General features: G+C 67.5%; 50 protein-coding genes (2 of these 50 cut by a window edge). 24 read left to right on the forward strand and 26 right to left on the reverse strand.

From position 1 onward, the window contains the following. The 6 genes from PA01_08635 to PA01_08660 form a co-directional block, all read left to right on the forward strand. Positions 1-1928: the 3' portion of an ATP-binding protein gene (locus tag PA01_08635; GenBank protein ID KON81652.1), read on the forward strand. Its footprint begins 193 nt before the window's first position; 1928 of the gene's 2121 nt are visible here — the last part of the coding sequence; its start codon lies off the left edge, out of view; its stop codon occupies positions 1926-1928. A gap of 3 nt (positions 1929-1931) precedes the next feature. Then, positions 1932-3176, forward strand: coding sequence for a response regulator (locus tag PA01_08640; protein ID KON81653.1), 1245 nt, complete (start codon positions 1932-1934; stop codon positions 3174-3176). A gap of 79 nt (positions 3177-3255) precedes the next feature. Then, positions 3256-4659 (forward strand): Trk system potassium transporter TrkA, encoded by a 1404-nt coding sequence (gene trkA, locus PA01_08645; GenBank protein ID KON81654.1) that lies wholly within the window; start codon positions 3256-3258, stop codon positions 4657-4659. Positions 4660-4662: 3 nt separating this feature from the next. Beyond that, positions 4663-6120 carry a TrkH family potassium uptake protein gene (locus PA01_08650; protein ID KON81655.1) on the forward strand — a complete coding sequence of 486 codons (1458 nt, stop codon included), beginning with the start codon at positions 4663-4665 and terminating at the stop codon, positions 6118-6120. Positions 6121-6219: 99 nt separating this feature from the next. Then, positions 6220-7290, forward strand: coding sequence for a uroporphyrinogen decarboxylase (hemE, locus tag PA01_08655; GenBank protein KON81656.1), 1071 nt, complete (start codon positions 6220-6222; stop codon positions 7288-7290). Between the two features lie 468 nt (positions 7291-7758). Then, positions 7759-9930, forward strand: a complete 2172-nt coding sequence (locus PA01_08660) for a primosomal protein N' (GenBank protein KON81657.1) — start codon at positions 7759-7761, stop codon at positions 9928-9930. A gap of 12 nt (positions 9931-9942) precedes the next feature. Here the strand turns inward: PA01_08660 and can are convergent, their stop codons facing one another. The 4 genes from can to PA01_08680 all read right to left on the reverse strand — a co-directional run bounded on the left by can (position 9943) and on the right by PA01_08680 (position 15142). Then, complete coding sequence (gene can / locus PA01_08665; protein ID KAI5913085.1) at positions 9943-10599, reverse strand: carbonate dehydratase; 657 nt, start codon at positions 10597-10599, stop codon at positions 9943-9945. Positions 10600-10621: 22 nt separating this feature from the next. After that, the gene (locus PA01_08670; GenBank protein ID KON81658.1) at positions 10622-11353 is read right to left on the reverse strand and encodes a single-strand selective monofunctional uracil-DNA glycosylase; all 732 of its coding nucleotides are present in this window, start codon (positions 11351-11353) and stop codon (positions 10622-10624) included. A 13-nt stretch (positions 11354-11366) separates the two neighbouring features. Continuing rightward, positions 11367-12611: an AmpG family muropeptide MFS transporter gene (locus tag PA01_08675; protein ID KON81659.2), complete on the reverse strand. Its 1245-nt coding sequence runs from the start codon at positions 12609-12611 to the stop codon at positions 11367-11369. A gap of 140 nt (positions 12612-12751) precedes the next feature. Continuing rightward, positions 12752-15142, reverse strand: a complete 2391-nt coding sequence (locus PA01_08680; protein KON82403.2) for an EAL domain-containing protein — start codon at positions 15140-15142, stop codon at positions 12752-12754. Positions 15143-15353: 211 nt separating this feature from the next. Here PA01_08680 and PA01_08685 point away from each other — a divergent pair, with 211 nt between their 5' ends. Continuing rightward, a complete protein-coding gene (locus PA01_08685; GenBank protein KON81660.1) occupies positions 15354-15671 on the forward strand; it encodes a hypothetical protein in 318 nt (105 codons plus the stop codon). Positions 15672-15726: 55 nt separating this feature from the next. Here the strand turns inward: PA01_08685 and metW are convergent, their stop codons facing one another. The 10 genes from metW to PA01_08735 form a co-directional block, all read right to left on the reverse strand. Further along, positions 15727-16314: a methionine biosynthesis protein MetW gene (gene metW, locus PA01_08690; protein KON81661.1), complete on the reverse strand. Its 588-nt coding sequence runs from the start codon at positions 16312-16314 to the stop codon at positions 15727-15729. Positions 16315-16316: 2 nt separating this feature from the next. Continuing rightward, positions 16317-17444 (reverse strand): homoserine O-acetyltransferase, encoded by a 1128-nt coding sequence (locus PA01_08695; protein ID KON81662.1) that lies wholly within the window; start codon positions 17442-17444, stop codon positions 16317-16319. 167 nt (positions 17445-17611) lie between these two features. Next, positions 17612-18418 (reverse strand): biofilm regulation diguanylate cyclase SiaD, encoded by an 807-nt coding sequence (gene siaD, locus PA01_08700; protein KON81663.1) that lies wholly within the window; start codon positions 18416-18418, stop codon positions 17612-17614. A gap of 2 nt (positions 18419-18420) precedes the next feature. After that, the gene (siaC, locus tag PA01_08705; GenBank protein KON81664.1) at positions 18421-18798 is read right to left on the reverse strand and encodes a biofilm regulation phosphoprotein SiaC; all 378 of its coding nucleotides are present in this window, start codon (positions 18796-18798) and stop codon (positions 18421-18423) included. A gap of 13 nt (positions 18799-18811) precedes the next feature. Further along, positions 18812-19354, reverse strand: a complete 543-nt coding sequence (gene siaB, locus PA01_08710) for a biofilm regulation protein kinase SiaB (protein ID KON81665.1) — start codon at positions 19352-19354, stop codon at positions 18812-18814. 2 nt (positions 19355-19356) lie between these two features. Next, the gene (gene siaA, locus PA01_08715; protein ID KON81666.1) at positions 19357-21369 is read right to left on the reverse strand and encodes a biofilm regulation protein phosphatase SiaA; all 2013 of its coding nucleotides are present in this window, start codon (positions 21367-21369) and stop codon (positions 19357-19359) included. A 42-nt stretch (positions 21370-21411) separates the two neighbouring features. Next, the gene (gene ptsP, locus PA01_08720) at positions 21412-23142 is read right to left on the reverse strand and encodes a phosphoenolpyruvate--protein phosphotransferase (GenBank protein KON81667.1); all 1731 of its coding nucleotides are present in this window, start codon (positions 23140-23142) and stop codon (positions 21412-21414) included. A 3-nt stretch (positions 23143-23145) separates the two neighbouring features. Next, on the reverse strand, positions 23146-23415 hold the full coding sequence (locus tag PA01_08725) for an HPr family phosphocarrier protein (GenBank protein KON81668.1): 270 nt from the start codon (positions 23413-23415) through the stop codon (positions 23146-23148). A gap of 15 nt (positions 23416-23430) precedes the next feature. Beyond that, complete coding sequence (locus tag PA01_08730) at positions 23431-23814, reverse strand: PTS fructose transporter subunit IIA (protein ID KON81669.1); 384 nt, start codon at positions 23812-23814, stop codon at positions 23431-23433. Between the two features lie 162 nt (positions 23815-23976). Further along, on the reverse strand, positions 23977-25614 hold the full coding sequence (locus tag PA01_08735; protein ID KON81670.1) for an ABC-F family ATPase: 1638 nt from the start codon (positions 25612-25614) through the stop codon (positions 23977-23979). Between the two features lie 151 nt (positions 25615-25765). Between PA01_08735 and PA01_08740 the strand changes: the two genes are divergently transcribed. The 4 genes from PA01_08740 (at position 25766) to PA01_08755 (ending at position 27598) form a co-directional block, all read left to right on the forward strand. Next, the gene (locus PA01_08740) at positions 25766-26326 is read left to right on the forward strand and encodes a DUF3592 domain-containing protein (protein KON81671.1); all 561 of its coding nucleotides are present in this window, start codon (positions 25766-25768) and stop codon (positions 26324-26326) included. A 143-nt stretch (positions 26327-26469) separates the two neighbouring features. Beyond that, the gene (locus PA01_08745; protein KON81672.1) at positions 26470-26952 is read left to right on the forward strand and encodes an HPP family protein; all 483 of its coding nucleotides are present in this window, start codon (positions 26470-26472) and stop codon (positions 26950-26952) included. Between the two features lie 36 nt (positions 26953-26988). Further along, the gene (locus PA01_08750; GenBank protein ID KON81673.1) at positions 26989-27345 is read left to right on the forward strand and encodes a DUF1622 domain-containing protein; all 357 of its coding nucleotides are present in this window, start codon (positions 26989-26991) and stop codon (positions 27343-27345) included. Positions 27346-27352: 7 nt separating this feature from the next. Next, positions 27353-27598, forward strand: coding sequence for a PQQ-dependent sugar dehydrogenase (locus PA01_08755; GenBank protein ID KON81674.2), 246 nt, complete (start codon positions 27353-27355; stop codon positions 27596-27598). Between the two features lie 196 nt (positions 27599-27794). Here the strand turns inward: PA01_08755 and PA01_08760 are convergent, their stop codons facing one another. Both PA01_08760 and yegQ read right to left on the reverse strand, forming a co-directional pair. Next, a complete protein-coding gene (locus PA01_08760; GenBank protein ID KON81675.1) occupies positions 27795-28229 on the reverse strand; it encodes a DNA-binding protein in 435 nt (144 codons plus the stop codon). 121 nt (positions 28230-28350) lie between these two features. Next, positions 28351-29697 (reverse strand): tRNA 5-hydroxyuridine modification protein YegQ, encoded by a 1347-nt coding sequence (gene yegQ / locus PA01_08765; protein ID KON81676.1) that lies wholly within the window; start codon positions 29695-29697, stop codon positions 28351-28353. Between the two features lie 242 nt (positions 29698-29939). On the opposite strand from yegQ, the gene PA01_08770 reads away from it, so the two are divergent. The 3 genes from PA01_08770 (at position 29940) to PA01_08780 (ending at position 32387) form a co-directional block, all read left to right on the forward strand. Continuing rightward, positions 29940-31022 carry an IS630 family transposase gene (locus PA01_08770; protein KON81677.1) on the forward strand — a complete coding sequence of 361 codons (1083 nt, stop codon included), beginning with the start codon at positions 29940-29942 and terminating at the stop codon, positions 31020-31022. A 198-nt stretch (positions 31023-31220) separates the two neighbouring features. Further along, positions 31221-31688: a c-type cytochrome gene (locus tag PA01_18755; protein ID KAI5913086.1), complete on the forward strand. Its 468-nt coding sequence runs from the start codon at positions 31221-31223 to the stop codon at positions 31686-31688. A gap of 114 nt (positions 31689-31802) precedes the next feature. Continuing rightward, entirely contained in the window at positions 31803-32387 is a 585-nt protein-coding gene (locus tag PA01_08780; GenBank protein KAI5913087.1) for a beta/gamma crystallin domain-containing protein, read from the forward strand. Positions 32388-32636: 249 nt separating this feature from the next. Here PA01_08780 and PA01_08785 read toward each other — a convergent pair whose 3' ends face one another. The 8 genes from PA01_08785 to PA01_08820 all read right to left on the reverse strand — a co-directional run bounded on the left by PA01_08785 (position 32637) and on the right by PA01_08820 (position 42942). Beyond that, positions 32637-34691 (reverse strand): M1 family peptidase, encoded by a 2055-nt coding sequence (locus PA01_08785; GenBank protein ID KON82404.2) that lies wholly within the window; start codon positions 34689-34691, stop codon positions 32637-32639. Between the two features lie 314 nt (positions 34692-35005). Beyond that, on the reverse strand, positions 35006-35566 hold the full coding sequence (locus PA01_08790; GenBank protein KON81678.1) for a phasin family protein: 561 nt from the start codon (positions 35564-35566) through the stop codon (positions 35006-35008). Positions 35567-35718: 152 nt separating this feature from the next. Then, entirely contained in the window at positions 35719-36300 is a 582-nt protein-coding gene (locus PA01_08795) for a hemerythrin domain-containing protein (protein ID KON81679.1), read from the reverse strand. Between the two features lie 31 nt (positions 36301-36331). Next, complete coding sequence (pcaF, locus tag PA01_08800; protein ID KON81680.1) at positions 36332-37540, reverse strand: 3-oxoadipyl-CoA thiolase; 1209 nt, start codon at positions 37538-37540, stop codon at positions 36332-36334. Between the two features lie 19 nt (positions 37541-37559). Beyond that, complete coding sequence (gene boxA / locus PA01_08805) at positions 37560-38810, reverse strand: benzoyl-CoA 2,3-epoxidase subunit BoxA (protein ID KON81681.1); 1251 nt, start codon at positions 38808-38810, stop codon at positions 37560-37562. Positions 38811-38871: 61 nt separating this feature from the next. Then, on the reverse strand, positions 38872-40293 hold the full coding sequence (gene boxB, locus PA01_08810) for a benzoyl-CoA 2,3-epoxidase subunit BoxB (GenBank protein ID KON81682.1): 1422 nt from the start codon (positions 40291-40293) through the stop codon (positions 38872-38874). Positions 40294-40338: 45 nt separating this feature from the next. Continuing rightward, positions 40339-42012 (reverse strand): 2,3-epoxybenzoyl-CoA dihydrolase, encoded by a 1674-nt coding sequence (boxC, locus tag PA01_08815; protein ID KON81683.1) that lies wholly within the window; start codon positions 42010-42012, stop codon positions 40339-40341. A 27-nt stretch (positions 42013-42039) separates the two neighbouring features. Then, positions 42040-42942, reverse strand: coding sequence for a helix-turn-helix transcriptional regulator (locus tag PA01_08820; GenBank protein ID KON82405.2), 903 nt, complete (start codon positions 42940-42942; stop codon positions 42040-42042). Between the two features lie 331 nt (positions 42943-43273). Between PA01_08820 and PA01_08825 the strand changes: the two genes are divergently transcribed. The 10 genes from PA01_08825 (at position 43274) to PA01_18760 (ending at position 55424) form a co-directional block, all read left to right on the forward strand. Then, the gene (locus PA01_08825; GenBank protein KON81684.1) at positions 43274-44851 is read left to right on the forward strand and encodes a 3,4-dehydroadipyl-CoA semialdehyde dehydrogenase; all 1578 of its coding nucleotides are present in this window, start codon (positions 43274-43276) and stop codon (positions 44849-44851) included. Between the two features lie 158 nt (positions 44852-45009). Continuing rightward, complete coding sequence (locus PA01_08830) at positions 45010-45483, forward strand: DUF4863 family protein (protein ID KON81685.1); 474 nt, start codon at positions 45010-45012, stop codon at positions 45481-45483. A gap of 147 nt (positions 45484-45630) precedes the next feature. Then, entirely contained in the window at positions 45631-47235 is a 1605-nt protein-coding gene (locus PA01_08835) for a benzoate-CoA ligase family protein (protein ID KON81686.1), read from the forward strand. Between the two features lie 131 nt (positions 47236-47366). Continuing rightward, positions 47367-48497 (forward strand): ABC transporter substrate-binding protein, encoded by a 1131-nt coding sequence (locus tag PA01_08840; protein KON81687.2) that lies wholly within the window; start codon positions 47367-47369, stop codon positions 48495-48497. A 137-nt stretch (positions 48498-48634) separates the two neighbouring features. Next, on the forward strand, positions 48635-49408 hold the full coding sequence (locus PA01_08845; GenBank protein KON81688.1) for an alpha/beta hydrolase: 774 nt from the start codon (positions 48635-48637) through the stop codon (positions 49406-49408). Positions 49409-49410: 2 nt separating this feature from the next. After that, positions 49411-49827, forward strand: coding sequence for a benzoyl-CoA thioesterase (locus PA01_08850; GenBank protein KON81689.1), 417 nt, complete (start codon positions 49411-49413; stop codon positions 49825-49827). Positions 49828-49907: 80 nt separating this feature from the next. Beyond that, the gene (locus PA01_08855; protein ID KON82406.2) at positions 49908-50072 is read left to right on the forward strand and encodes a rubredoxin; all 165 of its coding nucleotides are present in this window, start codon (positions 49908-49910) and stop codon (positions 50070-50072) included. 48 nt (positions 50073-50120) lie between these two features. After that, the gene (locus tag PA01_08860) at positions 50121-51878 is read left to right on the forward strand and encodes an NAD(P)H-dependent oxidoreductase subunit E (protein KON81690.2); all 1758 of its coding nucleotides are present in this window, start codon (positions 50121-50123) and stop codon (positions 51876-51878) included. Continuing rightward, on the forward strand, positions 51875-54724 hold the full coding sequence (gene fdhF, locus PA01_08865) for a formate dehydrogenase subunit alpha (protein ID KON81691.1): 2850 nt from the start codon (positions 51875-51877) through the stop codon (positions 54722-54724). Before PA01_08860 ends, fdhF begins: the two co-directional genes overlap by 4 nt. 307 nt (positions 54725-55031) lie before the next feature. After that, on the forward strand, positions 55032-55424 hold the full coding sequence (locus tag PA01_18760) for a ProQ/FINO family protein (protein ID KON81692.2): 393 nt from the start codon (positions 55032-55034) through the stop codon (positions 55422-55424). Positions 55425-55469: 45 nt separating this feature from the next. Here PA01_18760 and PA01_08875 read toward each other — a convergent pair whose 3' ends face one another. Together PA01_08875 and PA01_08880 are read right to left on the reverse strand one after the other, a co-directional pair. Further along, positions 55470-56858: an alkaline phosphatase family protein gene (locus PA01_08875; protein KON81693.1), complete on the reverse strand. Its 1389-nt coding sequence runs from the start codon at positions 56856-56858 to the stop codon at positions 55470-55472. A gap of 76 nt (positions 56859-56934) precedes the next feature. Continuing rightward, positions 56935-57671: the 3' portion of an HAD-IA family hydrolase gene (locus tag PA01_08880; protein KAI5913088.1), read on the reverse strand. 37 nt of this gene lie beyond the right edge of the window; 737 of the gene's 774 nt are visible here — the last part of the coding sequence; its start codon lies beyond the right edge, outside the window; its stop codon occupies positions 56935-56937.

Consider the following 57671-nt stretch of genomic DNA (forward strand, 5'->3'; position numbering starts at 1 on the left):
ATCGCCAGTTCGGCTCGCGGATCAAGTACCGGCTGATGCTGATGTTCGCGCTGATGGCGCTGGTCCCCGGCATCATCGTCTATGCGGTATCGCTGCAGTTCGTCGTCCGCAGCATCGAGTCGTGGTTCGACGTGCGCGTCGATTACGCGCTCGAAGGGGGCATCGCGCTCGGGCAGAACGCGCTCGACTACCTGGCGTCGCAGATCGGTGACAAGGCCCAGGACATGGCGCTCGAGCTCGAAGGCCTGGCGCCTGTTTCCCCGACTTTGCTGAATCGCCTGCGCGAGCGCGCCGGTGTCAGCAGCGCCTCGGTGATCGGCTCCAACGGCCAGGTCCTGGTGACGGTGTCCGGCGAATTCGGCGGCTTTCTGCCCGATCTGCCGACGGTCGCGCAGCTGCGCCAGGCGCGCCAGACGCAGCGTTATCACATCGTCGATACCCGGCCCGGCGACGGGCTGAGGATCCGCGTCGTCGTGCCGATCCCGTCGCGCATCCTGAGTGCCGAGGCGCAGTATCTGCAGCTGACGCAGCCGGTCCCGGAAACGTTCGCGCGCCATGCCGAAGCGGTCCAGGAAGCGTATCGCGAATACCAGCAACTCACCCTCGGCCGCACCGGACTGAACCGCATCTACACGCTGACGCTGACGCTGACGCTGCTGCTCGCGCTGCTTGCCGCGGTCGCGGTCGCGTTCATCCTGTCACGTCGCCTCGTCGCGCCGCTGCTGATCCTCGCCGAAGGCACGCAGGCCGTGGCGCAAGGGGACTTCAGTCCGCGTCAGGCGCTGCCGGCGCACGACGAGCTCGGCGTGCTGACCCAGTCGTTCAACCGCATGACGCGCCAGCTCGTCGAGGCGCGAGATTCGGCCGATCGCAACCGCGCCGCGGTCGAGTCGGCGCGCGCCTATCTCGAGAGCGTGCTCGCGAACCTGTCGACCGGCGTGCTCGCGTTCGCCGGAGACGGCACGTTGCGCGCCGCGAACGCCGGTGCGATGGCGATCCTCGAGGACGAACTGAGCGGGTTCGAGGAGGTGCCGCTGGCGCAGTGGCCGCGCCACCAGAGCTTTCGCGACGCGCTGCTGAAAGGTTTCGACGAGCATGACGGCGACTGGCACGAGCAGGTGGAACTCCCCGGTGCCGACGGCAGCACGCAGACGCTGCTGATCCACGGCGCGCGGCTGCCGACCGCTTCCGGCGGCGGCCTGGTCGTCGTCTTCGACGACATTTCCCGGCTCGTCGCTGCGCAACGCACGGCCGCGTGGGCGGAAGTCGCGCGCCGGCTCGCACATGAAATCAAGAATCCGCTCACGCCGATCCAGCTGTCGGCCGAACGCCTGGCCTACAAGCTCGCCGACCGGGTCGATGCGGAAGGGCGCGAGATCCTCGAGCGGGCGACGCGCACGATCATCAACCAGGTCGAGTCGATGAAGAATCTCGTCAATGGGTTCCGCGATTATGCGAGACTGCCGGGCCCGGTCATCGGCAGCGTCGACCTCAATGCGCTGATCGCCGAGATCCTCAACCTGTACGAGAGCTCGCCGGTGCACGTGCGCGCCGAACTCGAGCGCGGTCTGCCTGCGGTGGCGGGCGATGCGACGCAGTTGCGGCAAGTCATTCACAATCTGCTCCAGAATGCCGAGGATGCGCTGGCCGAACAGGACGACGGCGTCGTGACGCTGGTCACGCGCGGCGAAGGGGACCACGCCGGGCTGCTGATACGGGACAACGGGCCGGGCTTCCCGGCGACCGTGCTGGCCCATGCGTTCGAGCCTTACTTCACGACGAAGAGCCGCGGGACGGGCCTCGGCCTCGCGATGGTGAAGAAGATCATCGACGAACATGGTGGAGAAATCCGCCTGATGAACAGAGACTCCGGGGGCGCCGAAGTCCGCATCCGCTTGCGGCTCGCACCTCCGACCAGCGACAAGTGACCCATGGCGAACATACTCATAGTTGACGACGAAGTCGGCATCCGCGAGCTGCTCTTCGAAATACTCAGCGACGAAGGGCACGACATCGTGCTCGCGGAGAACGCTGCCGCCGCGCGCAACGCGCGCAACGCCGCGCGCCCCGACCTGGTGCTGCTCGACATCTGGATGCCCGACACCGACGGCATCACGCTGCTGAAGGAGTGGTCCGCCAACGGGCAGCTGACGATGCCGGTGGTGATGATGTCCGGCCACGGCACGATCGACACCGCAGTCGAGGCGACGCGCATCGGCGCGATCGACTACCTCGAAAAGCCGATCGGCCTGCAGAAGCTGCTCGCGGCGGTGAAGCGCGGGCTGCAACGCCCGGCCGCACCGGGCGCGCCGTCGCCGCTGACGCTCGCCGCGTTTACGCGTTCGGTGCCGCTGCGCGAGCTGCAGCGGCTGATCCAGCAGGTCGCAGTGACGTCGCGCGTGCTGCTGCTGCGCATCGGCGCCGGCAGCCTCGCGGAACTCGCCGCGCGCAGTTTCCAAGCAAAAGGGGCGCCGTGGCTGGATCTGTCCACGGTGTCGCCGCCGCTCGACGTCAACCAACTGCAGGCGTGCCAGGGCGGCGTCCTGTTCGTGCCCGAACTGTCGCGGCTGGCGCGTACTCAGCAGAAGAACCTCGCGTTCGCGCTCGAGCGCCTCGAGCGCTACGACCTGCGCCTCGTCGTTGCGACCGACCACGCGCTCGACGCGCTGGTCCGTGAAGGGTGGGAGGAGTCGCTCGTCGCACGGCTGTTCGAAGTCAGCCTCGCGCCGCCGTCGATCGCCGACGTGCGCGACGACCTGCCCGAACTCGCGGCGCAGCTGCTGCTGCACCTGGTCGAGGCGGGCGAGGTGCCGCGCCGGCAGTTTTCGACGGGCGCGCTCAACACGTTGCGCGCGCAGCCGTGGAGCGGCGGATACAACGAACTGCGCGCGGCGGTGAAGTCGCTTGCCCTCGGCACGCTCGACGAGGAGATCGGCATCGCCGACGTGCGGCGGCTGCTGATCCCATCCACCGAAGGTCATGTCGGCGTGTCCCTCGACCAGCCGCTGCGCGAGGCGCGCGAAGCGTTCGAACGACTGTACTTCGAGCATCATCTGCGTCTCGAAGGCAGCAACATGACGCGGCTGGCCGAGAAAAGCGGGCTCGAACGCACCCATCTGTACCGCAAGCTCAAACAGCTCGGCCTGCAGGCCGGCCGCCGGAGCGAGGAAAATTGAACCCGACCGGCGCGGTGAAGTGCGGCTTCCCGGCCGCTGACGGATGCGGGCCGGTCATGCGCCACAGGAGATCCGGACGGTGAAGATCATCATCCTCGGTGCCGGGCAGGTCGGCGCCTCGGTTGCGGAAAACCTCGTTTCCGAAGCCAACGACATCACGCTCGTCGATACCAACGCCGAGCATCTCGAAATCCTGCGCGACCGCCTGGAGCTGCGCACCGTGCTCGGCAACGGCGCTTCGCCGCAGGTGCTGCGCGATGCCGGTGCCGATGACGCGGACCTGTTGATCGCGGTGACGCAGTCGGACCAGACGAACCTCTGTGCGTGCCGCGTCGCGAAAACGGTGTTCAACCTGCCGACGCGCATCGCACGCCTGCGCTCGACCGATTTCGTCGAGCATCCGGAACTGCTCAACAGCGACAACTTCGCGGTCGATTTCTCGATCTGCCCGGAGCAGATCGTCACCGACTACATCAAGCGCCTGATTGCGTTTCCGGAAGCGCTGCAGGTGCTGGAATTCGCCGACGGCGTGCTCAGCCTGATCTGTGTCACCGCATTCGAAGGCGGACCGCTGGTGGGCCATCCGCTGAAAGCGCTGCGCTACCACATGCCGAACGTCGAAGTGCGGATCGCCGCGATCTACCGCTTGGGCGAACCGCTGATCCCGGAAGGCGACACGACGATCCTGCCCGGCGACGAAGTGTTCTGCCTCGCCGCGACCGTGCATATCCGCCAGGTGATGCGCGAGATGCGCCGCTCGGACCGCGTGACGCGACGCATCATGATCGCCGGCGGCGGCAACATCGGCCTGCGGCTCGCACGTTCGGTCGAGGCGGACTACAACGTCAAGGTGATCGAAGTCGACAAGCACCGCGCCGAAGCGATTGCGACGCAGCTGAGGCGGGCGTTGGTGCTGCGCGGCGACACCACCGACGAGAAGCTGCTCGAGAACGAAGGCATCGACGAGATCGACCTGTTCCTCGCGCTGACCAACGACGACGAAGACAACATCATGTCGACGTCGCTCGCGAAACGGATGGGCGCGCGTCGCACGCTGGCGCTGATCAACCGCCGCAGCTATGCCGACCTGGTGCAGGGCGGGCCGATCGACATCGCGATCTCGCCGGCGCAGACGTCGATCGGTTCGCTGCTCGCGCACGTGCGGCGCGGCGACGTGGTCGCCGTGCACAGCCTGCGCCGCGGCGCAGCCGAAGCGCTGGAGATCATCGCGCACGGCAACGAGAAGGACTCGAACGTCGTCGGGCGGGCGATCGAGGACATCGCGCTGCCGAAGGGCGCGACGATCGGCGCGATCGTGCGCGAGGAACTGCGTCCCGACGGCAAGGTGATGCGGCGCGGCGTCGTCATTCCGCACCACGACACCGTGATCGAGAGCGGTGACCACGTGATCGTTTTCTGCACGCACAAGAAGCTCGTGCGCCAGGTCGAGAAGCTTTTCCAGGTCGGCTTCACGTTCCTGTAGACGATGCGCAGCTACTTTCCGGTCCTCAGCGCCCTCGGCCTGATCGTGACGATGTTCGGCGTGCTGATGGGCTTTCCGCTCGCGGTGTCGTTTTTCCTCGACGACGGCGCGACCCGCGCATTCGATGACGCGGTGCTCGTGACGTGCGCGGCCGGGCTGGTGTTGTGGGCGCTGACGCGCCGCGTCCAGCGCGACCTCAAACCGAGCGACGGCTTCCTGCTCGTCGCGCTGACGTGGGTCGTGACGCCGGTGTTCGGCGCGATTCCGCTGTTCAGCTACCTGCCCGGTCTGTCGGTCCTCGACGCGTACTTCGAAGCCGTGTCGGGCCTGACCGCGACCGGCGCGACCGTCCTCAGCGGCCTCGACCAGCTGCCGATCTCGATCAACCTGTGGCGCACTTTCATGCACTGGATCGGCGGCATGGGCGTCATCGTGCTGGTGGTCGCGATCCTGCCGCTGCTGGGTATCGGCGGCCGGCAGCTGTTCCGCGCCGAAGTGCCGACGCCGATGAAGGAGTCGAGCCTCACGCCGCGCATCACGGAGACGGCAAAAGGCCTGTGGACGGCCTACATCCTGCTCACTGCCGCGTGCGGGCTGAGCCTGTGGCTCGCCGGCCTCGACGGCTGGGAAGCGCTGATCCATGCCTTCACGGTGACCGGCTTGGGCGGTTTCTCGAGCAAGGATGCGTCGCTCGGTCATTTCGACAGCGTGCCCGTCGAGATGGTCGCGATCACGTTCGCGCTGCTTGCAGGACTGAACTATGCGACGCACTACCTCGCGCTGGTGCGCCGCAGTCCGCGCCCGTATCTGTCCGATCCCGAATTGCCGTTCTATTTCGGCGTGCTGCTCGCGAGCGTCGCGGTGCTGACCACGTATCTGATGAGCGTCGAAGCGCACGCCAATGTCCTCAATACGCTGCGCTACGTCGCGTTTCATGTCGTGTCGATGTCCACGTCGCTCGGACTCGCGACCTACGATTACACGCTGTGGCCGATGTTCGCGCAGATGTGGATCCTGTTCCTCGGCAGCTTCATCGCCTGTTCCGGTTCGGCCGGCGGCGGCATCAAGATGATGCGGGCGATCATCCTGTACAAGCAGGTGTACCGCGAAATCGTGCGCTCGCTGCACCCGAACGCGGTACATCCGGTGCGCCTCGGCGTCCAGCCGGTGTCGGAGGACATCCTGCATGCGGTGCTCGGCTTCAGCTTCATGTACATGGTGAGCATCGTCGCGTTGACGCTGGTGCTCGCAGCGACCGGCCTCGACATCATCACCGCTTTTTCCGGTGTCGTCGCATGCCTCAACAATACCGGACCCGGACTCGGCGCGATCGGCCCGGCGTCCAATTACGCCGGTCTCAACGATTTCCAGACCGCGACCCTGGCGTTCACGATGATTCTCGGGCGGCTCGAAATCTTCACGCTGCTCGTCGTGCTGACGCCCGTTTTCTGGCGGCGCTGACGCCGGCCTGCCGCGACATTGCAGGCCGGGGTCGGCATGACGCCGCAAAACGCGGATAATCGCGCTTTGCCTCGAACCGGCAGACTAAAGGACGTAACCGTGAGCCGTCTCCAGAACGATACTTTCCTGCGCGCGCTGCTGCGCCAGCCCACCGACTACACGCCGCTGTGGATGATGCGCCAGGCCGGGCGCTACCTGCCGGAATACTGCGAGACGCGGCGCCGCGCCGGCAGCTTCCTGGAGCTGTGCAAGAGTCCGGCGCTGGCGTGCGAAGTCACGCTGCAGCCGCTGGCACGCTACGACCTCGATGCGGCGATCCTGTTCTCGGACATCCTCACGGTGCCGGATGCGATGGGACTCGGGCTGTACTTCGCCGAAGGCGAAGGCCCGCGCTTCGAGCGCCCGCTGCGCGACGAATGGGAAATCCGCAACCTGGTCGCCCCCGACCCGCACGCCGAACTGCAGTACGTCATGGATGCGGTCGCCGAGATCCGCCGCGCGCTCGGCGGCAGCGTGCCGCTGATCGGTTTTTCGGGCAGCCCGTGGACGCTCGCCTGCTACATGGTCGAAGGCGGCTCGTCCGACGACTATCGCCGCATCAAGACCCTGGCGTACACGCGGCCCGACCTGCTGCATCACGTGCTGCGCGTCACCGCCGATTCGGTCGTCGCCTACCTCAACGCGCAGATCGAATCGGGAGCGCAGGCGGTCATGGTGTTCGATTCGTGGGGCGGCGTGCTGTCCGAAGCGGCTTATCGCGAGTTCTCGCTGCCGTACCTCGAGCGCGTCGTCGCCGGCCTGATCCGCGAGCGCGACGGCGAGCGCGTGCCGAGCATCGTGTTCACGAAAGGCGGCGGCCTGTGGCTCGAGAGCATCGCCGCGATCGGCTGCGACGCGGTCGGACTCGACTGGACGATGGATATCGGCCGCGCGCGTGCGCTCGTCGGGGACAAGGTCGCGCTGCAGGGCAACCTCGATCCGGCGATCCTGTTTGCGCCACCCGAAGTGATCGCGACCGAAGCGAAGCGCGTGCTCGACGCGTTCGGTCCGCACCCCGGACATGTGTTCAACCTCGGCCACGGCATCTCGCAGTTCACGCCCCCGGAAGCGGTCTCGGTGCTCGTCGACACCGTGCATCAGCACAGCCGCAAATTGCGCGGCGGACGCTGAGCGCGCGATCGGAACTGCCGCTCCCGCACATCCGTCTCGCACGCTGCTTCGGGGGTTGCGTTCGGAGGAAAGCGGATTCCATGACCATGGGATGGCCGCGTCCATCGTGCGCCGGGCGGCAGCTGTCAAGAAGAAAATATTTTGAAACAGCTTGACTTATGCACACTGCGCGGTTCCGGGGCGAAGCTGCACGACAAGCGTTCGCGATATTGCGCTGCAAGAATAAGTCTCTGAAAAACATGGAGAAAAAATTTGCTTACTGTTGAGGCAAAGTGACTGAATGGCTTGCTGCATACCGGATTCACGGCGTTTCACCCAAGCTGTTCACAAAGTTATCCACAGAATATGTGGACAAGGCGTTTAAGGGTTATCCGGTAGAGGTCAGCTGCGGTTTTTCACCCCGCCGCACGACTGCCCGGGCACTTTTTCCGACGGCAAAAGTAAGACCCACGAAGGTCTGAATCAGACATGCCGATCGTTCGCGTTTCCCTGCCGGTTCCGCTGCCGCAGCTCTTCGATTACACGTCCGAAGATGCGACCGACGGGGATGTCGGGCGGTGCGTCCGCGTGCCGTTCGGGCGCGGCGAGAAGAGCGGCGTCATCGTCGCGATTGCCGACGATTCCGCGATCGATGCCGCGCGGCTGAAAGCCGTACGCCACGTCCAGCGCGAAGTCTCGCCGCTGCCACGCGACTGGCTCGAACTGGTCGCGTTCGTCGCGCGCTATTACCACGCGCCTCCCGGGGAAGTCATCGCGCTGGCGCTGCCGCCGGGCCTGCGCCGTGCGGACGCGGTCAGCGACCGCGAAGCGGATCCGCTGCTCGACGTCGGCGACGCAGGCCGCGCCGCGCTTTCGGCGCCGCGGCGGCCGAGCCGGGCGCTCGCGCTGCTGCGCGATCTGGCCGCGCTCGGCGTCGTGCGGCACAGCGTGGCGCGCGCGCGCCCGTCCGGTGACGCGCTCGCCGAGGCGCTGCGCCGGGGCTGGATCGTCCCGGTGCGGCGCGCCAGTCCCGTCGACGCCGCAGGCGAACTGCCGCAGCTGACGGCCGAGCAGGGCGCGGCGATCGACGCCGTGCTCGCCGCCGGAACGGGCTTCGTGCCGTGGCTGCTGCAGGGGGTCACCGGCAGCGGCAAGACCGAAGTCTATCTGCGCCTTGCCGCGCGCACGCTCGAAGCCGGCTGCCAGGTGCTGATGCTGGTGCCGGAGATCGCGCTGACGCCGCAGCTCGAAGCGCGCGTCGCCGGCCGCTTCCCGTCGGCAACCGTGATCAGCCTGCATTCGGGACTTGCCGCAGGGGCGCGCTCGCGCGGCTTCGTGCAGGCGCTCGAAGGCCGCGCCGACATCGTGCTCGGCACGCGCCTCGCGGTGTTCGCCGCGCTGCCCCGGCTCGGGCTGATCGTCGTCGACGAGGAGCATGACGCGTCGTACAAGCAGCAGGAAGGGGTGCGCTATTCGGCGCGGGACGTCGCCGTGTGGCGCGCGCGGCAACGCGACGTGCCGATCGTGCTTGGCTCGGCGACGCCGTCGCTCGAGAGCTGGCAGCACGTGCGTGCCGGGCGTTACCGCGGCCTGCGCCTGTCCGCGCGTGCGGTGGCGAGCACGCTGCCGACAGTGCGGCGCATCGACACGCGACGCGTGCGACTCGACGACGGGCTCAGCCAGGGACTGCAGGCGGCGATCGGCGAACGCCTCGCGCGCGGCGAACAGAGCCTCGTGTTCATCAACCGCCGCGGCTACGCGCCGGTGCTGTCGTGTCCGTCCTGCGGCTGGGTCAGCCCGTGTCCGCACTGTTCGGCGAACCTGGTCGTGCATCTCGCCGACCGCCGGCTGCGCTGCCACCACTGCGGCTGCGACAGCGCGATCCCGCGCGTCTGTCCGGTGTGCGGCAACCAGGACATCCAGCCGTTCGGCCGCGGCACGCAGCGCATCGAGGCGCGGCTCGTCGAGCTTTTTCCCGGCGCCCGCGTGCTGCGCGTCGATCGCGACTCGGCGCGCACGCGAAAGCAGTGGGAGGCGATGCTCGCGACGATCGCCGCCGGCGAAGCCGACATCCTCGTCGGCACGCAGATGATGGCGAAAGGGCATGATTTCCCGCGGCTCACGCTGGTCGGCGTGATCGGCGCCGACGCCTCGCTGCACGCGGCCGACTTCCGCGCGCCGGAGCGCCTGTTCCAGCAGCTGATGCAGGTCGGCGGGCGGGCCGGGCGCGCGCACCTGCCCGGCGAAGTGCTGATCCAGACGGAATACCCGGAACATCCGCTGTACCGCTGCCTGGTGCGCCACGATTTCGACGCTTTCGCGGCGCGGGCGCTCGACGAGCGCCGCCAGGCGGGGTTTCCGCCTTTCACCCATCAGGCGATGCTGCGCGCCGATGCGCCGGCGCTCGACGACGCGATGAAGTTCCTCGCCCATGCCCGGCGCCTTGCGCAGGACAGCGCGCCCGACGGACTGCAGGTGTTCGACGTGGTGCCGATGCGCATGACCCGCCTCGCACGCCGCGAGCGCGCGCAGCTGCTCGTCGAGGCCGGGGAACGCGCGCTGCTGCAGGACTTCGTCGGGCGCTGGATCGCCATGCTGCGCGCCCAGCGGCTGCCGCGCGACTTGCGCTGGCAGCTCGATGTCGACCCGCTCGAAGTGTGAGCCGCGCGGCGTTCAGCGCGGATTCGTGCGCAGCGCGCTCACTGCGTCGCGATAGCGCTCCAGCGCTTCGCCGCGCGACGCCGCGCTGACGCCGAGGTCGCGCACCAGCCCGTCGCACAGGCCGTAACACCAGCCGTGGAGCATCACGCGCTGGCCGCGTTCCCAGGCTTCGCGCAGCACCGAAGTCTGGCTGACATTGACGACCTGCTGCATCACGTTGAGCTCGCACAGCTGGTTGATGCGCTGCAGCGGATCTTCGATCGCCGTCAGCATCGTCTCGTGCAGGTCGCGCACGTCCTGCACGTGGCGCAGCCAGTTGTCGATCAGGCCGAGCCGGCTGTTGTTGAGCGCCGCCCCGACGCCGCCGCAGCCATAGTGGCCGACGACGAGGATGTGCTTGACCTGCAGGACGTCGACGGCGTACTGGATCACCGACAGCGCGTTGAGATCGGTATGGACGATGACGTTCGCGACGTTGCGGTGGACGAAGACTTCGCCCGGTGCGAGGCCGATGATCTGGTTGGCCGGCACGCGGCTGTCGGAGCAGCCGATCCACAGGTATTGCGGCGACTGCTGGTTGGCGAGGCGGCGGAAATACGCGGGATCCTCGCCACGAATGCGCTCGGACCAGTCGCGGTTGTTGGAGAACAGCTGATCGATTTCGTGCATCGTTTCTTCTCGGCAGTGATGATTAGGGCGTCCAGATGTCGAGCGCTTCGAGCTGGCGGCTCGCCGCTTCGGCCCAGCCGCGATTCGCGGCCGGGTTGGACGGGCTCGGATGAAGGATCCGCGCGACGCGCAGCGGCCGCCCGGCGAGCACCGCGGCGGCGCGATTTTCCGCCCACGCGCCAACGCCGACCACCCATTCGGGTTCCAGCGCATCGACGACGCGGCGCAAATGTTCGTCGCAGGCCGCGAGCAGCGGTCGGGACTCGGCGGGGGGGAGCTTGTCCGGCGTGAGATTGCGACCTTCGGCGAAAAACGCCAGCGGACAGTAGTTGGCGACGAAGTGGCTGGCGAAGAACGCTTCCGGCGTGCCGAAGCGTGCGCGAAACAGGCCCCACAGGCGGCGCCCGCTGACTTCGGAGCGCGGGCACGCGAAGCCTTCGATCGGACGCTTCGGGTTTTCCACTGCCGGTTTGCCGACCGGCCCGGCCAGCCCCAGCCAGTCGCGCACCGCCGCGACTTCGCCGAACGGCACGCCGGTCTGCGTCATGCCGAACGGACCCGGATTCATGCCGATGAACAGCACCCGCTTCGGCCCGGCGCCGTAGCGGCGCAGGTAGCTTTCGTGGATCGTCCACGCGTAGTCGAGCGGGTTGTAGACGTGGCTGACGGGAGGCGCGAAGCGCAGGCCGTCGACTTCGCGGGCCAGCGTGCGGGCAGCGGCGATCAGGGCGCGGACGGAAGGGTCGGTCGTCATGGCGTGGGGTTGGTCAGGCGCGGCCCGGCATCGCGGCGACCGCTTTCGCTTCGCCGTTCCACGGCGCAACTTTCATCAGCAGCAGCATGCCCGGAATCGCGAGGAAGAAGCATGCCCAGAAGAAATCGTACCAGCCCATGCGCTCGACGAGCCAGCCGGCCGAAGCGTTGATGAACGTGCGCGGCATCGCCATCAGGCTCGTGAACAGCGCAAGCTGCGTCGCAGTGTAGGCGGGATGCGTCGTGCGCGCCATGTACGCGACGAACGCGGTCGTGCCGAGGCCGACGCCGATCGCCTCTCCGCCGATGACGATCGCGAGCACCGCGAGGCGGCCCGCATCCGAGGGCATCGGTCCGAGCCACGCGAGCCAGACGAAGCCGAGAATCGTGACGACCTGCACGAGGCCGAACAGCCACAGCGCGCGGTTGATGCCGAGGCGCAGCATCCACAGTCCGCCGAGGATGCCGCCGATCACCGACGGCCACAGGCCGGCGTTCTTCGCGACGATGCCGATGTCGGTCTTGCTGTAGCCCATGTCGAGATAGAACGGCGTCGCGAGCGCGGTGCACAGCGAGTCGCCGAGCTTGTAGAGGAACAGGAACGCGAGCACGAGCAGCGCCGAACGCAGCCCGTGGCGACCGAAGAACTCGCGGAACGGCTCGACGACCGCCGCGCGCAGCGTGCGCGGCGTGCCGACGGCTTCGCGCGGCTCGCTCGAGAAGACCGTCATCGCGACGCCCGGCAGCATGAACAGCGCAGTGATCACGAACACCGGACCCCACGCGAGGTGGTCGGCGAGGATCAGCGACAGCGAGCCGGGCACGAGGCCGGCGACGCGGTACGCGTTCACGTGGATCGCGTTGCCGAGGCCGAGCTCGATCTCGGGAAGGATTTCGCGGCGGAATGCGTCGAGCGCGATGTCCTGCGTTGCCGACAGCAGCGCGATCGCGGCGGTCAGCCCGACGACGAAGCCGAGGTCGGTGACGGGCGACAGCTGGCCGAGCCACGCGATCGCGGCGACCAGCCCGAGCTGCGACACCAGCATCCAGCCGCGGCGCCGGCCCAGCCACGGCAGGATGCCGAAGCGGTCGAGCAGCGGTGCCCACAGGAACTTCCAGGTGTACGGGAACTGGATCAGCGCGAACGCGCCGATCGCTTTCAGCGACAGGCCTTCGGTCTTCAGCCAGGCCGGCACGAGGTTCAGCAGCAGGTACAGCGGCAGGCCCGATGCGAAGCCGGTGAAGATGCAGATCAGCATGCGGCGGTTCAGCAGCACTTCGAGCCAGGCAGGGCGGCGCAATTCGGACACGAGGGGCACTCGGCGAAGGGTGGCGCGCATTATCCCAGATTGCGCCGGCGATCCGCGTTGCCGTCGAGGAAGGCGACGAGCGGAGACCGTCAGGCGGTCCGCCACGCGCTGCGCAGCGAGTTTTCCACGACGTCCGCGGTCACCGGGCGACTGAAATGGAAACCCTGCAGCTCGTCGCAGCCGAGTTCGCGCAGGCGCGCGACCTGGACTGCCGACTCGACCCCTTCGGCGATCACCGACAGCCCGAGGTTGTGCGCGAGCGACACTGCGGCGGCGACGATCATCGCATCGTTCGCATCGTGCTCGATGTCGGAAACGAAGGAGCGGTCGATTTTCAGGTGGTCGAGCGGGAACAGCTTGAGGTAGGACAGCGACGAGTGCCCGGTGCCGAAATCGTCGATCGCGATGCGCACGCCCAGATCCTTCAGCGCCTGCAGCAGCGCGACCGCTTCGCCCGGGTTGTCCATGACTGCGCTTTCGGTGATTTCGAGTTCGAGCAGCCCGGGGCGCAGGCCGTTCGCCGCGAGCGTTGTCGACACCGTGCTGACGAGGCATTTCTCGCGCAGCTGGCGCACCGACAGGTTGACCGAGATGCGCAGCTCCGGCAGCCCCGCGTCGAGCCACTGCCGCGCCTGCCGGCAGGCCTCGCGAAGCACCCACGTGCCGATCTCGACGATGACGCCCGTTTCCTCGGCGAGCGGGATGAAGCGCAGCGGCGCGATCAGCCCGTCCTGCGGGTGACGCCAGCGCACCAGCGCTTCGAGCCCGGTGAGGTGCCCGTGACGCGCGTCGAACTGCGGCTGGTACCACAGCTCGAATTCGCCGCGTGCGACAGCGCCGCGCAGCTTGCGCTCGAGATCGAGCCGCGCCGTCGCAGCACGGTTCATCTCGTCGGTGTAGAACTGGAACTTCGCGCGCCCCGCGGCTTTGGCGTGATACATCGCGGTGTCGGCGTTGCGCATCAGCGCCGCCGGGTCGGCGCTGTCGTCGGGAAACAGGCTGATGCCGATCGACGGCGTCGTGTGAAGCTCGGTCGCCTCGACGCAATACGGCGCGGACAGCTCCGCGAGCAGCTTCGCCGCGACGTGCGTGACGTCGTGCGCGCCGCCGATGCCTTGCAGCACGACGACGAATTCGTCGCCGCCGAGGCGCGCGACGGTGTCCGTTTCGCGCACCGCCTCGCGCAGGCGCCGTGCGACCTGCTTCAGCAGTTCATCTCCGACCGGGTGGCCGAGGGAGTCGTTGATGTGCTTGAAGCGATCCAGATCGAGGAACATCACCGCCAGCCGCTGCCCGTTGCGCCGCGCCTCGGCGACCGACAGCTGCAGTCGGGCGGTCAGCGAGAAGCGGTTCGCGAGGCCGGTCAGCGTGTCGTGGTAGGCCAGATGCTGGATATCCGCCTCGGCGCGCTTGCGCGCGGTGATGTCCGAGAAAATCGCGATGAAATGCGTGATCGCCCGCGTTTCGGGATCGCGCACGCCGTTGATCATCAACGCGCGCGGATAGCGTTGCCCGTTGCAGCGCACGCCCGTCGTTTCCCCCGACCACGAACCGTGCGCGCTGACGATCGCCCAGACGGTGCGCGAATCCGGCCCGCCCTCGCCCTCCTCGCCGTCCTCGCCGCCGGGGCGAAAGCACGTGCCTTGCGCCGCCGCCGCAGCGATGCCGGTGATCTCGGTGTAGGCAGGGTTGACCGACACGATGCGATGGCCCAGGTCGGTGATGACGATCGCGTCGGGGCTGTTTTCGAACACTTTGTCCGCGAGCTGCAGGCGCTCCTCGTCGCGCTTGCGCGCAGTGATGTCGGCGTAGGTCGTGACGAAGCCGCCCTGCGGCAGCGGCTGACCCTGGACGAGCAGCACCGTGCCGTCGCGCCGGCGGCGCTCGAAGCTGTGCGGCGCCGCGTGACGCGCGCGGGCGAGAAGCTCGGCGACGACCTGGTCCGGGTCGCCGGGGCCGTACTCGCCGCGCGCGGCGTTGTAGCGGAACAGCGTCTCGAGCGATGGCAGGCGATCGGCAAACAGGTCCGGCGGGAAATCGAGCAAACGCTTGAATTCCTCGTTGCACGCGACGAGCTGCAGCTCGTGGTCGACGAGCGACACGGCGCACGGAATGTGGTCGAGGATCGTCTGCAGCATCGCCGCGCGCTGCACCACTTCATTTTCCCCGCAGGCGTGTACGGTCACGCCCGCGTCGGCGGTCATGAAAATGCCCGCCCTCCCCGCCTGGGCGGCGCTGGAAATCCCCCCGGCAACGAGCGCTTCGCGGCGGCGGCGATAACGGCGGTAGATCGGGCGTCCTGCGGCGAGCAGCACCGCCAGCGTCAGCACTCCGGCGCCAAAACCCGCAGTCGCCGGCGCGGTGGCGGCCGGTGCGTCGCTCTGCCTCGCAGCGGTGCCCGACGCGAGCGCGAGACCGGCGGGTGCAGCGAGGACGACGGACAATGCGAATGAAAGGAGAACCGTCTTGTGCGAAAACATGCCGGCAGGTTATGAGCGGTTGGGAGCGTTGCCATCCGGAGCCCATCCGCGCAGGACCAGCCCAGTCTGGGGCGATTCTGACAGCCCGTTTCCGGCCTTACAAGCCTGCACTGCAACGATACGCGCGCGTATGGGCTTGCCCGCGGCACCCCGGCACCCGAGAATGGGGTTCGGGGCAATCCAATTGATAACCACTGGAAGGGAGACGAACATGAGCCTGCACGTCGTCGTATCGTTCGGCGCGGGACGCGACTATGAATTCACGGTGCACGAGGCCGACACGGCGGACCTGACGAAGGATCAGGCGCGTGCCTGGCTGTCGCAGGAGTTCGAGACGCTCGAATGCACGCCGTCGAACCCGATGGGGAAGATTCTTGCGCTCGACATGATCCTCAACGTCGCCAAATATGGCGGCGAGGAGCGTTTCAGGCAGGCCGACGAGTGGGCGCAGCGCTTCGCGGCAGTCGCCACGGTCGTGCTCGGGCGCCCGGTGCTGAAAGTGGACGTCGCGAACTTCGTCGTCGGCTGAGCACGCCGGGTCCGCGGTGGCGGCCGCGCAGTACCGCGGCTTGTCGCGGACCGCTTCAGTCGGGGCGGCCGAGCCGATACACCGCGACGCTGGCGAGGAAGTTCGGCTCTTCCTCGATCAGCGTGCTCTCGTCGAAAGCCAGGCGCTCGCGCACGACGATGCCGTTCATTGCGCACAGCGCATCGAAGTCCGCGATCGTGAAGAAGCGCACGTTCGGCGTGTTGAACCACTGGTGCGGCAGGCTTTCCGAAACCGGCATGTGGCCGTTGAGGATGCTCTGGCGGTGGCGCCAGTAGCCGAAGTTCGGGAAGCTGACGACCGCTTCGCGGCCGACGCGCAGCATCTCGGCGAGGATGCCCTGGGTGTTGTGCATCGCCTGCAGCGACAGGCTCATGATGACGTGGTCGAAGAAGCCGTCTTCGAGCCCGGCGAGGCCTTTTTCCATGTCCATCTGGATCACATTGACGCCGTTGCGCACGCACGCCAGCAATTTGTCCGCGTCGTTCTCGACACCGTACCCCTGCACCTCGCGGACTTCAGCGAGGTGCCTGAGCAGGCTGCCGTCCCCGCAGCCCAGATCGAGCACCCGCTCGCCCGGCGAAATCCACTTCGTGATCACTTCGTAGTCGTAGCGGTAGGCCATCGTCAAACCTTGATGCGGTCGAAATAGGCGGCAAGCAGCCCGTGGTAATGCGCGTCGTCGAGCAGGAACGAGTCGTGCCCGGCGTCGCTCTCGATCTGCGCGTAGCTGACGTTGCGGCGGTTGTGCAGCAGGCTGTAGACGATCTCGCGGCTTCTCGCCGGCGAGAAGCGCCAGTCGGTCGAAAACGACACGACGAGGAAGTCCGCGCTCGCGCGCGCGAGCGCCGCGCGCAGCAGGCCGCCATGCTCGAACGCGGGGTCGAAGTAGTCGAGCGCCTTGGTCGTCAGCAGATAGGTATTGGCGTCGAAGAAGCCGGCGAACTTGTCGCCCTGGTAGCGCAGGTAGGACTCGATCTCGAACTCGACGTCATAGCTGTAGACCGCTTTGCCGTGGCGCAGCGTGCGGCCGAATTTGTCGGCCATCGCATCGTCGGACAGGTAAGTGATGTGGCCGAGCATGCGCGCGAGCTTCAGCCCGCGTGCCGGCACGACGCCGTGCTCGTAGTAGTGCCCGCCGTGGAAGTCCGGGTCGCTCAGGATCGCCTGACGCGCGACTTCGTTGAACGCGATGTTCTGCGCGGTGAGCCGTGGTGCCGACGCGATCAGCACCGCGTGCGCGATGCGCTCCGGGTACTGCAGCGTCCACGACAGCGCCTGCATGCCGCCCAGGCTGCCGCCGACGACTGCCGCGAAACGTTCGATGCCAAGGCGGTCGGCGAGCCGCGCCTGGACCGCGACCCAGTCCTCGACGGTGACGAACGGGAAATCCGCACCCCACGGTTTGCCGCTCGCCGGATTGATCGACGCCGGGCCCGTCGTGCCGTGGCACCCGCCGAGGTTATTGACGCCGATGACGAAGAACTTGCGCGTATCGAGCGGCTTGCCGGGTCCGACGAGGTTGTCCCACCAGCCGATGTTGCCGGGATCGTCGGCATAGTGGCCGGCGACGTGGTGCGAGCCGGACAGCGCATGGCATACCAGCACGGCGTTGCTGCGTGCGGCATTGAGCTCGCCGTAGGTTTCGTACAGGAGTTCGTATTCGGGCAGCGCGTCGCCGCTGCGCAGCGGCAGCGGCTCGGCGAAATGCGCCCGCTGCGGGACGACGACGCCGACGGATTGGGGTTGGATCATGTTGTTCGCTGTAGACAAAAAAACCCAGCCGGCTGGGAAACGCGGACTGGGTCGCCCTCGCTTTAGCCGGATTTATTGAGCGCCCGCAAGCTGTGGTTCAAATCGGCGCGTGAAGGCGAAAAATTAGCGTGGCCGTGCGCAATTGTCAAATTCGCCGCACGACCGGCTCAGGCGGCGAACATGATGCGGTCCCGCCCCTCGTGCTTGGCGAGGTACAGCGCGTCGTCGACCCGTTTCATGAATTCCGCGAGCTCCTCGCCGGGTCGGCAGCTGCCGACCCCGAGCGAGACGGTGATGCGCAGCTGCCGCTCGTCGATGATGAACGGATCGCCCCCGACGCAGGCGCGCAGCCGCTCGGCGTTGTCGCCTGCGGTGCAGGGTTCGGTGTCCGGCAGCATCACGAGGAACTCTTCCCCGCCCCAGCGCGCGCATACATCGTATTCGCGCACTGAGGCCGCGAGGCGCGCCGCGACGGCCGTCAGCGCGTGGTCGCCGAACTCGTGCCCCCAAGTGTCGTTGATGTCCTTGAAGTGGTCGATGTCGATGATCATGATGACGAACGAGCGGCCGCCGCGCTGGGCACGCAGATGCTCCTCGCGCAAGCGCTTCAGCGCATGGCGCCGGTTCGGCAGCCCGGTGAGGGCGTCGCGATGGGACAGCCATTCGAGCCGCTGGTTGAGTTCGCGCAGCATGCCCTGGTACTGGTCGCTGATGCGCACGATCTTTTCGAGCCTGCGCAGCTGACGCCGGTAATTGACGGCATGGCCGGCACCGCGGTCGCGCTCCGCGGCCTGGTAGTGGTCGCTGATGCGGGTGATGCGCTCGAGCTGGCAGAGGTGGTCCGAAAAAGCGTCGTAGAGCTCGGCAAGCGGCGCGCGCAACGGGTTGTCCCGGTGTTCGGGATCGCTCAGCAGCGCCTCGATGCGTTCGTGCAGCGGGTGCTCCCCGGGCCGCAGGGGAAATGCTGAATTCATTGTCACGAACCCGGAATGATCTCGAAGGGGAAGGTGTAGTCTTCCTTGAATTCGGCAGCCAGATCGGCGACGCGCTCGTTGTCACGGTCATAGCGCCAATTCACCGTGACTACCTGCCCGCGCTCGTGCGCATCCTGCAGCGCGTCGAAAATGTCCATCATCGCGCGCACGCTGCTCGTGTTGAGATACAACAGTTTCAGCTCGAGCGTCAGCGGCTGCAGGACATCGTCAAGAAAGCCGGCGATCCAGTCGATGACCGGCTGGAACAGCTCGAAGGAATTTTCCGGATAGGAGTCGCCGCTCATTTCCAGCCGCCCGGCGGTGCGGTCGGTGCGGATGAGGGGCGTCGATTCGGTGGCAGGAATCTCGAAATCGTTCACTTCGGACCTCGGTTCAAATCACCACGCGCAGGCTGAAGAAGGCGTGTTGGGGGTCAAGGGTTTTGACGCTGCAGGCGAGCGGCTGGCTCGCTCGGCGCGCCAGGTCGATCAGCCCGAGTCCGGCGCCGGTCTTCGCCTGCGGGTCGCGGGGCTTGCGCATCTGCGTCTTGAACGCGGCTTTCAGCGCGGCCTTGTCGAGGGCGGCGAGTTCGCCGATGCGCGCGACCAGCGCCTCGCCGTCGTCATGGAGCACGACATTGCCGGCACTGACGACGTAATGCCCCGCGTCGTCGCGCGAAACGATGATCGTCGCTTCGGCTGCGGCGCCGCTCACGCCGCTCGACGCGGCGTAGTGGCGGATGTTCTGGCTCAGCTCGATATAGGCCGAAAAAACGTCGGTGACCGCCGACGCGGACTCGGCGAGCCCCTCCATGTGCTTGCGCAGGGCCTTGCCGATCTCCTCCATCAGCGTGGCCGAAAACGGCCCGTTGAAGCCCAGCATGATTCCCTGGCGCGAGAACGCTTCGCGCAACGACAACACATCCACCTCTTCCATCCTCACTCCCCGGAAACGGGGCCGGGCGCAGCCGCCCGACCTGGAATACGAAAACCGATCACTGCGATGTCGTCGCGCTGCGGACAGCTCCCCTGGTGCTCGGCCAGGTGGCGCCGCAGCGCCTGTTCCTGGCTCTTCATCGGCTGCGCGGCGATCCCGCCGAGCGCGGCTGCGAAGCGGCGCGTGCCGAAGCCGTAGCCGCGTTCGCCTCCGGCCTGGTCGAGGAAGCCGTCGGTAGTCAGATAATACGTGCAGCCGGGAGCGTCGGCGAGGATGACATTCTCGTAAATCGCACGCCGCCGCTCGCCGATGCTGCGCCGGCTGCCGCGAATCTGCTCGCAGCGCGTGCCCTCGCAGCGGTAGAGATCGACGTGGGCGCCGGCGAAAGTCACGCGGCCGCTCGCGAGGTCGACGTGGCACAGGCCGACATCCATGTTGGTCGCGAGGTGGCGGCTCGCTCCATCGCCCGGCAGCAGCGTACGCGTCGCGCTGTCCATGCGCGTCAGCAACGCGGCGGGATCCGACAGTTCGAGCTCCTGGACGGCCAGGTCGAAGCCGGCGTGCGCGATCATCGTCATGAACGCGCCGGGCACGCCGTGCCCCGCGCAATCGGCGATGCCGATGAGGAACTGCCCCGGTGCTTCGCGGAACACGTAGAAATCGCCGCCGACGGTGTCGCGCGGCTGCCACAGCACGAAGTGGTCGTCGGGCAGCGCGCGCAGCAGCTCGCGGTGCGGCAGCATCGCGTGCTGGATCAGGCCCCCGTAGCGGATGCTGTCCTGAATCTGCCGGTGCGTCGCGGCGATGCGGTCACGTGCTTCGGCAAGATCGCGGGTGCGTTCGGTGACGCGGCTTTCGAGCTCGCTGGTGTGGGCGTCGATCTGGCGCGCCATGCCGTCGAAAGCCCGCGTCAGCGAGCCGAGCTCGTCGGCGCGGCGCGTGTGCAGGCGCTGGCGGTAATCGCCCGCGGCGATGCGCTGCGCGGAGTCGGTCAGCTGCACCAGCGGCTGCAGGATCAGCCGGTCGACGCCCATGCTGACTGCGGCCGCGAACAGCAGCAGCAGCGCGATCGCGCCGAGCGCGAGCGGCCACAGCACGGTTTCGTCGATGACCTGCGCCGCCCCGAGGTCCACGGCGGTGATCACGTACCAGTCGAGCGCCGGCACGTAGGCCGCGCCGAGGACGCGCGGCTGGCCCTGCAGATCGACGCGCAGCGCGCCGCCACTGCCCGGGGCGTCGCGCAAGCCGGCGAGCATGCCGTCGAGCGCTTCGCGATCCGCCCCGTCCTCGACGAGCCCGTGCAGCGTGCGCCGCGGAGCGGCTTTGGTCAGCGCCGAGTACTCGATCAGCGACTGGTCGGGGTGGGCGAGGATCGCGCCGTCGCCATTGATGATGAAGTTCGTCACGCCCGAATCGACGGCGCCGACGAAAGTGGCGAGAAAGCGCGTGAGGTCGAGCCCCGAACCGGCCAGGCCGAGCACGCGTCCGCCTTCGTCTTCGCGCACCAACACGTTGAACCAGACTTTCGTGACCTTGAGCTTTTCGTCGACGTTGACGTTCAGCGCATACGGGCGGGCGTCGCGGACCGTGGCGAAATACCACCCGTCCTTGGGGTCGCTGCGCTGCAGCGTGTAGCTCGGCTTCACCCACGCATCGGGTGCGCGGCCGTCGCTGAAGTAGTAGTGCCCGCTGTCATTGGCGATGAGGAACACCGAAGTGTCGGCGAACGCGCGCCGGAACCGTTCCGCGTCGACGCCCGCCTGTCCCGAGTCGTCCGTGCCGCGCAGGAAGCGGCGAACGCTTTCGAGTTCGGCGAGGCGCTGCGACAGGCTCAGTTCGCGCGTGATCAGCGTGACGAGCTTTTGCGCCTGCAGCAGTGCGTGGTTGCGCGCGAAGCCGGCGCCGAAATGATCGCGGAAGGCGTCGAGGCCGGCCCGCCCGGCCAGCAGCGCGAACAGCGCCAGCAGCGCCAACAGCGCCGCGAGCCACAGGCCCGATTTCCACCGCAATCCCAAATTCGCTCTCCGTTCCCCGTATCGCTGCGTCGGCGTCCCGGCTCAGCCCGCGAGCCGCAGCACCGCCTCGCGTATTTTCGACTGCTCGTCCATCTTCAGGATACGCTGCACCCGCGGTGCGAGTTCGCCGACGTCCGCGCGCAGCACCTGCTGCTTGATCTCGAGGATGTTGCCGGGATGCATCGAGAAATTGCGCAGCCCCATGCCGAGCAGCAGCAGCGTATACGCCGGATCACCGGCCATCTCGCCGCACACCGACACCGGCAGGCCGAAGCGCGCGCCGGCCTGGATCGTGCCGCTGATCAGCTTCAGCACTGCCGGGTGGAGCGGGTCGTACAGATGCACGACGGCTTCGTCCGAGCGGTCGATCGCGAGCGTGTACTGGATCAGGTCGTTCGTGCCGATCGACAGGAACGACAGACGCCGGATGAACATGCCGAGCGCCAGCGCCGCGGCCGGCACTTCGATCATGCCGCCCACCGCGAGCCGTTCGTCGAACTTGACCCGTTCGGCGCGCAGTTCGACCTTGGCTTTTTCGATCAGCGTCAGCGTCTGGTCGATTTCGTGGGCGTGCGCGAGCATCGGGATCATGATCTGCAGCTGCCCGTGCGCCGACGCGCGCAGCAGCGCGCGCAGCTGCGTCTTGAACATCTGCGGTTCGGCGAGCGAGTAGCGGATCGCGCGCAGGCCGAGCGCCGGGTTCGGTTCGAAGCGCGTGCCGACGCCGTTGAGCGCCTTGTCCGCGCCGACGTCGAACGTGCGGATCGTCACCGGCTTGCCGGGCATCGACTTCAGCACCGCGCGATAGGCTTCGTACTGTTCTTCCTCGTCGGGCAGCGCGTCGCGGCCGATGAACAGGAACTCGGTGCGGTACAGGCCGACGCCGTCGGCATTGACCGCCTTGACCTGGTTGAGGTCCTTCGGCCCCTCGATGTTCGCCAGCAGGTTGACGTTCTCGCCGTCGAGCGTCGTCGCGCGCGTGTCCTTGAGCCGGTTGAGCTTCGAGCGCTCGACTTCGAGCTCGGTGCGGCGCAGCCGGTATTCCTCGATGATATGTTCATCGGGTCCGACGATGACGACGCCGCGGGTGCCGTCGATGATCAGCAGCTCGTCTTCCTCGACGAGCTGGCGGATGTGGTGCAGCCCGACGACTGCCGGAATGCGCAGGCTGCGCGCGACGATCGCGGTGTGACTGGTCGGGCCGCCGACGTCGGTGACGAAGCCGTCGATGTTGTGGTCGCGAAAACCGATCGTGTCGGACGGCGACAGGTCGTGCGCGACGACGATCGTGCCGAGCCCGTCGCGGCGTTTCGGCGGCAGGTGACCCGGATGGCCGAGCAGCACCTTGACGAGGCGCTCGACGACCTGCACGACGTCGGCCTTGCGTTCGCGCAGGTACGGATCTTCGATCTGCTCGAACTGCTCGACGACGTGTTCCATCTGCTGGACGAGTGCCCACTCGGCGTTGCAGCGGCGCGCTTCGATCAGCTCGCGTGCGGCGTCGACGAGCATCGGATCGGACAGCATCATCAGCTGCAGGTCGACGAAGGCGCCGACCTCGCTGTGCGACTGGCCCGTTGTCGCGGCGGCCTTGAGGCCGATCAGCTCGCCCTGCACCGTCGCCACCGCTTCGTCGAGGCGGTCCATTTCCTCGGGCAGGTATTTGGCTGCGACGTGGTAGTGATTGACTTCGAGCATCGCGTGCGAAACGAGATGGACGTGGCCGATCGCGATGCCCTGTGAAACCGGCAGGCCGTGGATCGTGAAGGGCATGGCTTACTCTCCCTCGCCGAAGCGGTCCGCGATCAGCTCCAGGATGGCTTCGAGAGCCGCGTCGGCATCGCGTCCCGACGTGTCGACGATGATCCGCGAGCCCTGCGCGGCGGCCAGCATCATCACCCCCATGATGCTTTTCGCATTGACGCGGCGGCCGTTGCGCTCGAGCCAGATGTCGGCGCCGTAGCTGCTGGCCGTCTGCGTGAGTTTCGCCGACGCGCGCGCGTGCAGCCCCAGTTTGTTGATGATTTCGGTTTCAGCTCTCGGCATCGCGGGTCCGCCTCGTCACTGGATGTGCACGACGCCGTCGCAGCCGCCCGCGACGGCGCGCTGCACGAGCGTGTTCATGTCCCGTTCGCGGTAAGTCAGCACGCGCAGCAGCATCGGCACGTTGACGCCGGCGATGATCTCGATCCTCCCCGGCACCGCGAGCTTCGTCGCGATGTTCGACGGCGTCGCGCCGAACACGTCGGTCAGCACCAGCACCCCGTGGCCGCTGTCGGTCCATGCGAGCATCTGGCGCGCGAGCGGCAGCATGTCGAGCGGATCGTCCTGGGCGGAGACGCCGAGCTGCACGGTTTGCGCGGGACGTTTGTTGAGCACGTGGCTCGCGCACTGGATCAGCGATTCGCCGAGCGTGCCGTGCGTGATGAGGAAGATGCCGATCATGATGGACGAGGGAAGTGTTTCGGCGATTGTAGCTGACGACGGCGCAGCTGCCGCGAATGCCGTAGCGGCGCCTACCGGCCCTGCCGGTGCGGCGCGGGGCCAGGGTACAAAAAAGCCGCCCTTGCAGGCGGCTGTCGTGCGCTCGGACCGTCGAGACTCAGCTCACTCGAGGCCTTGGCTCGCGAGGTATTCCTCGTAGGTGCCGCGGTAGTCGATGATCGTGCCGTCGAGCCGCATTTCGATGATGCGGCTGGCGAGCGACGAGACGAACTCGCGGTCGTGCGAGATGAAGATCAGCGTGCCGGCGAACTTCTCGAGGCCGGTGTTCAGCGACTCGATCGATTCCATGTCGAGGTGGTTCGTCGGCTCGTCCATCAGCAGCACGTTCGGTCGCGACAGCATCAGTTTGCCGAACAGCATGCGGCCCTGTTCGCCGCCGGAAATCACGTTGACCGGCTTTCTCACGTCGTCGCCGGAAAACAGCAGCCGGCCGAGCGTGCCGCGGATCAGCGTCTCGAGATCGCCGCCCTGCGAGTCGACGGTGACCCGCGCATAGTCGGCGATCCATTCGGTCAGACTCTCGGTGCCGGCGAATTCGGCCGCATGATCCTGCGCGTAGTAGCCGGGCTTCGCTTTCTCGGCCCATTTGACGGCGCCTTTCTGCGGCGCGAGGCCTCCCGACTGCGGGCCGACGAGCAGCTTCATCAGCGTCGTCTTGCCGACGCCGTTCTCGCCGATGATCGCGACTTTCTCGCCCGCCTCGATCGCGATCGAGAACTTGTCGATCAGCGGCTTGGTCATGCCTTCGTACGCGAACGACAGGTTCTGCACTTCGCACGCGAGGCGGTGCAGCTTGTCCTTGTCGTCGTAGTCGAAGCGGATCCACGGATACTGGCGGCTGGACGGCTTGACGTCCTCGGGCTTCAACTTGTCGATCAACTTCAGGCGGCTCGTCGCCTGCTTGGCTTTCGACTTGTTCGCCGAGAAGCGCCGCACGAATTCCTGCAGGTCCTGGATCTTTTCCTTCGCGCGGGCGTTGGCGGACTGCTGGCGCTGGCGCGCGAGCGTCGCCGCTTCCATGTAGTCGTCGTAGTTGCCGGCGTACACGGTGATCGTGCCGTAGTCGAGGTCCGCCATGTGCGTGCACACCTGGTTCAGGAAGTGGCGGTCGTGAGAGATGATCACCATCGTGCTGTCGCGCTGGTTCAGCACGTCCTCGAGCCAGCGGATCGTGTTGATGTCGAGGTTGTTCGTCGGCTCGTCGAGCAGCAGGATGTCCGGGTTCGCGAACAGCGCCTGACACAGCAGCACGCGCAGCTTCCAGCCCGGCGCGACGTTCTTCATCGGCCCGTTGTGCAGTTCAGTGCCGATGCCGACGCCGAGCAGCAGCTCGCCGGCGCGCGCTTCGGCAGTGTAGCCGTCGTACTCGGCGAACTTGCCTTCGAGCTCGGCGGCGTGCATGTAGTCTTCCTCGGTCGCTTCGGGGTTCGCGTAGATCGCGTCCTTCTCCGCCATGCACGCCCACATCTCCTCGTGGCCCATCAGCACGACGTCGAGCACGCGCACATCCTCGAAGCCGAACTGGTCCTGCCTGAGGTAGGCCATGCGCTCATGCGGATCTTTCGACACGTTGCCGGCCGACGACTCGAGCTCGCCGCACAGGATTTTCATGAACGTCGACTTGCCCGCGCCGTTGGCGCCGATCAGGCCGTAGCGGTTGCCTTCGCCGAATTTGACGGAGACATTCTCGAACAGGGGCTTGGCCCCGAACTGCATGGTGATGTTGGCGGCGACGAGCACGGCGGAATCCTGATTTTCAGATAAAACAAAGCTTTGCATTATAGCGCAGAAGGCTGTGGCGCGCGGGAGCGGCTGTCGCAGTGTGGGATTTCATCCCATTTTTTTGCGCCCGGCTCTGGTATCCCGGCGTTGTCGGCGTCAAACTTGAGTCATGTCTCCGATCCGCCAGCTGCCGTCCTCTCCGTTTGCCGCGATTCGCGTGGCACTGGGCATCGGCCTGCCTTTGCTCGGCGTCGGGCTGCTGATGCTCGGCTTGCTCGGCGTCGTGTCGTATGGCGTCCTGCCGTCGGTGGAGTCGCTGCGCAGTCGCGGCTGGCAGCCGGTCGAAGCCTCGATCGAGTCCGTGAGCCTGCACGGGCCGCCGTCGAACCTGCATCCGCCGCTCGATTCAGTGCGGATCCGCTATCGCTACCGCTTCGGAGACGTCGACCACGACGGCGTGCGCTACGATCCGCACGACGGGCAGTACGCGCGCGACTCGAGCCAGGCGGTCATCGCCGGCCTGCAGGCTTCGCCGAGAATCACGGTGTGGGTGAATCCGTCCGACCCGGATGATGCGATGGTATTCCGCGAGCTGCGCTGGGGAGTGTTCCTCTTCACGTTCCCGGCGCTCGCGCTTGCGCTGGCGGGGGGGCTGATGCTTTTCGTCGGCATGCTCGCGTGGAGCCAGGCGGACTCCGGCGCGCGGCCGGGCAAGCCCGAGCAGCTTTAGCCGGACGGGCCGCCAAAGCGGCATCGTAGCGCGGCGGTGCGCGCGTCGCCGGTCGCGTCGCCGCCCCGAAAAGGCATGCCGATTGCTGCCGGAACCTCCCAGGCGGCCCGCGTGCGGCCGCTTCAGTCCGTTCGGAGAACCCGATGAGCCGCCCGCGAACCTCGCCGCGTCGCCTGGGCCTGCGCGGCGAGATGCTGCTCGCGCTGCTGCCGACGCTCACCGTGCTGGCGGTGCTCGGGCTCGTGCAGATGTTGAGCGACCAGCGCCTGCTGTTCGCGTCGCTTGCATCGAGTGCATTCCTGATTTACCTCGAGCCGGAGCATGCGACCAATCGCGTCACGACGCTCGTCGTCGCGCAGATGTCGGCCGCAGGGATCGGCCTGCTGACCTACGTCGCGCTCGGCCCCGGCTACGTCTCGGCGGGCATCGCGATGGTCGCCGCGATCGTGCTGATGATCGTCGTCGACGCAGTGCATCCGCCGGCGGTGTCGACGGCGCTGAGCTTCGCGCTGCGTGCGGGCGACGAGAGCAATATCGCGATCTTCGGACTCGCGGTCGTGATCACCGCGCTGCTGGTCGCGTTGCAGCGGGCCGCGGTGTGGATGCTGAGGCGGTACCGCGCGTAATGGGGACCGGCAGACAACCGGGAGCGGAGGCGCGCGATGTTCGGTCATACGGAGGAATGGGTCCGCTTCGGCGTCGAGTGGCTGCGGCTTTTCGTCGAGACGCTCAGCGCGACGATCGTCGCCGTCGGCCTCGTCGTCGCGCTGCGCGCGCTGGCGGTGCACTGGCGCGAGCAGCGCGGCCAGGACTTCAACTCGATCCGGCTGCGCTTCGCGCGCTATCTTGCGCTTGCGCTCGAGTTCCAGCTCGCCGCCGACATCCTGTCGACGGCGATCGCACCGAGCTGGGAGCAACTCGGCAAGCTCGCCGCGGTCGCGGTGATCCGCACCGGACTGAACTATTTCCTGATGCGCGAAATTCGCACCGAGCGCCACGCCGAGCCGACGCACGGCTGAGGAAACGATCGCCGAAAGCCTCGAGCATCCGTGGGGCCGCGCATTCCTGCCCGCCGGCCGGAGGCTCGTGAGCGCGCGGCCCGGGCGGCTGCGCATCGTGTCTCGCGACGGCCGGCTGTCCGCCGTCCAGGCCGTCGACCGGCCCGTTCAGGGCTGGAGCGCCTTGTGCAACTCGCCTGTCTCGCTCGCGCCCTGCCTGGGGGCGAGCTCACCGCTGAGGATCGCGGCCGGGGTGATGTTCGGCGTGTCGTAATACGCACGGGTCTCGTCTTCGTCCCACTGAACGTCGGCGTGTAAGCTTTACATGCTCGATCCGACTGCTTGCCGCATGGATAGGCGTGCCAGTTCGAGGCTGAGGAAGACCGAATCAGCCCGATGCTGGCCGGGGCGAACCGCCCGGAGGCTGGGGATGGGAGTCGGCTCGCCCGGCTACCTGCTCACGCTGCCGCTCATCGCGCGCGGATCAGCGCGAGCCCGCTCACCGGATCGAAAACCCGCTGCAAGTGGGCGGGCGCGTCGGTGAGCACGACCTCGAGCGTCGGGCGCACGTCGGCCGCGAGCAGATGGCCGCCGCGGGTGGTGCCGTCGCGCCGCCCGACGACGACGTGCGCGTGCAGCTTCGGGCGGCCGTCCTGCAGCGCGATGTCGCCGATGAGGCTGAGCACTTCGACCTGCTCGTCGACGTCGATCCGCAGATACTCCTTGCGCTCCCAGTCGAAGTAACCGAGCGTGACGCGCTCGAACGCACCGATCGCGGTCAGCCGGCTCGCGGCCAGAGCGCGCTCGGCGGCGAAGCGCTCGAGACTGGTGACGACTTCGTCGCCGCGGTCGAAAATCAACGCGAACGTGCGCTCGGGTGCGTCGTTGATCAGTTTTGCATGCATGTCGCCTCCCGCATCGTCGCCGTGTCTTGCGTCCGTTGCAGCCCGCGTGCCCGACGCGGAGCACGCCGTGGGTGGCGTCGCCGCGCCGCCGAACCCGACCCGCGTTGGCCGGGCGAGCAGGCTACAGAAAGCGGGCGATGAAGCACGGTGCCGCGCCGCGGACCGCAGGCGGCAGCGGCAGCCATACGCGCCGCCCGGCGCCGGGGACGCGCGCGACAGGTGCGCCGGCCGCATCCTCGAGACGTTCGAGGCGCACCGTGTCGTTGCCGCCCGGATGCACGAACTCGAGCCGGTCGCCGATGCCGAAAGCGTTTTTCACCTCGACTTCGGCGAGGCCGCGCACGGCATCGAAGCCGAGCACTTCGCCGACGAGCAGGCTGCGGCCGGACTCGGAGTGGCCGCGCAGGTAGTTCTGGTGCTCGGGCGTGTGATGCCGCTCGTAGAACCCGTCGGTGTAGCCGCGGTTCGCCAGCCCTTCGAGCTCGCCGAGCAGGCGCACGTCGAACGGCCGCCCGACGACCGCGTCGTCGATCGCGCGGCGGTATGCCTGGCTCGCGCGCGCGGCGTAGTACGGGCTTTTCGTGCGCCCTTCGATTTTCAGCGAATCGACCCCGATCGCGATGAGCCGCGCGATGTGCTCGACTGCACGCAGGTCCTTCGAGTTCAGGATGTAGGTGCCGTGCTCGTCTTCCTCGACCGGCATCAGTTCGCCCGGCCGCGTGCCTTCCTCGATCAGCCACACGCGCTCGCTCGCAGCGTGGCGCGGGCCGCTGCCGGGGCCCGTGCCCTGCGGCACGCGGCGCACGTCGCCGCTGTCGTCCTCGGCCGCGTCGTGGACCTTGTAGTCCCAGCGGCACGAGTTCGTGCAGCTGCCCTGGTTCGGGTCGCGGTGGTTGAAGTAGCCCGACAGCAGGCAGCGGCCCGAATAGGCGACGCACAGCGCGCCATGCACGAATAGCTCGAGCTCGACATCCGGGCACGCGTCGCGGATCTCGGCCACTTCGTCGAGCGACAGTTCGCGCGACAGGATGATCCGCTTGACGCCGATCGACGCCCAGAAGCGCACTGCCGCGTAGTTCGTCGTGTTCGCCTGCACCGACAGGTGAATGGCGATGTCCGGCCAGCGCTCGCGCACCATCATCATCAGGCCCGGGTCGGCCATGATCAGCGCGTCGGGACCGAGCGCGACGACGGGTTCGAGGTCGGCGAGAAAGCTGCGGACTTTCGTGTTGTGCGGGTAGATGTTGTTGACGAGGTAGAACGCCTTGCCCGCGGCGTGCGCCTCGTCGATGCCTTGCGCGAGCACGTCGAGCTTGCCGAAGCTGTTGTTGCGCACGCGCAGCGAATAGCGCGGCTGACCGGCATAAACGGCATCGGCGCCGAACGCGAACGCGGTGCGCATCATCTGCAGCGAGCCGGCGGGGGCGAGGAGTTCCGGAAGGCGCAGCGGGAGTGTCGTGGCGGGCATCGGAGGGAAACGCTCAAACCGGCATTTTAGTAGTCCGTTCCAGAAAAATCATTCCAATGAGTCCGTTCGGCCTGAGCTTGTCGAAGGCCAGTTGCGGCAAGGCAATTGCGGTTCGACAGGCTCACCGCGAACGGTAACTGGTTTGCTGGAACGGACTACTAGTGTCCTGAGTTAAAAATTTGTTGAACAACTAGCTCATCCGCTGGTCTCTCATGCCGTACGATTGGCGACAGGAGGCAGCGATGGGCAGACCGAAGGTGGAGATCGTGCTGAACGAGAGCGAGCGCGAGCAGCTTGAAGCCTGGACGCGTCGGCGTAAGACCGCGCAGGCGCTCGCATTGCGCTCGCGGATCGTTCTCGAGTGTGCGACGGGTGTCGACAGCAAGGTTGTCGCGCAACGCTTGTCGGTGTCGCAGCAGATGGTATCGAAATGGCGCAACCGCTTTGACGCGAATCGGCTCGATGGCCTGCTCGATGCCCCGCGCTCGGGGGCGCCGCGTACGATCGACGATACCCGTGTCGATGCGGTGATTGCCAAGACGCTCGAAACGGTGCCGAAGAATGCCACCCATTGGAGTACGCGCAGCATGGCGCGCGAGATGGGGATGTCGCAGACGGCGGTCAGCCGCATCTGGCGCGCCTTCGGCCTGCAACCGCACCGGCAGGAAACATTCAAGCTCTCGACCGATCCGCTGTTCGTCGACAAGGTCCGCGACATCGTCGGGTTGTATCTGGATCCCCCGGTCAAGGCGATGGTGTTGTGCGTCGATGAGAAGAGCCAGATCCAGGCGCTCGACCGCACCCAGCCGATCCTGCCGCTGGCGCCGGGACTTCCCGAACGGCGAACGCATGACTATATGCGCCACGGCACAACGACTTTGTTTGCGGCGCTCGATGTCGCCACCGGAGAAGTCATCGGGGAACTGCACCGACGCCACCGCAGCCGCGAGTTTCTGGCCTTTCTGCGCACCATCGAAGCCAACGTCCCAGCCGGTCTGGACATCCATCTGGTGATGGACAACTACGGCACGCACAAGACGCCAAAGGTCAGGAGTTGGTTTGCCCGTCATCCGCGTTTCCACGTCCATTTCACCCCGACCTCGGCCTCCTGGATCAACCAGGTCGAACGCTGGTTTGCCGAGCTCACCGAAAAACAGATTCGTCGCGGCACCCACCGTTCCACCCGCCAACTCGAGCAGGCCATCCGCGACTACCTTGCTCGCTACAACGATGATCCCAAACCCTTCGCATGGACCAAATCAACTGACGACATCCTCGCCAGCCTTGAACGATTTTGTATGCGAATTTCTAACTCAGCACACTAGGGGCCGCCCGGGCCGACGTGTAGCATCATTCTTCGGCGAACGACGCCGTCGCCGTCGTTGCCGCCGTGAGCAGAACTTTTCCCGGCGTCCTGTATCGGCCGTTGGTCTTTCCCGGTTGCAGTTTCGAAGGCGTCCCGGCGGGGTCGCAGTTTGCTTCGCTTGTCGCGCCACCGTTTTTCACGACGAGGAACCGCTCCAATGCGCACGAGCCTTTCACTTGCTTTTGTCGTCGCGATCGCACTCTCCGCGTGTGCGGAAGACCAGGACCCGGACCCCGTCGTGCCGCTCCCGGAGAGGACTTCCCGCCCGCCGAACCCCGCAGGGCCGCAGCAACCCCAGCCGGTTCCGCGTTCGTATCCGACCGGGGAAAAGCCGACCGACCCGCATCTGGCGAAGGGCTACGCGGTGTACCGGGAAGGCTGCATGGGTTGCCACGACAGCGGCGCCGCGCAGGCGCCGGTGCTGACGAATAGCGATGAATGGCGGCAGCGGATCGACAAGGGCAAGGAAACCTTGTACCGGCACGCGATCGACGGATACCACGGCAACAGCGGATTTTGCCCGCCGAAGGGCGGCAGTCCGGGTTCGTGGAGCGACGATGAAGTGCGGGCAGCGGTCGATTACATGATGTTCACCGTGGCGCGCGCAGTGACGCCCGCAGAGTAGTCGAGGACGTGGCGGGCACGCGAATCGCTAAACCAGCGATAGCCGGCGGCGGGCCGCAGTATGCAACCCGTGCCCGTTGTCGGCTGGTCCCACGTTGGTAAAAAGGAGATGGACATGCAGAAAAGAACACTCGCAGTTTCGACGAATATCCTTGCGCTATCGCTTGCGGTCGCTGCCGGTTCGGCTTTTGCCGAAGGCAATTTGCAGCTCAGCCAGGCGACGCAGCCGCCGACGGAACGGACGAGCCAGGGCGAGGCGCGAAACGAGCGGCAACCAAGCCAGACCACTCAGCCGGCACAGTCAGGACAGTCAGCGCAATCCGCCCAGTCGGGGCAAAAGGATTCGGCGGGGCACCCGGTCGTCTACATGCTCGTCCCGGTCACCGTCGCCGACCGGGACCCGGCGATGAAAGAGGGCTGCTGGGCCAAGTTCCATGACGATCAGAATTTCCGTGGTGACACGCTGACGCTCGTCGGACCGGTCGACATGCCGGACATGACGGGCCCGTTCGGCATCGACTGGAAAGGCAAGATCAGCAGCGTCGAGACCGGCCCGAAAGCGACCGTGCAGGTGTACGACAACGAGAACTACAACGATCTCGTATCCACCTTCAAAGCGGGGCAGAAGGTCGAGGACGTCAGCAAGAAGATGGGGTTTTTCGACGAGTTCTCTTCGCTGAAGATCAGCTGCACGAAGTAGTCGGCCACGCCCGGCTCGGCGCTGCTCCACGCTCCCGGCGCGGGGACTCGGCCGTGGGACGCCGGGCAGCCAACCCGGCTGATGCGCCGCCGCCGTCCCGGTGCCGGACTCCTAAGGAAGCGCTGATTTATTCCGTTCGCCCTGAGCCCTTCGACTTCGCTCAGCACAGGCTTGTCGAAGGGCATTCCCTGCAACAACAAGGGCTTCGACAGGCTCAGCCCGAACGGTTTTGATTTATTCAGCGCTTCCCTAATGGTGACTCACCGGGACGGACACGGGCTGTGCCGGCCACACCCCGCGGGCGACGGCTTTCGCGCCATCGAAAACCAGCCAGCTCTGCTGTCCGTAGTGCGGCAGCGGACGGCTCGCGGCGTTGATCGCGCCGCTATCGGCGGCAGCGACGATCGCCAGCGGAACGCCCGAATCGAGGCGCAGCGTCCACATCCGCAGGGTGCCTTTACCGGCGACTTCGGACGGCGGCGGCGGAAGGGCGTGACGTTCGAGCCAGCGCAGAACAGCGTCGTGCTCTCCGATCACGAGCAGCGGGCGGTCGCCCGGCGGGAGTTCCGCGGCCTGGGAGTCGAAGCGATGATCGAGCAGCCGCATCGCCAGCGATCGTGTGGAGGGCGCGAAGGTCGCGTCGCCGAGCGTGACGAGTGCGGTTCGTGCATCGAACTGGAGCTCACGCAGGATCGGCGGCGCTTCCCGGCGATGAAGCCGCCGCAGCAGCCGGTTCTCGGGATCGAGCGTGATGCGCGTCGCCGCTTCCTCCGCGCCCAGTTCCAGCTCGAAGCGCTGTTCGGTCCGTTCGAGCCGGACGCGGCGATTTTCCTCGCCTTCCGTCGTACCGACGCGCAGCGGCACTTCGATGACGTACGGCGGTGCGCCCTGCGTCAGCGTCACGGCGACGTGGCCCTCGGCAGCGCGCCCTTCGACGAGCGCGACTTCGGCGAGGCCCGCACGCTCGAGCCACTGCTCGAAGAAGTGTTCGAGCCGCTGGCGCGACTCCGCTTCGAATGCCGCGCGCAGGTCGTCCCAGTCGGCGACGCGAAAGCGCTGCGTCTGCCAGAAACGCCGGATGGCCCGGTCGAACGCCGGCTCGCCGATGCGGTCGCGCAGCATCACGAACATCATTGCCGCCTTACCGTAGCCGATCGCCTGATCGACGCCGTGCGTGCGCGACGTGAACGCTGCCAGAGGACGGTCGGCACCGGGCGGAATGCCCGACAGCTCCCGCAGCCAGCCCTGGCGCATCGCGCGCGCCCTGTCGGCGCCGGCACGTTCGGCGTAATGGTAGTCGGCCATGAACGTCGTCAGCCCTTCGCTCCAGTTGCCGCTCGCGTAGTCGGGATAGACGCCGTTGCCCCACCAGTTGTGCAGCACTTCGTGGCCGAGCGACGTGGCCTTGATGAACGGCAGCTTCAGCACTTCGATGCCGAGATAAGTCAGCGTCGGCATGCCGAAGCCGGTCGGCGTCGGACTCGAGACGACGGCGAAGCTCGTGAACGGGTAGGGGCCGATCCAGCTCTCGTACAACGCGAGATAGTCGCGGACCGCGTCGAGATAGCCGGCGGCGAGCGGTTCGAGTTCGGCATGGAAATAGGTACGCAGCAAGATTGGCCGGCCGTCGCTCGAGCGCACGTGCCGCTCGGTGACGCGGTATGGACCGGCGACGAGGTCGATGCCTTCGGCCGGATGCGGGAAGTCGAATCGGGCGACAAGCCGCCCGCCGCGGGCGGACTCGGACTGCAGATGGCCGGCGACGAGGCCGTGCTGCCCTTCGGGAAGGTCGAGGCTCAGCGTGAACGCGTGCAGCAGCGCGCGACCTTTGCGGGCGACCAGCGGATACCACGCGGTGGACGACGGCAGGAAGCTGCCGTGAGGATCCGCGACCGGTTCCTGCATGCCGAGCGTGTCGCGGTGTTCGACGCCGGGCGCAAGGGCCGCGAGCGTGCCGTGCCAGGACAGCGCAAGCGTGCGTCCGGCGACGCCCGCCGGAACCGACCACCGCTGCAGCGCGCCCTGATGGCGCGGCTTGAGCGCGACGGGCTCCCCGTCGATGCGCAGCAAGCCGGCTTCGAAGCGGGAGTTCAGCAGCAGCTCGAATGGCGCTTCGCTGTCGATCGTGATCTCGGCGTCGCCGGACAGTTCGCGCCTGCCGGGGTCGAGGCGTACGGCGAGCCGGTAGGCCGCGGCCGGTTCGCTGGCCACAGCCGCCTCGAGCGGCGCCATCTGCGCCGAGGCGGGATTCAGCAGGATCACCGGAAGCGACAGCATGATCATCAGGCAGACCGCGTGAAACATTTCTCGGCGACTCGCGCAGCGTCGCTCAGCACCGACGTCTCCGGATGGAAGCACCCGGAGCGCGTTCCGGAGCGGGACACGGACACTTGACGTGGGCGGTGTTGCGAGGCGCGCAGTGCGCCGAGGCGGTCTGCAGGGTCACGGTCGCGCTCCTGACGAGGCAACGACGGGCAACGCGCCCGACCACTTTTGACGCGGCGGCAATGAGGGAGGTTCCGCGCGAGGATCACGCGGCGGAAAAACTCCGGCGCCCGAAGGCGCCGGAAAGTCCGATGCTGTGAGGACGACGGTTGCCAGGCCGCCGTCCCAGAAAATCAGTCGCTTTTCTTGTTTGTTGCGGCCGCGTTCGCTTCGATCGCCTTGATCGTCGCGTCGGCTGTGGCGGCGACGTTGGCTTCGGTGATCTCGACAGCCTGCCGCGTTGCCTTCGTCACGCTCTCATACGTCGAGTTTGCCGTCGCCATCGCCGAACGCATCGCCGCGACTGCGACTTCGCCACCCCCCGGCACGGAGCGGGCCGCTTTTTCGATGGCAATGGTCGCAAGCTTGTTCGCTTCGGCAAACTGCGCTTCGTAAGGCTTGAGACACTCTTCGAGGCTCTGCGCGACGATCTCGTAGCCGCTGCGATAGTATGCAAGCGATTTTTGCGCGAGCGGCTGGGCGAACGACGACTGCAGATCCAGGATTTCCGTCGGGTTCTTCGCGGCGAGCAGCGCACGGACGAAGCCACTGCCGTCTTCCAGCGCCGAACGCGCGGTGTTCAGGTTCAGGGCGATCAGGCGCTCGACGGACTCGAAAGCGGTGGTCGCGGATTTCAGGTACGTGTCGAGCGCCGGCTTGGCGAGGTCGCTGAACGGGTTGGGGGTATGGGTCATGGCAGGCTCCTGGAGGGTCGAAACATTCGGCAACCGCACGCAGGCCCGCTGTCGGGAGGCTTATCCTGCTGCAGTGCACAATTCCATTGTAGTCGCGGGCCGAGGCACGTCAACATGTTTTGTGCATTGCAACAACTGTTACGAGCAGCGGTTCAGCCGTTGCTGCCGAATCCGATCGGCGCCGGGGCGAGCTTCAGGATGCGCTGGTATAAGGCTTCGGCTTCTTCGCGGGGCTTGATGCCGAACAGCGGGTTGTCGTTCTCGCGGAACGCGACCGCGATCTCGGCCCACTGCTCGGCATCGAGCACGCGTTCGGCGATCGGCAGAAAGACGTCTTCCTCGGTGCGCAGGTGCTCCCATTCGAGGGCCGTGTAGCGGTCGACAGCGGCGAAGAACGCGTCGCGGGCGTCGCCGTCGCCACTCTGGAACGCGACGAGCTGCTTCTTCAGCTCGTCGACCATCGGATAGCCGAGCGCATGTTCGCGCTCCAGCCGCGCGATCAGTCCGTCGGCTTCGCGCGTGCGGCGCCGCACTGCGGCGAACAGGTACTTGTCTTCCTTCGGATGGTGCCAGCGGTCCGGATAGGACACGATGTAGTCGAGGATCGCGCGCAGCACCGGGAAATTCGGCGCCGCTCCGCGGCGCATCTCCTTGACGAGGTAGCGCAGCGAATACAGCACCGCGCTGATCGCGAGGTGCTCGTCCCTGATGATCTGGATCGCTTCCGGTTTCACGGCTGCACCTCTTTTCCCCGCGCCGGACGGATTACGCTCGCTCGATCGCGAGCGCGATCCCCTGGCCGACGCCGATGCACATCGTCGCGAGGCCGAACCGCCCGCCGGTAGTCTCGAGCTGGTTCAGCGCCGTCGTCACGAGCCGGGCGCCGGATGCGCCGAGCGGATGGCCGATCGCGATCGCGCCGCCGTTCGGGTTCACATGCGCGCCGTCGTCGGGCAGGCCGAGCTGGCGCAGCACCGCCAGTCCCTGCGCGGCGAACGCTTCGTTGAGTTCGATCGTGTCGAAGTCGCGCACCGACATGCCGAGCCGTGCGAGCAGTTTGAGCGTCGCCGGTGCCGGGCCGATGCCCATGATGCGCGGCGCGACGCCCGCTGCGGCGCTGCCGAGGACGCGGGCACGCGGCGTCAGGCCGTGGCGCTTGACCGCTTCTTCGGAAGCCAGCAGCAGCGCGCACGCGCCGTCATTGACGCCCGACGCGTTGCCGGCGGTGACGCTGCCGTCGGGGCGCACGACGCCCTTGAGCTTGGCGAGCGTCGCCAGCGTCGTGTCCGGGCGCGGATGCTCGTCGGCGGCGAGCACGAGCGGCTCGCCTTTCTTGCGCGGCACTTCGACTTTCACGATTTCGCGCTCGAAGAAGCCGCGCTCGGCAGCGGCGGCCCAGCGCTGCTGGCTGCGCAGCGCGAACGCGTCCTGGTCGGCGCGGCTGACGCCGAAGTCGGTGGCGACGTTCTCGGCGGTTTCGGGCATCGCGTCCATGCCGTACTGCGCTTTCATCAGCGGGTTCACGAAGCGCCAGCCGATCGTCGTGTCCTCGATCTTCGCCGTGCGGGAGAACGCGCTGTCGGCCTTGCCGAGGACGAACGGCGCGCGGCTCATGCTCTCGACGCCGCCGGCGATCATCAGCTCGGTTTCGCCCGCGGCGATCGCGCGCGCGGCCATGCCGATCGCGTCGAGGCTGGAGCCGCACAGGCGGTTGATCGTGCTGCCGGGCACTTCGACCGGCAGGCCGGCGAGCAGTGCCGCCATGCGCGCGACGTTGCGGTTGTCTTCGCCGGCCTGGTTGGCGCAGCCGTACAGCACGTCGTCGACGGCCTGCCAGTCGACGCCGGGGTTGCGCTCGACAAGCGCCTTGATCGGCAGCGCGGCGAGGTCATCGGCGCGCACGCCGGACAGGGTGCCGCCGTAGCGGCCGAATGGCGTGCGGATCGCGTCGCAGATGAAGACGGAGCGGGTCATGACGGCTTTTCCTTCGGGGTCAGTAAGTTTCGACGTGGAAGCGCGCGTTGGCGAGCAGCTTCGGCTGCAGCGCCTCCCAGTCCGCGCCGTTCGCCCGACAGATGTCGCGGAACGCTTCGAGCACGCCCGATTCCATGCCTTTCAGGCCGCAGATGTAAATGTAGCAGTTGTCGTCGTTGAGCATGCTGAACACCTTGTCGGCGCGCTCGCGGATCGAATCCTGCACGTATTTCTTCGGCTCGCCGGGCACGCGCGAGAACGCGAAGTTGATGTCGATGAAGTCTTTCGGCAGCTTCTGCAGCGGGCCGAAGTACGGCAGCTCGGACGGCGCGCGCGCGCCGAAGAACAGCACCAGCTCGCCACCTTCGTTGCGCTCGCGGCGGCGGCGGCGGCGCTCGGTCATCGCGCGCATCGGCGCCGAGCCGGTGCCGGTGCAGATCATCATGATCGACGAGCCGGGGTGGTTCGGCATCAGGTAGGTCGAGCCGTAAGGCCCGGTGACCTGCACCGCGTCGCCTTTCTTCAGGTCGCAGATGTAGTTCGACGCGACGCCGCGCGCGGGCTTGCCTTCATGGTCTTCGGTGACGCGCTTGACCGTCAGCGACAGGTTGTTGTAGTGCGGGCGCTCGCCGTCGCGCGGGCTTGCGACCGAGTACATGCGCAGCAGGTGCGGGCGTCCCTTGTCGTCGGTGCCTGGCGGAATGATGCCGATCGACTGGCCTTCGAGTACCGGGAACGGCGTCGAGCCGAAGTCGAGGACGACGTGGTGGATGTCGCTCGAAGCGTCCGCGTCGGTGAGCCGGTAATTGCCGGTGACGGTCGCGGTGATCGGGCGCGTCGGCGCGTACAGGTTCACGTACGGGTGCGACGCGGACCACGGCGCGAGCGCCGGGCCGCCCTGGCCGGCAGTGGCGACTTCGGTGATGTGCTGCACTTCGGCCGGCAGCTCGTCGTCGGGGCGCGCGACGGCGAACGGCGCGTCGACATTGTCGAGCTCGGTCGTGTCGGGCAGCACGTCCCACTTGAACTGTTCTTCGAGGCTGTACGGCTTGACGCGTTCGACGTTGCGCCATGAATCGATCGCCCCGGTCGGGCACGGCGGCACGCACGCGAGGCAACCGTTGCAGATATCGAAATTGACGACGTAGTTCAGGTTGTCGTGCGTGATCGCATCGACCGGGCAGGTCTCTTCGCAGGTGTTGCAGCGAATGCAGATTTCCGGGTCGATCAGATGCTGCTTGGCGATTGCGTGCTCTGCGGGCGCGTTCATGGCTGTCTGTCTCCACTGGGGCGGGAGCGGGCTTGCGCCCGTCCCCCGTTTTTTCGATGGCTTAGTTGAAACGCACGTACTCGAAGTCGATCGGCTGGTTGTTGATGCCGCGACCCGGCGCTGCGATCCAGTTCGCGAACTTGCCCCGCTCGACGCACTGGCCCATCAGCGAATGCACGTACAGGCGGTCGCTGTCGGTCGGCAGCCAGTTGCTGTGCTGGTGCGTCCATTCGGCTTCGGACAGCAGCCGGCCGTCCGGGCTCACATGCGAACCGGCGAACATGCCGATGCGGCGGTTGAAGCCCTTGTGCGGCAGCGTGAAGCGGAAGTTGAAGCCGAATTTCGCCGGGATGCGGTTCCAGCGGTCGATGCCGGCCTGCACGTCCGCGATCCAGTCGTCGCGCAGCCGCTCGTTCAGCGCCGACAGTGCCGGCACGCGCTGCGTCACGATCTGGTCGCCGGCGACGTCCATGACTTCGTATTCCGAGTTCTGCAGCTGGTGGTCGTCGCCGATCTTCTCTTCCTCGAAGCGGCCTTTCAGACCGTTCGTGTAGTAGGTCGCGGCGTTCGACGAGATCTCGGCGCCGTACAGGTCGCTGGTGACGCTGTAGTGGAAGTTCAGATACTTCTGCAGCGTCGGCAGGTCGATGACGCCGGCCGCGCGCAGCTTCGCGGGATCGTCGGTGCCGAGCTCCTTCATGACTTCGCAGGTGCGCTGGATCACGCGGGCGACGCCCGACTCGCCGACGAACAGGTGGTGCGCTTCCTCGGTCAGCATGAACTTGCAGGTGCGCGCGAGCGGGTCGAACGCCGATTCCGCCAAGGACGCGAGCTGGAACTTGCCGTCACGGTCGGTGATGAACGTGAACATGAAGAACGACAGCCAGTCCGGAGTCTTCTCGTTGAACGCGGTGAGGATGCGCGGGTTGTCCGCGTCGCCGGAGCGGCGCTCGAGCAGCGCTTCGCCTTCCTCGCGGCCGTCGCGGCCGAAGTGCGCGTGCAAGAGATACACCATCGCCCACAGGTGACGGCCTTCCTCGACGTTCACCTGGAACAGGTTGCGCAGGTCGTACAGCGACGGCGCGGTCAGGCCGAGGTGGCGCTGCTGCTCGACCGACGCCGGCTCGGTGTCGCCCTGCGTGACGATGATGCGGCGCAGCGTCGAGCGGTATTCGCCCGGCACGTCCTGCCACACGTCCTGGCCCTTGTGCTCGCCGAACGTGATCTTCTTCTGGCCGTCCTGCGGCGCGAGGAAAATGCCCCAGCGGTAGTCGTGCATCTTGACGTGGCCGAAATCGGCCCAGCCTTTCGGATCGACGCTGACGGCGGTGCGCAGGTAGACCTCGTAGTTCGTCGAGTTCTCCGGGCCCATGTCGTCCCACCAGTTCAGGAACGACGGCTGCCACTGCTCGAGCGCGCGCTGAAGCGTCTTGTTTTCCGACAGGTTGACGTTGTTCGGGATCCGTTCGCTGTAGTTGATCATCTCTGTGCTCCTCGGGGTGTTTGTAAGTATGGGTTGCGTTGGGTTTTACACGCGGTTCCAGTCGAACTGCGCCTTCTTGCCGGAGCCGAAGAGCTTCAGCGCGCCGGTCGGGCCGACCGCGTTCGGGCGGTTGAAGATCCAGTTCTGCCACGCCGACAGGCGGCCGAAAATCCGTGTATTCATCGTCTCGACCGGGCCGAAGCGCAAGTTCGCTTCCAGGCCGGTCAGCGCGTCCGGCGACAGCGCGGCGCGTTCCTCGATCGCGATGCGGATCTCGTCGGCCCAGTCGAGGTCGTCCGGGATCGCCGTCACGAGGCCGAGTTCGAGCGCTTCGGCGGGCGTCAGCAGGCTGCCTTCCTTCGCTTTCGCGGCGGCAACCGGCGCTTCTTCCTGGTAGAAGCGCGCGTCGATGCGCGACAGGCCGTTGGCCATCGGCAGCGGGCCGAAGTTCATCGCCGACAGGCCGATGCGGTTTTCGGCGTCGGCGGCGTCACGCATGTAGCTGCGGTCGGCGGCGAGCGCGATCTCGAGCAGCGTGCCGGCGAAGCACGAGCCCGGCTCGATCAGCGCGTACAGGCTGCGCGACGACACGTCGATCCGCGACAGCGTGCGGCGCAGCATGCCGAGCGTCTCGCGGACGAACCAGTTGTCCTGGTTCGCGACCATCGTCGCGTCGAGGTCGAGCACGACCTGGGCGTCGCCCGCCGTGCGCAGCTGCCACAGGCCGACGTCGAGGTGGTTCGTGCGCAGGTTCAGGATCGCGTCGTCGAGTTCGCGCGCCATCTTGAGCGGCCACCAGTTGACGCCTTCGGCTTCGATTTCGGCGGCAGTCTTCGCGGTGACGGCCGACGGCGCGCGCACGGTCAGCGTCACGGTGCGCGCGGCGGCGTCGATCGCGGCATCGACGAACTCGTAGTGGTAGCCGTTCTCGTCGTCAGTGCGCTCGAGGCGCGTGAGCGGCACGCCTTTCGCGTTTGCCGGGCGGTCGGACTGCGCGGCGAGCGCTTCGGCGCGCGCCTTGATGTGCTCGGCGAACTGCTGCTGCTTGACGACGTCATCGACGAGGCGCCATTCCTTGGCGCGGTTGCCGCGCACGCCTTCCGAGATCGTGCAGAAGATGTCGGCGTGATCGCGACGCACGCGGCGCTTGTCGGTCACGCGCGTCAGCCCGCCGGTGCCGGGCAGCACGCCCAAGAGCGGCACTTCGGGCAGCGACACCGACGAGTTGCGGTCATCGACGAGGACGATCTCGTCGCACGCGAGCGCGAGCTCGTAGCCGCCGCCGGCAGTCGTGCCGTTGCACGCGGCGAGGAACTTCAGGCCCGAATGCTGGCTGGAATCCTCGATGCCGTTCCTCGTCTCGTTGGTGAATTTGCAGAAGTTCACTTTCCAGGCGTGCGACGACAGGCCGAGCATGTAGATGTTCGCGCCGGAGCAGAAGATCTTCGGCTTGCCCGACGTGACGACGACGGTGCGCACTTCGGGGTGCTCGAAGCGCACGCGCTGCAGCGCATCGTGCAGCTCGATGTCGACACCGAGGTCGTACGAGTTGAGCTTCAGCTTGTAGCCCGGGCGGATGCCGGCGTCCTCGTCGATGTTCAGCGTCAGCGTCGCGATCGCGCCGTCGGTCGACAGCGACCAGTGGCGGTACTTCGACGGCTCGGTACGGTAATCGACGCGCTCGACGGCGGTTTCCTGGTTCTTCGCGACTGCTTCCATCTCTGTCTCCTCTTCTCTCGTGGGGGGTCAGCTCATGACGAGCTGGCGCAACTTCATGAAACTCTGATCGACCGTCTCGCCCGTCGTGTCGAGGACGTCGTCGGCCTTCGCGTACAGCGGTTCGCGGGCTTCGAGGATGCGCTTGAGGTCGTTCATCGCCTCGTCGTTGCCCGCCATCGGCCGCAGGTCGCCCTGGGCCATGACGCGCGCCATGTGTTCTTCCGGCTGGGCCTTGACCCAGATCGTCAGGCAGTTCGACAGCAGCAGCTCGAAAGTCTCCGGCTGCGACACGACGCCGCCGCCGATCGAGATCACCGCCCGCGGATGCTCGCGGATGACGCGTTCGAGCGTGCGCTTCTCGATGCGGCGATACCCCGACTGGCCGTACAGCGCGAAAATCTCGCGTCCCGGAATGCCGGTTTCCTTCTCGATCTCGCGGTCGAGCTCGATGAACGGCATGCCTTCGTCGCGCGCCAGCCGTCCGCCGAGCGTCGACTTGCCGGCGCCGCGCAGGCCGATCAGCGCGATGCGCTTCCTGCGCACCGCTTCGTCGTGGCCGAAGTCGCGCATCAGCCGGAACACCACTTCTTCGAGGCGGTGCTGCGGCAGGCGCTCGAGAAAGCGGCGGATCAGGCGGCGTTCGACCGTGTCTTCGGTCTCCGGCGCGAGCAGGTCGGTCACCGACACGTCGAGCGCACGGGCGATGTTGTCGAGCAGCACGATCGACACGTTTCCTTCGCCGCCTTCGAGGTGCGCGAGGTGGCGTTCCGAGACGCCGGCTTCGCGCGCCACGAGCTTGCGGGTCATGCCGCGCCGGTCGCGGATCTCCCGCACCCGCCGGCCCAGCGTCGGCAGCAGCGGGGAGGCGCCGGTGACGGTGTCGTCGCGGTGATCCACTGCGGTCTCGTCGGAGTCGGTCTTGAAGCTCATCTGGGTTCCTGTCGTGCAGTTGCCGGTGCTGTTGGGTTGAACAATAGTGCAGGCGTTTGGTGGCGTCAAGAGGTAAAGTGCATTTTGTTTTGCGTGACAATGAAGCAGACTGCAGGAAACTACCGCACTCACCCGAAGATGATGCGAGCTGTGCGCTAAAAAGTGCATTCAGCAGCCGGGAGTTGAGACAAATAATGCAGTAAAGTTCTTGACGAAGGATAAGGCGCGTGTATTCTATTTCCACGAGTTGCGCCCCGGCGCGGCCACCCCACCTGGTCATCGCCCTCGAGCGTGCGGGGGCGATGCAGAAACAAGAGGACGAGGAGACAACGTGAAACTGGCTAATTACGTATACGGGCAATGGCTCGAAGGCGCCGGCGACGGCATCGCGCTGCAGGATCCGGTGACCGGCGAGGAGCTGGTGCGGGTCTCGTCCGAAGGCATCGATACCGGACGGGCGCTGGAATTCGCCCGGAACAGCGGCGGGCCGGCATTGCGGGCGCTCGGGTATGAAGATCGCGCCGCGCTGCTCGGCGCGATCGTCGAAGTGCTGAGCGCGAACCGTGCCGAATATTTCGACATCGCGCTGCGCAATTCCGGCTCGACCGAAGCGGACGCCGCGTTCGACGTCGACGGCGCGATCTTCACGCTGAAAAGCTACGCGCGCGCCGGCAAGGCGCTCGGCGCGGCGCGTCATCTGAAAGAAGGCGCCCGCGTGCCGCTGGCGAAGACCGACGCGTTCCAGGGCCAGCATTTCCTGATGCCGCTCTCCGGCGTCGCGGTGTTCATCAACGCGTTCAATTTCCCGGCCTGGGGGCTGTGGGAAAAAGCCGCGCCGGCGCTGCTCGCGGGCGTGCCGGTGCTCGTCAAGCCGGCGACGCCGACCGCGTGGCTGACGCAGCGCATGGTCGAGGACGTCGTAAAGGCCGGCATCCTGCCCGCGGGCGCGCTGTCGATCGTGTGCGGCTCGGCGCGCGACCTGCTCGACCACGTCGGCGAATGCGACGTCGTGTCCTTCACCGGCTCGGCCGACACTGCGGCGCGCATGCGCACCCATCCGAACGTCGTCGCCCGCTCGGTGCGCATCAACATCGAAGCCGACAGCATCAATTGCGCGATCCTCGGGCCCGATGCGCAGCCCGGAACGCCCGAGTTCGATCTCGCGGTGAAGGAGATCGTGCGCGAGATGACGATCAAGACCGGGCAGAAATGCACTGCGATCCGCCGCGTCTTCGCCCCCGCAAGCGTCAGCCGGCCGCTCGCCGACGCCGTTGCCGCGAAGCTCGCGTCGTACCGTGTCGGCAATCCGAAGAGCGAAGGCGTGCGCGTCGGGCCGCTCGTCAGCCGCGCGCAGCAGGCCGCGGCGCTCGAAGGCCTGGCGAAGCTGCGCGAGGAATGCGAGACGGTGTTCGGCGGCGGCGCGGATTTCGCCCCGGTCGATGCCGACCCGGCCGTCTCGGCGTTCGTGCAGCCGACGCTGCTGTACTGCGACAAGGGACTCGACGCCCGCCACGTCCATGACGTCGAAGTGTTCGGCCCGGTCGCGACGGTTCTGCCGTACGCCGACACGGCCGAGGCGATCGCACTGGCGCGCCGCGGCCGCGGCTCGCTCGTCGCGTCGGTGTATTCGGGCGATGCGGCGTTCCTCGCCGAGCTCGTCCCCGGCATCGCCGAGCTGCATGGGCGCGTCATGGTCGTCGACGCGGCAGTCGGCGCGAACCACACCGGTCACGGCAACGTCATGCCGACCTGCCTGCATGGCGGGCCCGGGCGCGCCGGCGGCGGTGAGGAGCTCGGCGGCCTGCGCGCGCTGGCGACGTACCATCGGCGCTGCGTCGTCCAGGGCGGCCCGGCGCTGCTCGAAGCGCTGTCGCGCGACGCGGCCGACGCCGCGCTGCTCGGCAGCTGAAACCAGCTATAAATAATATTGACCGGGCGGCAGATACCGTTCGGGCTGAGCCTGTCGAAGCCCTGTCAACGCCCTTCGACAGGCTCAGGGCGAACGGTTGTATTTGATTGCCGCGTTAATAAGATTTGCACCCCCAATCCCGACAGGAGACCCCGACGATGACCGCTGAAAACTTCCGGGCGCTGATCGCGAACGTGACCGAGCAGATCCAGGGCCGGCCGCTCGACAAGCAGCTCGAAGCATTCCTCAACGAACGCTTTCCGCCCGGTGGACCGGAGTTCGACGCGATCGCCGCGGCGTGTCGCGACGGCGTGGCCGCCGGCTGGATGTGCGAGCGCGAGCACGGCGGCATCAAGTTCGGCCGGGTCGTCAAGCCTTGCCCGGAGATCCACGGCTTCAGCGTCGACGTCGTCGAGATGTCGGACGTCGTCGGGCCGCAGCATGCGCACCCGAACGGCGAGATCGACATGATCATGCCGCTCGAAGGCGACGCGAAGTTCGACGGCCACGGCGCCGGCTGGTTCGTCTACGGTCCGGGCAGCGTCCATCGCCCGACCGTCAGCGGCGGCCGCGCGTACGTGCTGTACCTGCTGCCGCAGGGGGCGATCGAATTCACCCGCGCCGCAGCCTGAATCCGCGCATCCGCTCGGCAGCCGCGCCGCATCCACGCCCCGGGAACCGCGGCCGGCGAGAGCTTCGAACCAGCGAAAGCACCGGCGTCAGGACCGGTGACGGACGACACGACCCGGCACGAGCCGGGCAAACGGAGGAAAGACACAATGCACACGCTCAGTGCGGCGCAGCCCGGCGCGGGTTCGCCGAACATCACCCTGCCGCGCGACTACAACGCGGCCGACGACCTGATCGGACGCAACCTGGCGGCCGGGCGCGGCAGCAAGGTCGCGTTCATCGACGACGCCGGCAGCTACACTTACGACGAACTCGCGGCGCGCGTGAACCGCTTCGCCAACACGCTCGGCGTGCTCGGCATCATGCGCGAGCAGCGCATCCTCGTGTGCGTCCATGACACGATCGACTTCCCGACGGTGTTCCTCGGCGCGATCAAGGCCGGCGTCGTGCCGGTCGCGGTCAACACGCTGCTGACCGCGTCCGACTACGAATACATGCTCGGCGACTGCCGCGCGCGCCTCGCCGTCGTGTCCGCGCCGCTCGCCGAGACGTTCGCGCCGCTGCTCGAGCGCGTGCCGACGCTCGAGCGCCTCGTCATCGCCGGTGCGGAACGTTCGCCGCACGCTGCCGATTCGCTCACCGCGCTGATGGACGGCGCGTCCGACCAGTTCCGCAGCGCGCCGACGACCTGCGACGAGCCGTGTTTCTGGCTCTACTCGTCCGGCTCGACCGGCGCGCCGAAAGGCACCGTGCATGTGCATTCGAGCCTGATCCAGACTTACGAGCTGTACGCGAAGCCGATCCTCGGCATCCGCGAGGACGATGTCGTGTTCTCGGCGGCGAAGCTGTTCTTCGCCTACGGTCTCGGCAACGGCCTGACTTTCCCGCTCGCGGCCGGCGCGACCGGAGTGCTGATGGCCGAGCGGCCGACGCCCGAAGCCGCTTTCAGGCGCCTGCGCGAGCACCGTCCGACGATCTTCTACGGCGTGCCGACGCTGTACGCGTCGATGCTCGCGAGCCCGGACTGCCCGAAAGGGGGCGAGCTCGCGATCCGCGTGTGCACGTCTGCCGGCGAAGCGCTGCCGGAAGACATCGGCCGGCGCTGGACCGAGCGGTTCGGCGTCGAGATCCTCGACGGCATCGGCTCGACCGAAATGCTGCACATCTTCCTGTCGAACCGCCCGGGCGAAGTCCGCTACGGCACGACCGGCAAGGCCGTGCCGGGCTACGAGCTGCGCCTCATCGACGACGCCGGCTTCGTCATCGACGGCGCGAACGAACCCGGCGAACTGCAGATTTCCGGGCCGACCAGCGCCGCGATGTACTGGAACAACCGCGCGAAGAGCCGCGACACGTTCCAGGGGCCGTGGACGCGGAGCGGCGACAAGTATTCGCGCACCGCCGACGGCTACTACATCTATGCCGGACGCAACGACGACATGCTCAAGGTCAGCGGCATCTACGTGTCGCCGATCGAAGTCGAATCGTGCCTGATCGAGCATGAGGCGGTACTCGAAGCGGCGGTCGTCGGGCACGAGGACGACGACCAGCTGATCAAGCCGAAAGCGTTCATCGTCCTCAAGCCGGGCGTGCGCGGCACGCCGGCGCTCGCCGAATCGATCAAGCAGCACGTCAAGGCGCATCTGGCACCTTACAAGTATCCGCGCTGGATGGAGTTCGTCGATGAGCTGCCGAAAACCGCCACCGGCAAGATCCAACGCTTCAAGCTGCGCGCGCAGGGCGCGGCGCGTTGATGGCGCGTGGTCCGGGTCGTAAAGGATAATGGGGCGACATAGTCCCATTATCCCGATGACAGGAGGAACGATCAGTGAAGCATTCGCAACGACAGTGGCGCGGCCTTGCCGGCGCCGTCGCCGCAGTCAGCATCGCCGGCACGGCACTGCTGCCGGCGCTCGCGCACGGCGCCGACAAGGTGAAAGTCGGGCTGCTGCTGCCGTACACCGGCACTTACGCGGCGATCGGCAACGCGATCACGAACGGCTTCAAGCAGCACGTCGCCGAGCACGACGGCAAGCTCGGCGGGCGCGAAGTCGAATACTTCTTCGCCGACGACAAGTCGGACCCGGCGACGGCGACGGAGAATGCGAGCAAGCTGATCAAGCGCGATCGCGTCGACGTGCTCGTCGGCACGGTGCATTCGGGCGCCGCGCTGGCGATGGCGAAAGTCGCGCGCGACACCAACACTTTGCTGATCATCCCGACCGCCGGCAGCGACGAGCTGACCGGCTCGCTGTGCGCGCCGACGGTGTTCCGCACCTCGATGTCGACGTGGCAGCCGGCATACGCGATGGGCAAGCTCGCGGCCGAGCGCGGCCATAAGAACGTCGTCACGGTGTCGTGGAAATATTCCTTCGGCGATCAGTCGGCCGCCGGCTTCAAGGAAGCGTTCGAGCAGGCCGGCGGCAAGGTCGCGAAAGAGCTTTTCGTGCCGTTCCCGAGCGTCGACTTCCGGCACCTGCTCGACGACATCGCGAATCTCAAGCCGGATGCGGTGTTCGCGTCCTTCGTTGGCAGCGGCGCGGCGAAGTTCGTCAAGGACTACGACGCCGCCGGGCTGAAGGCGAAAATCCCGCTGTACGGCACCGGCTACCTCACCGAAGGCACGCTCGACGCGATGAACGGCGCCGGCGAAGGGGTGCTGACGACGCTGCACTACGCCGACGGCCTGACGAACGAGAAGGACAAGAGCTTTCGTACGGCATACAGAGCGGCTTACGACCTGAAACCGGACGTCTATGCGGTGCACGGCTACGACGCAGCGCAGCTCCTCGGCGCAGGCCTCGAAGCGGTCAAGGGTGGCAAGCTCGATCAGGCGGCGATGATCAAGGCGATGGAGTCGGCGAAGATCGACAGCCCGCGTGGCGCGTTCACGATCTCGAAAGCGCACAACCCGGTGCAGGACGTCTATCTGCGCGAGGTCGAAGGCCGCGAGAACAAGCTCGTCGGCGTCGCCCAGAAAGCGCTCGCCGATCCCGCGCGCGGCTGCTCGATGTAAGCAGCGCGGCGCGTTTTCATCCCAGTCGATCCGCTTGTTCCGGCGTGCGGCGAGGCGCGGGCGAGGCGGTCCGTGCCCGCTGCGTGCTGACCGCGGCGGACAATGATCAACGGTTCAGGAAACATCGGGAGTTTGAAGTGAAACAGGTACAAGTCGGCGATACGCGCCTCGAGTACGTCCGCCTGCCGTCGGCGCATCCGCGCAGCGGCGCCCCGGCGATCGTGTTCCTGCACGAAGGCCTCGGTTCGGTCGCGATGTGGCGCGACTTCCCGCAGAAAATCGCCGACGCGACCGGCTGCGAAGCGGTCGTCTATTCGCGCGCCGGCTACGGTCGCTCCGATCCGGCCCGGCTGCCGCGCGACACGCGCTACATGCACGACGAAGGCCTGCACGTATTGCCGGCGCTGCTCGCCGCGCTGGGGCTCGAGCGGCCGATCCTGTTCGGCCACTCCGACGGCGCGTCGATCGCGCTGATCTGCGCCGGCGGCACCGCGACGCCGCTGACCGCCGTCATCGTCATGGCGCCGCACGTGATCGTCGAGGACATCTCGGTGTCGAGCATCGCGCAGGCGAAAGTCGCGTGGCAGACGACCGACCTGCGCACGCGCCTGGCCAAGCACCACGCCGATGTCGACGCGGCCTTCTGGGGCTGGAACGACATCTGGCTGCACCCGGATTTTCGCGCGTGGAACATCGAGGAATATGTGCCGCGCATTCTCTGCCCGGTGCTCGCGATCCAGGGCGAAGACGACGAATACGGCACGATGGCGCAGATCGAACGCATCGCCGCGCACGCGCCCGACGTCGAACTCGTCAAGCTCGCCGATTGCCGCCATTCGCCGCACAAGGACCAGCCGGCCGCCGTCATCGATGCGGTCGGCGAATTCGTTTCCCGCATCCTCGAGGACTGACCATGGAATTTGTATGCAAGAAATCCATCCGCTTCCACCACTGCGATCCGGCCGGAATCGTCTTCTATCCGCAGTGCCTGGTGCTGTGCAACGAAGTCATCGAGGACTGGTTCGATGAAGGCATCGGCATCGACTTCTACAAGCTCCACGCCGAAATCCGCCGCGGCGTGCCGATGCGCCACCTCGAAGTCGATTTCATCGCGCCGAGCATGCACGGCGACGACCTGACGTTCACACTGGTCGTGAACCGCATCGGCAACACGTCGATGGACATCACGACGACCGCCGCGATGGGCGACGAAGTGCGCTTTCGCGCGAAGCAGACCGTCGTCTGGGCCGACCTCGGCGGCGCGCCGCGCGCGACGCCGATCGAAGGCGAATGGCGCGAGCGCTTCAGCCGCTTCCTCGCGCCGTCCTGAGCCCGACGCAGCAGACAAAACAGCACCACCACAAACAGCTCTGCCCCCGACCCCGAACCACAGAGACAAGGACCGACATCATGGCCACGTATCAATGCACCGCGTGCTATTTCCCGTACAACGAAGCCGACGGCCTGCCCGACGAAGGCATCCCGGCCGGCACGAAGTGGGAAGACGTGCCCGCCGACTGGGTGTGCCCGGACTGCGGCACGCCGAAAAGCAACTTTACCGTCGCCGAGGATTGAAAGCCGGCGACGGTTTCACACGGATCAAGGACCGGATGAGGCGCAATCGTGAGCACGAGCATGATCGATGAGAAAGAGCGCAGCGCGGGCGCGCGCCCGGCCAAGGGAGCCCGCGACCGATCGGCCGACCGGCCGCGACGGCGCGAGCCGCTGCCGGCGTCGGCACGGCTCGCCGCATCCGCCGCGCTCGCCGGCGAGACGCCGCGCGCCGACCGCCTGATCGAATACCTGCACCGCCTGCAGGACGAGCACGGCGCGCTCCACGCCGACCATCTCGCCGCGCTCGCCGACGCGCTGCAGCTCGCGCGCGCCGAAGTCTATGAAGTCGCGAGCTTCTACCATCATTTCGACATCGTCCCCGCCGGCGCGGAAGCCCCGCCGAAGCTGACCGTGCGCGTGTGCGAATCGCTCGGCTGCGCGATCGCCGGCGGCGTCGAACTCGCCGCGACGCTCGCGAGCCGGCTCGGGGCGGAGGTGCGCGTGCAGCGCGTGCCGTGTGTCGGGCGTTGCGATGCGGCGCCGGTCGCGGTCGTCGGACAGAAGCCGGTGCTGCACGCGAACGCCGACACTGTCGCCGCCGTCGTCGCCGGCGGCGAGCGCGACGAGCCGCTGCCTGACGCGATCCGCTTCGACGCGTACCGCGCGGCCGGCGGCTACCGGCTGTGGGACGCGGTGCGCAGCGGTGAAGTCGCAGGTGATGCGGTCGTCGCCGCGCTCGACGCCGCCGGCCTGCGCGGCCTCGGCGGTGCAGGCTTCCCGGCCGCGCGCAAATGGCGCACGGTGGCCGCGCAGCCCGCGCCGCGCCTGATGGCCGTGAATATCGACGAAGGCGAGCCCGGCACGTTCAAGGACCGCCATTACCTCGAGACCGATCCGCACCGCTTCATCGAAGGCATGCTGATCGCCGCGCACGTCGTCGGCATCGACGGCATCTGGATCTACATCCGCGACGAATACCCGGCATTGCGCCATCTGCTCGCGGAGGAATTGCAGCGCGTGCAGGCCGAATGGCCGCAGCTGCCGCCGATCGAGCTCAGGCGCGGCGCCGGCGCGTATGTCTGCGGCGAAGAGTCGGCAATGATCGAGTCGATCGAAGGCAAGCGCGGCATGCCGCGGCTGCGCCCGCCGTATGTCGCCGAAGTCGGCCTGTTCGGCCGCCCGACGCTCGAACACAACCTCGAAACCTTGTGGTGGGTGCGCGATATCGTCGCCCCCGCGGTCGCGGGCGGGCCCGATCCGTTCGCGAGCCGCGGCCGCAACGGTCGCCGAGGGCTGCGCAGCTTCTCCGTCAGCGGTCGCGTTTCGAGGCCCGGCGTCGTCGTCACCGACGCCGGCATCACGTTGCGCGAACTCGTCGATGAACACTGCGGCGGCATGCTGCCGGGTCACGAGCTGTATGGCTATTTCCCCGGCGGCGCGTCCGGCGGCATGCTGCCGGCGCGCCTCGCCGACGTGCCGCTCGACTTCGACACCCTTGGCGCTTACGGCTGCTTCATCGGCTCGGCGGCGATCGTCGTGTTCTCGAAGCATGATCGCGCGCGCGTGCTCGCCGAAAACGCGATGGAATTCTTCGCGCACGAATCCTGCGGCCAATGCACGCCGTGCCGCGTCGGCACCGCAAAAGCCGCCGAACTGATGAAGCAGCCGGCGTGGGACGCCGCGCTGCTGACCGAACTCGGAACAGTGATGATGGACGCTTCGATCTGCGGCCTCGGCCAGGCTGCGCCGAACCCGATGCAATCGGTGCTGCGCTTTTTCCCGCATGAAGTCGGCGTCGCCGGCGAGAACGAGGAGGGCGCGGCATGAACGCTCCGACGAACCCGGTCCGCTTCGAACTCGACGGCCGTGAAATCGATGCGCAACCCGGCGAGTCGATCCTGCTCGCCGCGCGCCGCGCCGGCGTCGACATCCCGCACCTGTGCTACACCGACGGCATGCGCGCCGACGGCAACTGCCGCGCGTGCGTCGTCGAGATCGACGGCGAGCGCGTGCTCGCACCGTCCTGTTGCCGCGCCCCCAAGGCGGGCATGAAAGTCAGCGCGCAAAGCGATCGCGCGCGCGCGTCGCAGCGCCTGGTGCTCGAACTGCTGCGCGCCGACGTGCCCGCGGCGGCCGAGAAACCGAACTCCGAGCTCGCGCACTGGTGCGATGAATTGGGCGTGACCGGCTCGCGCTTCGCTTCGCGCGCACAGCCGCTGCCCGATCGCAGCCATCCCGGCATCGCAGTCGACCTCGCGGCGTGCATCCAGTGCACGCGCTGCGTGCGCGCGTGCCGCGAAGTGCAGGTCAATGACGTCATCGGCCTCGCGCGGCGCGGCGCGGACACCGCGATCGTGTTCGACTTTGCAGACCCGATGGGCAGCTCGAGCTGCGTCGGCTGCGGCGAATGCGTGCAGGCCTGCCCGACCGGCGCGCTGCTGCCGGCGGCGCTCGCCGATTTTCCAGGGCAGACCGCCGGCGAACCCGTCGCCGTGCGCGGCGCGTTCGCCGGGAAGGCGGCGCCGATCCCCGCGCCCGCCGCTCGCATCGAGCCGCTTGGCGAGCCGGCGATGCGCGCGATCGACTCCCTGTGTCCGTACTGCGGCGTCGGCTGCCAGATGACCTATCACGTCGCCGGCGACGGCCCGACGGCGAAAATCATTCACGTCGAAGGCCGTGACGGCCCCGCGAACGCCGGGCGGCTGTGCGTGAAAGGGCGCTACGGCTTCGGCTACCCGCGCCACGCGCACCGCCTGACGGCGCCGCTGATCCGCCGGCCCGGGATCGCGAAATCGGTCGATCTCGACCCCGCGAACCCGCTTGCGGCGTTCCGCGAAGCGACGTGGGACGAGGCCCTCGATTTCGCCGCCGCGGGGCTCGCGCGCATCAAGGCCGAACACGGCCCGCACGCGCTCGCCGGTTTCGGCTCGGCCAAAGGCAGCAACGAGGAAGCGTATCTGTTCCAGAAGCTCGTGCGCACCGGATTCGGCACGCACAACGTCGACCACTGCACGCGGCTGTGCCACGCGTCGTCGGTCGCGGCGCTCCTGGAAGGCATCGGCTCGGGCGCGGTGTCGAACCCGGTGCGCGACGTCGAATTCGCCGACGTGATGATCGTCATCGGCGCGAACCCGGCGTCGAACCACCCGGTCGCGGCGTCGTTCATGAAGAACGCGGTCGAGCGTGGCGCGAAGCTCGTCCTGATGGACCCGCGCGAAACCCCGCTCGCGCGCCACGCGTATCGTTACCTGCAGTTCCGCCCCGATGCCGACGTGACGCTGCTGTTGTCGCTAGCAAACGTGATCATCGAGGAAGGGCTCACCGACGACGCTTTCATCGCGGCGCGCACGACCGGCTTCGACGCGTTCCGCGCCGCGGCGCTCGCGCACCCGCCCGAGCGCGTCGAAGCGATCACCGGCATTGCCGCCGCGACCGTGCGCGAAGTCGCCCGCCTCTACGCGAACGGTCCGAACAGCATGATCTTCTGGGGCATGGGCATCTCGCAGCACATCCATGGCACCGACAACTCGCGCTGCCTGATCGCGCTCGCGCTGATGACCGGCCAGATCGGCCGGCGCGGCACGGGACTTCATCCGCTGCGCGGCCAGAACAACGTGCAGGGCGCGTCCGACGCCGGCCTGATCCCGATGATGTTCCCGGACTACCAGCGCGTCGACGATGCGGCGATCCGCGCGCGGTTCGAAGCGCTGTGGGCGACGCCCTTGTCCGACGTGCCGGGCCTGACCGTCGTCGAGATCATGGACGCCGCGCTCGCGGGCGGGATCCGCGGCATGTACATCGAAGGCGAGAATCCGGCGATGTCCGACCCCGACCTCGCGCATGCGCGCGCCGCGCTCGCCGGGCTCGAGCACCTCGTCGTGCAGGACCTGTTCCTCACCGAAACGGCGATGCTCGCCGACGTGATCCTGCCGGCGTCGAGCCTGATGGAAAAGACCGGCAGCTTCACCAACACCGACCGCGTCGTGCAGCTCTCGTCGCCGGTGCTGCCGCTGCCCGGCGACGCGCGCCCCGACTGGTGGATCATCCAGCAGGTCGCGCAGCGCCTCGGCCTCGCGTGGGACTACGCCGGCCCCGCGGAGATTTTCGACGAACTGCGCCAAGCGCTGCCGAGCTATGCCGGCATCACGTGGACGGCGCTCGAAGCCGAAGGCGCCGTCGTCGCGCCGAAGTTCGCTGTCGACGCGCCGTCGCAGCCGGTGCTGTTCGAGACCGATTTCCCCACTCCGAGCGGGCGCGCGCGCTTCGTCCCGGTCGGCCCGCTGCCGGCGGCCGAACTGCCCGACGCCGAGTACCCCATGGTGCTGACGACCGGGCGCGTGCTCGAGCACTGGCACACCGGTTCGATGACGCGCCGCGCCGACGTCCTCGACGCGCTCGAGCCGCTGCCGTGGTGCTCGGTGCATCCGGACGACCTCGCCGCGCAGGCGCTCGCGTCCGGCGCGCACGTCCGCCTCGAGACGCGACGCGGCGCGATCGTCCTCGAAGCGCGCGCCGACGAAGCGGTGCAGCGCGGTTCGGTGTTCATGCCGTTCTGCTACGTCGAGGCGGCGGCGAACCTGCTGACGCAGCCGGCGCTCGACCCGTTCGGCAAGATCCCGGAGTTCAAGTACTGCGCAGTGAAGCTGAGCGCGGGAAGCCCGGCGCACGCCTGAAGCACGACGATGGCCGCGGCGTCGCGGCGGCCATCGTCCGGTATTTCGTGCGATCATGCGCGCTCCCGTCCGCAGCCGAAAGCTTTCCGTCCCAGCAATGACTACCGAAACCCGTTCCGAAGCGCTCGACGAGCAAGCCCTCGACGCCGAAGCGCAGACCGCCGAAGCGACCGCAGCCGAAGCGACCGCAGAAGCGACCGCAGAAGCGACCGCAGAAGCGACCGCAGAAGCGACCGCAGAAGCGACCGCAGAAGCGACCGCAGCAGCGCAGCCCGCGGCGAAGCGCCCGCACGTCGATGCGCGCGGCCTGCTGCTGAAGCTGCAGGAAGCGTCGCCGACGTTCCGCGACGTCAAGCCGCTCGCGCTGCGCATCGACAAGGCGATCGCCGCCCGCTTCCCCGACCTCGACCGCAAGGTGATCCGCAGCGCAATGCGCCTGCACACCGCCTCGACGCGCTACCTGAAAGCCATGGAAAAGGCGACCGCGCGCTTCGACCTCGACGGCAAGCCGGAAGGCGAAGTCACCGAGGAGCAGCGCGCGCACGCGAAGCAGACGCTGAAAGAGCGCTTCGCCGAGTCCGCGAAGCGCAAGAAGGACGCGCTCGAAGCCGAAAAGGCGAAGCGCGAGGCCGAGGAAGCCGAACGCCGCAAGGCCGAGAAGCTGCAGCAGCTGCTGGGGAAGTTCGCGAAGAAAGGCTGACGCGGCGCGCGTCGCTGTCGATATCCCGGCGACGCGTGGGCGCGTTCACGGCGTGCGTAGCCGCGCGGCCGCAAACTCCTCCTGCCACAGGCGCGTGCCCGCGGCGTTCCACGCGGCGACGCGCAGCAGTCGCGCGCCGGCCGGCCCGGAGAACTCCAGCGTGCAGAAGTTGCGCTGCGTGACCAGCGTCCCGGGCACCTCGTGCACCGGGAATGGGCGGGGATGCACGCGCGCGGTCAGCGGCGAGCAGGTCAGCTCGGTCAGCGGGTAGGTGCCGGGGCGCTCGCGCGCGGTCAGGTGGGTGTAGTGGATGTCGCCGGAGACGAAGAACACGCCGTCGATGCGCTCGGTAGCGAGCCAGTCGAGGAACGTCTGGCGCTCGCGCGGGAAGTTGTGCCAGCCCTCGCCGCCGCGCTGCTGCGGCGACGGGCGGTCGGTGAGCATGCGGCTGCCGTTGACGATCAGCTTGAAGGTGGCGCGAGAGTCGCGCAGCGCGCGCTTGAGCCATTCGAGCTGCGCCGCGCCGAGCATCGTCCGCGCCGGGTCCGCGGCGGCATCGTCGTCGCGGTGGTAACGGTCGTCGAGCAGGAACAGCTCGACGTCGCCGAGCGGCACCCGGGCGAAGATCCCGGGCACGCCCGGCAGTCCGTAGCCGGGGTTCGCCCAGTAGTGCCCGAACAGCTCCAGCGCCGTCGCCTTGAGCGCGAAGTCGCGGTTCGAGTTGTTCGGGCCATAGTCGTGGTCGTCCCAGATTGCGACGTGCTGGCCGGTGCGCAGCAGCCGCTGCAGCGGCGCGAAGCCGCGCGTGGTCGCCCAGCGTCGGTGCATCCGCGTGGCGGCTTCGTCCGCGGGCGCGAAGTCGTCGTCGCGGTAGTAGATGCTGTCCCCGAGCCACAGCATGACGTCGGGTCGCCGTGCGGCGAGGGTATTGAAGATCTCGAAGCCGGCGCCGAAGGAGTTCTGCGTGACTTCGTGAGGGGGGTCGGGGACGTAGTTGCACGAGCCGGTGGCGATGACCAGCTCGCGAGGCGCGCCAGGATCCGCGGGTGCGGTCGTGAAGGCGGGCACCTCGCCGAGTTCGACCGGGGTTCCGTCGAGCAGCACGCGGTAGACGTAGCGGGTGGCGGCCAGCAGACCGTCGAGGTCGACGCGTGCGGTGTGGCCGCGCTCCGCGGTGGCGGCGACGGGCGGGCTGCGCCTGGTCGCGTCGGGCCGCCCGTGCGGCCAGTACTCGAGCTGCACCTGCGCGGGGGCGTCGGTCATCAACCACACCCCTACGCGCCCGGCCGTCGCCGGCCCGGCCATCGGGCCTCCGGCTAAGTTGGCCGCGCTGGCGCCAGCTGCGTACAGCGCCAGCAGCAGCCAGGGCAGCGCCAGGCGGCGCAGGGCGGGCCATGCGAGGCCGGAGGTGCGCACGATAGTCCTGCTCGTCATGAATCAGGTGTTCCCGATAGTGCCGCTGCCGTATCCCCATGGGCAGGCCGGCAAGCAGCAGCGACGGCCTGCCCCGCTACCGCCCGGGCACTGACGGATCAGGCGGGCGATTCCCCAGTCGGCCCTGCGCAGGCGGCGTCCGGGAGCCGTCCTCGCGCGCCTGCGCGTCCAGCCAGTCCGCGAGGTCGGTGAGAGCGGCGAACTCCAGGTCGGGCCGCAGGTCCTCGCGCTCCCAGCGTGCGCCGACCCGGTTGAGCCAGCACGCGCGCAGGCCCGCGCGTGCGGCGCCGGCTACGTCCGTCTCGACGTGATCGCCGACGTGCAGCACTTCGGCCGGCCTGCAGCCCAGACGCGTGCACGCGGCCAGGAAGATGCCGCGGTCTGGCTTGGCCGCGCCGTGCTCGCACGCGCCAAGTTGGAAGGCGAAGTGCCCGGCCAGGCCGATGCGCTGCAGGTCGGCGTTGCCGTTGGTGATCGCCGCCACCGGCATCCGCGCGGCGATGCGTCGCAGGGCGTCGAGACTGTCCGGATAGCATTCCACTTGGTTGCGCGCAGCGTAGAACGCTTCGAACGCCGGTTCCAGCAGGGACAGATCGGCACCGCTGTTGCGCAGGGCGTGCGCGAGCGTCAGCCGGCGCAGCGCGCTGACGTCGTGTGCCAGGTCCGGGTTGTCGGCGAATGTCCGCTCGCGCAGCGCCCGCATCGCCGGGATCGGGAACATCCGCGCGGTGCGCGGGCTATGCAACAGCATCCAGTCGTGAATCGCCTGCTCGATGCGGGCGCCGATCGGCGCGAACGGCCACAGCGTGTCGT

The organism is Azoarcus sp. PA01 (assembly GCA_001274695.2).
Taxonomy (GTDB): domain Bacteria; phylum Pseudomonadota; class Gammaproteobacteria; order Burkholderiales; family Rhodocyclaceae; genus Aromatoleum.

Bases quoted from the DNA above. Each gene is read 5' to 3' on its own strand.
- PA01_08685 (KON81660.1), top strand. From the start codon at position 15,354: ATGAGCCTGCACGTCGTCGTATCGTTCGGCGCGGGACGCGACTATGAA.
- PA01_08785 (KON82404.2), bottom strand. From the start codon at position 34,691: ATGTTTCACGCGGTCTGCCTGATGATCATGCTGTCGCTTCCGGTGATC.
- siaD (KON81663.1), bottom strand. From the start codon at position 18,418: ATGAATTCAGCATTTCCCCTGCGGCCCGGGGAGCACCCGCTGCACGAA.
- PA01_08675 (KON81659.2), bottom strand. From the start codon at position 12,611: ATGCTGATCTGCATCTTCACCGGCTTCGCATCGGGCCTGCCGCTGTAC.
- pcaF (KON81680.1), bottom strand. From the start codon at position 37,540: ATGACCCGCTCCGTCTTCATCTGCGACGCGATCCGCACGCCATTCGGC.
- metW (KON81661.1), bottom strand. From the start codon at position 16,314: ATGGCCTACCGCTACGACTACGAAGTGATCACGAAGTGGATTTCGCCG.
- PA01_08850 (KON81689.1), top strand. From the start codon at position 49,411: ATGGAATTTGTATGCAAGAAATCCATCCGCTTCCACCACTGCGATCCG.
- siaB (KON81665.1), bottom strand. From the start codon at position 19,354: ATGGAAGAGGTGGATGTGTTGTCGTTGCGCGAAGCGTTCTCGCGCCAG.
- PA01_18755 (KAI5913086.1), top strand. From the start codon at position 31,221: ATGCGCACGAGCCTTTCACTTGCTTTTGTCGTCGCGATCGCACTCTCC.
- boxA (KON81681.1), bottom strand. From the start codon at position 38,810: ATGAACGCGCCCGCAGAGCACGCAATCGCCAAGCAGCATCTGATCGAC.
- PA01_08760 (KON81675.1), bottom strand. From the start codon at position 28,229: ATGCATGCAAAACTGATCAACGACGCACCCGAGCGCACGTTCGCGTTG.
- boxB (KON81682.1), bottom strand. From the start codon at position 40,293: ATGATCAACTACAGCGAACGGATCCCGAACAACGTCAACCTGTCGGAA.
- PA01_08670 (KON81658.1), bottom strand. From the start codon at position 11,353: ATGACGACCGACCCTTCCGTCCGCGCCCTGATCGCCGCTGCCCGCACG.
- PA01_08680 (KON82403.2), bottom strand. From the start codon at position 15,142: ATGTTTTCGCACAAGACGGTTCTCCTTTCATTCGCATTGTCCGTCGTC.
- PA01_08780 (KAI5913087.1), top strand. From the start codon at position 31,803: ATGCAGAAAAGAACACTCGCAGTTTCGACGAATATCCTTGCGCTATCG.
- PA01_08730 (KON81669.1), bottom strand. From the start codon at position 23,814: ATGATCGGCATCTTCCTCATCACGCACGGCACGCTCGGCGAATCGCTG.
- PA01_08820 (KON82405.2), bottom strand. From the start codon at position 42,942: ATGAGCTTCAAGACCGACTCCGACGAGACCGCAGTGGATCACCGCGAC.
- PA01_08695 (KON81662.1), bottom strand. From the start codon at position 17,444: ATGATCCAACCCCAATCCGTCGGCGTCGTCGTCCCGCAGCGGGCGCAT.
- PA01_08855 (KON82406.2), top strand. From the start codon at position 49,908: ATGGCCACGTATCAATGCACCGCGTGCTATTTCCCGTACAACGAAGCC.
- PA01_08875 (KON81693.1), bottom strand. From the start codon at position 56,858: ATGACGAGCAGGACTATCGTGCGCACCTCCGGCCTCGCATGGCCCGCC.
- PA01_08770 (KON81677.1), top strand. From the start codon at position 29,940: ATGGGCAGACCGAAGGTGGAGATCGTGCTGAACGAGAGCGAGCGCGAG.
- boxC (KON81683.1), bottom strand. From the start codon at position 42,012: ATGGAAGCAGTCGCGAAGAACCAGGAAACCGCCGTCGAGCGCGTCGAT.
- PA01_08725 (KON81668.1), bottom strand. From the start codon at position 23,415: ATGCCGAGAGCTGAAACCGAAATCATCAACAAACTGGGGCTGCACGCG.
- PA01_08830 (KON81685.1), top strand. From the start codon at position 45,010: ATGACCGCTGAAAACTTCCGGGCGCTGATCGCGAACGTGACCGAGCAG.
- PA01_08745 (KON81672.1), top strand. From the start codon at position 26,470: ATGAGCCGCCCGCGAACCTCGCCGCGTCGCCTGGGCCTGCGCGGCGAG.
- PA01_08650 (KON81655.1), top strand. From the start codon at position 4,663: ATGCGCAGCTACTTTCCGGTCCTCAGCGCCCTCGGCCTGATCGTGACG.
- can (KAI5913085.1), bottom strand. From the start codon at position 10,599: ATGCACGAAATCGATCAGCTGTTCTCCAACAACCGCGACTGGTCCGAG.
- PA01_08640 (KON81653.1), top strand. From the start codon at position 1,932: ATGGCGAACATACTCATAGTTGACGACGAAGTCGGCATCCGCGAGCTG.
- PA01_08660 (KON81657.1), top strand. From the start codon at position 7,759: ATGCCGATCGTTCGCGTTTCCCTGCCGGTTCCGCTGCCGCAGCTCTTC.
- PA01_08740 (KON81671.1), top strand. From the start codon at position 25,766: ATGTCTCCGATCCGCCAGCTGCCGTCCTCTCCGTTTGCCGCGATTCGC.
- yegQ (KON81676.1), bottom strand. From the start codon at position 29,697: ATGCCCGCCACGACACTCCCGCTGCGCCTTCCGGAACTCCTCGCCCCC.
- PA01_08835 (KON81686.1), top strand. From the start codon at position 45,631: ATGCACACGCTCAGTGCGGCGCAGCCCGGCGCGGGTTCGCCGAACATC.
- ptsP (KON81667.1), bottom strand. From the start codon at position 23,142: ATGCCCTTCACGATCCACGGCCTGCCGGTTTCACAGGGCATCGCGATC.
- fdhF (KON81691.1), top strand. From the start codon at position 51,875: ATGAACGCTCCGACGAACCCGGTCCGCTTCGAACTCGACGGCCGTGAA.
- PA01_08790 (KON81678.1), bottom strand. From the start codon at position 35,566: ATGACCCATACCCCCAACCCGTTCAGCGACCTCGCCAAGCCGGCGCTC.
- PA01_08750 (KON81673.1), top strand. From the start codon at position 26,989: ATGTTCGGTCATACGGAGGAATGGGTCCGCTTCGGCGTCGAGTGGCTG.